The sequence below is a fragment of the Bradyrhizobium sp. 41S5 genome (assembly GCF_011516665.3).
GTDB lineage: Bacteria > Pseudomonadota > Alphaproteobacteria > Rhizobiales > Xanthobacteraceae > Bradyrhizobium > Bradyrhizobium quebecense.
Map to the genome: position 1 here is coordinate 57,672 of NZ_CP083722.1, position 57,671 is coordinate 115,342.

General features: G+C 62.5%; 47 protein-coding genes and 6 pseudogenes (1 of these 53 only partly in view). 24 read left to right on the forward strand and 29 right to left on the reverse strand.

Translation table 11 applies throughout. The features are described from left to right. Positions 1 to 49 precede the first annotated feature (49 nt). Positions 50 to 1,936: a DNA/RNA non-specific endonuclease gene (locus tag HAP47_RS40715; protein WP_176396361.1), complete on the reverse strand. Its 1,887-nt coding sequence runs from the start codon at positions 1,934 to 1,936 to the stop codon at positions 50 to 52. A gap of 171 nt (positions 1,937 to 2,107) precedes the next feature. Here HAP47_RS40715 and HAP47_RS40720 point away from each other — a divergent pair. The 5 genes and pseudogenes from HAP47_RS40720 (at position 2,108) to HAP47_RS40740 (ending at position 8,685) form a co-directional block, all read left to right on the forward strand. Continuing rightward, positions 2,108 to 2,823: pseudogene (locus HAP47_RS40720) on the forward strand (IS5 family transposase). 709 nt (positions 2,824 to 3,532) lie between these two features. Continuing rightward, a complete protein-coding gene (locus HAP47_RS40725; protein ID WP_176396360.1) occupies positions 3,533 to 5,575 on the forward strand; it encodes a phospholipase D-like domain-containing protein in 2,043 nt (680 codons plus the stop codon). Positions 5,576 to 5,885: 310 nt separating this feature from the next. After that, positions 5,886 to 6,896, forward strand: coding sequence for a DUF3616 domain-containing protein (locus tag HAP47_RS40730; RefSeq protein ID WP_176396359.1), 1,011 nt, complete (start codon positions 5,886 to 5,888; stop codon positions 6,894 to 6,896). A 54-nt stretch (positions 6,897 to 6,950) separates the two neighbouring features. Further along, positions 6,951 to 7,787 (forward strand): S1/P1 nuclease, encoded by an 837-nt coding sequence (locus tag HAP47_RS40735; protein WP_176396358.1) that lies wholly within the window; start codon positions 6,951 to 6,953, stop codon positions 7,785 to 7,787. Positions 7,788 to 7,818: 31 nt separating this feature from the next. Beyond that, complete coding sequence (locus HAP47_RS40740; RefSeq protein WP_176396357.1) at positions 7,819 to 8,685, forward strand: hypothetical protein; 867 nt, start codon at positions 7,819 to 7,821, stop codon at positions 8,683 to 8,685. Here HAP47_RS40740 and istB read toward each other — a convergent pair. From istB to HAP47_RS40755, 3 genes and pseudogenes are all read right to left on the reverse strand, one after another. Continuing rightward, positions 8,612 to 9,475, reverse strand: a complete 864-nt coding sequence (istB, locus tag HAP47_RS40745; RefSeq protein WP_173643941.1) for an IS21-like element helper ATPase IstB — start codon at positions 9,473 to 9,475, stop codon at positions 8,612 to 8,614. The two genes, HAP47_RS40740 and istB, sit on opposite strands and share 74 nt — an antisense overlap. Beyond that, positions 9,384 to 10,974: pseudogene (gene istA / locus HAP47_RS40750) on the reverse strand (IS21 family transposase). Before istA ends, istB begins: the two are co-directional and overlap by 92 nt. A gap of 673 nt (positions 10,975 to 11,647) precedes the next feature. Then, positions 11,648 to 11,815, reverse strand: coding sequence for a hypothetical protein (locus HAP47_RS40755; RefSeq protein WP_176396355.1), 168 nt, complete (start codon positions 11,813 to 11,815; stop codon positions 11,648 to 11,650). Positions 11,816 to 11,964: 149 nt separating this feature from the next. Between HAP47_RS40755 and HAP47_RS40760 the strand changes: the two genes are divergently transcribed. Beyond that, complete coding sequence (locus tag HAP47_RS40760; protein ID WP_231169171.1) at positions 11,965 to 12,165, forward strand: hypothetical protein; 201 nt, start codon at positions 11,965 to 11,967, stop codon at positions 12,163 to 12,165. Positions 12,166 to 12,286: 121 nt separating this feature from the next. Here HAP47_RS40760 and HAP47_RS40765 read toward each other — a convergent pair whose 3' ends face one another. The 6 genes and pseudogenes from HAP47_RS40765 to HAP47_RS40790 form a co-directional block, all read right to left on the reverse strand. Next, positions 12,287 to 12,706, reverse strand: a complete 420-nt coding sequence (locus tag HAP47_RS40765) for a hypothetical protein (RefSeq protein ID WP_176396354.1) — start codon at positions 12,704 to 12,706, stop codon at positions 12,287 to 12,289. Between the two features lie 104 nt (positions 12,707 to 12,810). Then, positions 12,811 to 14,043, reverse strand: a complete 1,233-nt coding sequence (gene repC / locus HAP47_RS40770) for a plasmid replication protein RepC (protein ID WP_176396353.1) — start codon at positions 14,041 to 14,043, stop codon at positions 12,811 to 12,813. 197 nt (positions 14,044 to 14,240) lie between these two features. Then, positions 14,241 to 15,260, reverse strand: coding sequence for a plasmid partitioning protein RepB (gene repB, locus HAP47_RS40775; protein WP_176396352.1), 1,020 nt, complete (start codon positions 15,258 to 15,260; stop codon positions 14,241 to 14,243). Beyond that, entirely contained in the window at positions 15,257 to 16,471 is a 1,215-nt protein-coding gene (repA, locus tag HAP47_RS40780) for a plasmid partitioning protein RepA (RefSeq protein ID WP_024342299.1), read from the reverse strand. Before repA ends, repB begins: the two co-directional genes overlap by 4 nt. A gap of 1,419 nt (positions 16,472 to 17,890) precedes the next feature. Beyond that, a pseudogene (locus tag HAP47_RS40785) lies at positions 17,891 to 18,114 on the reverse strand (integrase); the annotation flags it as partial. A 13-nt stretch (positions 18,115 to 18,127) separates the two neighbouring features. Continuing rightward, positions 18,128 to 19,219: a hypothetical protein gene (locus HAP47_RS40790; protein ID WP_176396351.1), complete on the reverse strand. Its 1,092-nt coding sequence runs from the start codon at positions 19,217 to 19,219 to the stop codon at positions 18,128 to 18,130. Positions 19,220 to 19,451: 232 nt separating this feature from the next. Here HAP47_RS40790 and HAP47_RS40795 point away from each other — a divergent pair, with 232 nt between their 5' ends. The 5 genes from HAP47_RS40795 (at position 19,452) to HAP47_RS40815 (ending at position 25,032) form a co-directional block, all read left to right on the forward strand. Then, on the forward strand, positions 19,452 to 19,697 hold the full coding sequence (locus tag HAP47_RS40795) for a type II toxin-antitoxin system VapB family antitoxin (RefSeq protein ID WP_176396350.1): 246 nt from the start codon (positions 19,452 to 19,454) through the stop codon (positions 19,695 to 19,697). Further along, positions 19,697 to 20,092, forward strand: a complete 396-nt coding sequence (locus tag HAP47_RS40800) for a type II toxin-antitoxin system VapC family toxin (RefSeq protein ID WP_176396349.1) — start codon at positions 19,697 to 19,699, stop codon at positions 20,090 to 20,092. Before HAP47_RS40795 ends, HAP47_RS40800 begins: the two co-directional genes overlap by 1 nt. Positions 20,093 to 20,315: 223 nt before the next feature. Then, positions 20,316 to 21,515 carry an RHE_PE00001 family protein gene (locus HAP47_RS40805; protein WP_176396348.1) on the forward strand — a complete coding sequence of 400 codons (1,200 nt, stop codon included), beginning with the start codon at positions 20,316 to 20,318 and terminating at the stop codon, positions 21,513 to 21,515. Between the two features lie 198 nt (positions 21,516 to 21,713). Beyond that, positions 21,714 to 22,685 (forward strand): AAA family ATPase, encoded by a 972-nt coding sequence (locus tag HAP47_RS40810; protein WP_224497188.1) that lies wholly within the window; start codon positions 21,714 to 21,716, stop codon positions 22,683 to 22,685. 7 nt (positions 22,686 to 22,692) lie between these two features. Further along, positions 22,693 to 25,032, forward strand: a complete 2,340-nt coding sequence (locus HAP47_RS40815; RefSeq protein WP_231169173.1) for a S8 family peptidase — start codon at positions 22,693 to 22,695, stop codon at positions 25,030 to 25,032. Positions 25,033 to 25,298: 266 nt separating this feature from the next. Here HAP47_RS40815 and HAP47_RS40820 read toward each other — a convergent pair whose 3' ends face one another. Next, a complete protein-coding gene (locus tag HAP47_RS40820; RefSeq protein WP_166107013.1) occupies positions 25,299 to 25,577 on the reverse strand; it encodes a DNA -binding domain-containing protein in 279 nt (92 codons plus the stop codon). A 205-nt stretch (positions 25,578 to 25,782) separates the two neighbouring features. On the opposite strand from HAP47_RS40820, the gene HAP47_RS40825 reads away from it, so the two are divergent. Both HAP47_RS40825 and HAP47_RS40830 read left to right on the forward strand, forming a co-directional pair. Next, positions 25,783 to 26,124, forward strand: coding sequence for a type II toxin-antitoxin system PrlF family antitoxin (locus tag HAP47_RS40825; RefSeq protein ID WP_176396347.1), 342 nt, complete (start codon positions 25,783 to 25,785; stop codon positions 26,122 to 26,124). Beyond that, entirely contained in the window at positions 26,121 to 26,624 is a 504-nt protein-coding gene (locus HAP47_RS40830) for a type II toxin-antitoxin system YhaV family toxin (protein ID WP_176396346.1), read from the forward strand. The genes HAP47_RS40825 and HAP47_RS40830 overlap by 4 nt, the downstream gene beginning before the upstream one ends. A gap of 355 nt (positions 26,625 to 26,979) precedes the next feature. Here the strand turns inward: HAP47_RS40830 and HAP47_RS40835 are convergent, their stop codons facing one another. Continuing rightward, positions 26,980 to 27,291 (reverse strand): DUF736 domain-containing protein, encoded by a 312-nt coding sequence (locus tag HAP47_RS40835; RefSeq protein WP_029083789.1) that lies wholly within the window; start codon positions 27,289 to 27,291, stop codon positions 26,980 to 26,982. Positions 27,292 to 27,532: 241 nt separating this feature from the next. Here HAP47_RS40835 and HAP47_RS40840 point away from each other — a divergent pair, with 241 nt between their 5' ends. After that, complete coding sequence (locus HAP47_RS40840; protein ID WP_156928855.1) at positions 27,533 to 27,817, forward strand: hypothetical protein; 285 nt, start codon at positions 27,533 to 27,535, stop codon at positions 27,815 to 27,817. A gap of 136 nt (positions 27,818 to 27,953) precedes the next feature. Here the strand turns inward: HAP47_RS40840 and HAP47_RS40845 are convergent, their stop codons facing one another. From HAP47_RS40845 to HAP47_RS40895, 11 genes and pseudogenes are all read right to left on the reverse strand, one after another. Continuing rightward, entirely contained in the window at positions 27,954 to 28,880 is a 927-nt protein-coding gene (locus HAP47_RS40845; RefSeq protein WP_029083790.1) for an ArdC family protein, read from the reverse strand. Positions 28,881 to 29,176: 296 nt separating this feature from the next. Next, on the reverse strand, positions 29,177 to 29,764 hold the full coding sequence (locus tag HAP47_RS40850) for a hypothetical protein (RefSeq protein WP_176396345.1): 588 nt from the start codon (positions 29,762 to 29,764) through the stop codon (positions 29,177 to 29,179). Positions 29,765 to 30,156: 392 nt separating this feature from the next. After that, on the reverse strand, positions 30,157 to 30,483 hold the full coding sequence (locus HAP47_RS40855) for a hypothetical protein (protein WP_176396344.1): 327 nt from the start codon (positions 30,481 to 30,483) through the stop codon (positions 30,157 to 30,159). Further along, positions 30,480 to 30,926 carry a hypothetical protein gene (locus tag HAP47_RS40860; RefSeq protein WP_231169175.1) on the reverse strand — a complete coding sequence of 149 codons (447 nt, stop codon included), beginning with the start codon at positions 30,924 to 30,926 and terminating at the stop codon, positions 30,480 to 30,482. The genes HAP47_RS40855 and HAP47_RS40860 overlap by 4 nt, the downstream gene beginning before the upstream one ends. Before the next feature lie 3 nt (positions 30,927 to 30,929). Continuing rightward, complete coding sequence (locus HAP47_RS40865) at positions 30,930 to 31,796, reverse strand: DUF7007 domain-containing protein (RefSeq protein WP_176396343.1); 867 nt, start codon at positions 31,794 to 31,796, stop codon at positions 30,930 to 30,932. Then, positions 31,793 to 32,269, reverse strand: coding sequence for a hypothetical protein (locus HAP47_RS40870; RefSeq protein WP_176396342.1), 477 nt, complete (start codon positions 32,267 to 32,269; stop codon positions 31,793 to 31,795). Before HAP47_RS40870 ends, HAP47_RS40865 begins: the two co-directional genes overlap by 4 nt. 90 nt (positions 32,270 to 32,359) lie before the next feature. After that, a complete protein-coding gene (locus tag HAP47_RS40875; protein ID WP_176396341.1) occupies positions 32,360 to 34,036 on the reverse strand; it encodes a ParB/RepB/Spo0J family partition protein in 1,677 nt (558 codons plus the stop codon). Positions 34,037 to 34,290: 254 nt separating this feature from the next. Beyond that, positions 34,291 to 39,280, reverse strand: a pseudogene (locus HAP47_RS40880) (helicase-related protein). Between the two features lie 168 nt (positions 39,281 to 39,448). Next, a complete protein-coding gene (locus HAP47_RS40885) occupies positions 39,449 to 40,054 on the reverse strand; it encodes a DUF1419 domain-containing protein (protein WP_176396417.1) in 606 nt (201 codons plus the stop codon). 255 nt (positions 40,055 to 40,309) lie between these two features. Next, on the reverse strand, positions 40,310 to 41,290 hold the full coding sequence (locus HAP47_RS40890) for a DUF3991 and toprim domain-containing protein (protein ID WP_176396340.1): 981 nt from the start codon (positions 41,288 to 41,290) through the stop codon (positions 40,310 to 40,312). Positions 41,291 to 41,493: 203 nt separating this feature from the next. Continuing rightward, a complete protein-coding gene (locus tag HAP47_RS40895; protein ID WP_176396339.1) occupies positions 41,494 to 41,670 on the reverse strand; it encodes a hypothetical protein in 177 nt (58 codons plus the stop codon). A gap of 235 nt (positions 41,671 to 41,905) precedes the next feature. Here HAP47_RS40895 and HAP47_RS40900 point away from each other — a divergent pair. Next, positions 41,906 to 43,194: pseudogene (locus HAP47_RS40900) on the forward strand (IS256 family transposase). A 685-nt stretch (positions 43,195 to 43,879) separates the two neighbouring features. Here the strand turns inward: HAP47_RS40900 and HAP47_RS40905 are convergent. The 6 genes and pseudogenes from HAP47_RS40905 to HAP47_RS40930 form a co-directional block, all read right to left on the reverse strand. After that, positions 43,880 to 45,085: an IS91 family transposase gene (locus HAP47_RS40905; protein ID WP_176396338.1), complete on the reverse strand. Its 1,206-nt coding sequence runs from the start codon at positions 45,083 to 45,085 to the stop codon at positions 43,880 to 43,882. An 11-nt stretch (positions 45,086 to 45,096) separates the two neighbouring features. After that, positions 45,097 to 45,983: pseudogene (locus HAP47_RS40910) on the reverse strand (tyrosine-type recombinase/integrase). A gap of 287 nt (positions 45,984 to 46,270) precedes the next feature. Then, positions 46,271 to 47,275 (reverse strand): tyrosine-type recombinase/integrase, encoded by a 1,005-nt coding sequence (locus tag HAP47_RS40915; RefSeq protein ID WP_176396337.1) that lies wholly within the window; start codon positions 47,273 to 47,275, stop codon positions 46,271 to 46,273. Continuing rightward, on the reverse strand, positions 47,272 to 48,240 hold the full coding sequence (locus HAP47_RS40920) for a tyrosine-type recombinase/integrase (protein WP_176396336.1): 969 nt from the start codon (positions 48,238 to 48,240) through the stop codon (positions 47,272 to 47,274). The genes HAP47_RS40915 and HAP47_RS40920 overlap by 4 nt, the downstream gene beginning before the upstream one ends. After that, the gene (locus HAP47_RS40925; RefSeq protein WP_176396335.1) at positions 48,237 to 49,151 is read right to left on the reverse strand and encodes a tyrosine-type recombinase/integrase; all 915 of its coding nucleotides are present in this window, start codon (positions 49,149 to 49,151) and stop codon (positions 48,237 to 48,239) included. The genes HAP47_RS40920 and HAP47_RS40925 overlap by 4 nt, the downstream gene beginning before the upstream one ends. Before the next feature lie 400 nt (positions 49,152 to 49,551). Continuing rightward, the gene (locus HAP47_RS40930; protein WP_176396334.1) at positions 49,552 to 50,277 is read right to left on the reverse strand and encodes a helix-turn-helix transcriptional regulator; all 726 of its coding nucleotides are present in this window, start codon (positions 50,275 to 50,277) and stop codon (positions 49,552 to 49,554) included. Positions 50,278 to 50,483: 206 nt separating this feature from the next. Between HAP47_RS40930 and HAP47_RS40935 the strand changes: the two genes are divergently transcribed. From HAP47_RS40935 to HAP47_RS40975, 9 genes are all read left to right on the forward strand, one after another. After that, positions 50,484 to 51,119 (forward strand): acyl-homoserine-lactone synthase, encoded by a 636-nt coding sequence (locus HAP47_RS40935; RefSeq protein ID WP_176396333.1) that lies wholly within the window; start codon positions 50,484 to 50,486, stop codon positions 51,117 to 51,119. 38 nt (positions 51,120 to 51,157) lie between these two features. After that, positions 51,158 to 51,727, forward strand: coding sequence for a lytic transglycosylase domain-containing protein (locus HAP47_RS40940; protein WP_166217530.1), 570 nt, complete (start codon positions 51,158 to 51,160; stop codon positions 51,725 to 51,727). 77 nt (positions 51,728 to 51,804) lie between these two features. Next, positions 51,805 to 52,101: a TrbC/VirB2 family protein gene (locus HAP47_RS40945; protein WP_025038371.1), complete on the forward strand. Its 297-nt coding sequence runs from the start codon at positions 51,805 to 51,807 to the stop codon at positions 52,099 to 52,101. Beyond that, positions 52,101 to 52,439, forward strand: coding sequence for a type IV secretion system protein VirB3 (locus HAP47_RS40950; protein ID WP_176396332.1), 339 nt, complete (start codon positions 52,101 to 52,103; stop codon positions 52,437 to 52,439). The genes HAP47_RS40945 and HAP47_RS40950 overlap by 1 nt, the downstream gene beginning before the upstream one ends. After that, positions 52,432 to 54,798: a VirB4 family type IV secretion/conjugal transfer ATPase gene (locus HAP47_RS40955; RefSeq protein WP_176396416.1), complete on the forward strand. Its 2,367-nt coding sequence runs from the start codon at positions 52,432 to 52,434 to the stop codon at positions 54,796 to 54,798. The genes HAP47_RS40950 and HAP47_RS40955 overlap by 8 nt, the downstream gene beginning before the upstream one ends. Then, a complete protein-coding gene (gene virB5 / locus HAP47_RS40960; protein WP_176396331.1) occupies positions 54,795 to 55,517 on the forward strand; it encodes a P-type DNA transfer protein VirB5 in 723 nt (240 codons plus the stop codon). The genes HAP47_RS40955 and virB5 overlap by 4 nt, the downstream gene beginning before the upstream one ends. Next, complete coding sequence (locus HAP47_RS40965; protein WP_176396330.1) at positions 55,514 to 55,759, forward strand: EexN family lipoprotein; 246 nt, start codon at positions 55,514 to 55,516, stop codon at positions 55,757 to 55,759. Before virB5 ends, HAP47_RS40965 begins: the two co-directional genes overlap by 4 nt. Before the next feature lie 11 nt (positions 55,760 to 55,770). Then, positions 55,771 to 56,757 carry a type IV secretion system protein gene (locus HAP47_RS40970; protein WP_176396329.1) on the forward strand — a complete coding sequence of 329 codons (987 nt, stop codon included), beginning with the start codon at positions 55,771 to 55,773 and terminating at the stop codon, positions 56,755 to 56,757. 351 nt (positions 56,758 to 57,108) lie between these two features. Then, positions 57,109 to 57,671, forward strand: partial view of a virB8 family protein gene (locus HAP47_RS40975; RefSeq protein WP_166217509.1) — the 5' portion only. The gene runs 109 nt beyond the window's last position; only the first 563 of its 672 coding nucleotides appear in the window; its start codon is at positions 57,109 to 57,111; the stop codon falls past the right edge of the window.

Here is a 57,671-nt window from a genome sequence, read left to right on the forward strand (position 1 = left end):
CCATCCGAATGGATCCGATCCAGCCTCCTCTTCTCGGCAGATCCCCGGATTACGTAAATCTGATCTGATCGAATGACAGCAGAGGTTTGTGGGCTTCGCCTTCGCCGACGGCCTCCTCCGTATTGGCCAGCGGATCCAATGCAGCCAGGGATCCGAAGCTGATCCCGCTCCGCGCCTCGATCGATCGAATGGGCACTTGCGTCGCGACATTTAGCTGAGGCGACACGAACTGCCCAAAGACAAATTCCTCCTCCGGCGGCAGATTCTGCTGCTGGCTCATCTCGTAACCGGTCGCGCACAGCCTGCCGGTTTGATCATGAATGAAGGCAATGACCTTCCAAAAGGCCACGGGAATGCGAATGCCGTCCCTTTCGGGGTCGTCGGACGCGAAGTACGGGCCGGTAAAGACAGAAATCTTCATCGCGTCTTCGCGCGCGTGCTGCAGGGCGAAATCCTCAAGCGCCAGCCATATCGGAGCGTTGAAGGCCTGCATCTGTGGCGTCGCGTTCGTCACGTGCATCGAATCGCTGTTGCCGCGGCTGGCGGTGGCCGGCGGGCCCCATGCCGGGTCTTCACGCCGGGTCATGTGGCCACGACTGAATTTGGGCGGATCTCCGTAGCACTCATTCTTGATCTGTTGCGGCTTCGGAATGCGCGGGTCACATTTCCAGCTGCCTCGTCCGGTTCGCCTGGACTGATTTCCATCGATGTTGCAGGCACTGACAAAACACATGCGCCGGCTCTTGCTCATCAGCACGGAGAAATGCTCGTAGCGCAGCTCGGTCTCGGTCTTTCCGTCAAACTCAAATCGCAGAACATCAGCGGCATTCCGGACCACAGCCGGAAGCGCGATGTCGAACTCTCCATCGCCGAGGAAGCCCGGTTCATAACCGGCCCGGTCGCGGAAGTCTTCGGCAGTCGCCTCGAACTCGTCGGCATCGTCATCAGACGCATCCGGTGCGCTTGAGGGCGCGAAACGCGGCCTTGGCTGCGCCGACCGCGTGTGGTCAAGCTCGATCGAAACCTTGACGGTGAGCGGAATGCTCAAGGTCGTCGAAAATGGCCGCAGCCGTACGGCGCTTGCCGGGCTCAACCTGGACGTCGCCGTCCCCCCGCTTTCTGGAGTCGCGGGGCGCCGCCGCCTCGCCGCGCAGCCGGACAGCACATCCTCGAGCAACTGCTTCACCACGTCCGCCCGCACCGCATAGTTCGAACTCAGAAAGGCCCCGCCGAAATGAAGTCCGAGTGCCTCGCCCTCCTGTTCATTGGCGATTACGACGGAACCGGAATTTCCGCCGAGTGTCGTACAATTGTGCCAAATCCGGTTGGTCTCGACACGCGTGACCGCGCCAGGTGCCAGCCGCTTCTTGTTATAGACGTCGCCGTAGATTCGCTGCATCAACTCCGGTTCGGGAATCCGGCTATCAAAGGCCGGATAGCCGATCGTGGAGACATTGGCGCTCGGAGCGATATGCGATGCGAGGACGATCGGCTTTGCTAGCTTCGAATTCCCCGAGACCAACGCGACTTCGAAAAACGCAACGTCCGGGCCGGACGTATCCTCGATATGAAGAGGCCTCACGAGGTTGAAGATCAGCTCCTTGTTGCTGTCGACTTCCTCCAGAAAATCCACTGCCCCGGCCATGGGACCGCCCAGCCCCATTCTGAACGAAAACCCCTCCCCACGCTGTAGCGCGAACTTCAATGCCACATGTCGGTTTGTCACGATGATACCGTCTCTGACCAGCCACCCCGTACCAACCCAGCTCATTTCGCCGCGGATCAGGTTGATCCGGCCCACCGCAGGGATCGCGGCGTCAAGTAAGGGCTTGGCCGCGCGCAAGCGCTCGAGCCACGTCTCGCGCTCGGCCGGATCGCGAATGTCCAGGTCCGTCGTGTTGTTCTTGATTGCCAGGACCGGTCGATCTTGACGCATCGCTATGCTTTCCGCCTCGACCGCGAGCCCGACCTCTTCGTCCGGCAGCTCTAGGTGGTGTGGACTCTAAGGATTCCCTTTTAGGCGCAAATCAGATTCAAGACTGCTTTTGGGGAGGCAGTCTTGGGTGTGATGGACCGTTTGGTATTGAGCGACGCGGCTTGGGAGCGGATGGCGCCGCTGATCATAGGTCGCCCCGACCAGAAGGGCTCCACTGGGCGCGACAATCGGATGTTCGTGGAAGGTGTACTTTGGATTGTTCGCACGGGCTCTCCCTGGCGTGATCTCCCGGAGGCGTTCGGGGATTGGAACAGCGTGTTCCGGCGCTTCAGTCGATGGAGCATCAAGGGCGTCTGGTGGCGGATCTTCGAGGCGATGTCCGATGATCCGGACTTCGAATATCTGATCGTCGATTCCACCATCGTCCGGGCGCATCAGCACGCCGCCGGCGCCAAAAAAGGGGGTCTGAAGATCAGGCGATCGGCCGCTCGCGCGGGGGGCTGAGCACCAAGATACATATGGCCGTTCGTGGCTTGGGATGTCCCGTACGGTTCGCGCTGACCGCAGGCCAGCAGGGCGATGCACCGCAAGCTGCCGCATTGATCGAGGGACTACCTGCCGAGGTCGTCATGGCCGATACGGCCTATGACGCCGATCATTTGCGCCAAGCCATCGCCGCCAAGGGCGCGCTCGCCGTCATCCCCAACAACCCGTCACGCGCACTCAAATACCCGCTGGACAAGCACCTCTATGCCCAGCGTCACCTCGTCGAATGCTGCTTCTCAAAGCTCAAGCAGTTCCGCCGCGTCGCAACCCGCTTCGAAAAGACCGCCCGAAATTATCGCGCCGTCGTCACTCTCGCAGCCATCGTCCTTTGGATGCGGTAAGTGTCCACACGACCTAGAGCAAGCTCCTGCTCCGGCATCTTGTCTCTGCTTTCCGCAGCGAGCTTGGGATCGTTCTCCCGAACCGACTGGTTAAAGCGGCGTAGACGTTCAAGTAACTGCTTGGGGTCGGTCCTTTTGAAGTCGGTCATAGTCCCGTTTCCAAACGATTAAAGCATCGACAAACGCGCCTTGCGTTTATTTTACAGATCATCTATCTTAGCTAGAATATTGTCCACCATTCGCGACGCTCCATATACATTTCATTTCATGCGGTCTGAGCTCATTTGTCGAAGCGAGGCTGTTCAAGTGTTTGGGGATCAGGCTCGCAAGAGTTGCCGTGCTGATTCGAGATTGCAGAAAAGTCCGACGTGGCGCTCCCTAGCGGAACGGTGAAAACTCACAAAAATCAATGGGTTTGCCAGTTTAGTTGCCACCAAATCCGCCATTGAACCACAATGGATATTTCCACGATGGGGAAACTCTCCGGATTGGTCTGTGGCCAAGACCAAACTGAGACTGCAGTGGATCTGCGCGCTCAAGGTCACGGGTCTTCATGTCTCTGGCGGCAGCATCGTCCTGTTTTTTTGAGCCTTAAGCGAAATGGGAAACAGTCCGGCCGCATCGACCCCGGAGACGCCGATTGAACACCCGGATCGACAGAGGAATTGACGGTGAAGTTGCATCGATCAAGCGGGATTGAGGGGCACAGATGAGGAAGCAGGAAGTTGACGGGCCGTTGCGCGTGAGCGCTATTGCCGGCACGCGCGTGGTGCTTATGGCGATCGACATCGCCCCCGCGAATCGTGACGGCCTCAGGGGGTTTGCGTTTCAGGTCTCAAGCGGGGGACAGACCCATTGGCTGACCGGCACCAAGTATTTCGAGATTCTCGTTCCAAATCCCGTGCAGGGAGCCAAATACTCGACGCTTCAACATCCGATCCAAAGCTTTCTCTGGTCCGACTACGAAGCCAAGCCCGATACCGAATACGAATATACGATCATGGCGATGTACGGCGAGCCCGGGGCGCTCGATCCAAGACACAAAGTCACCATCGAGGTCACAACCGAAAAAGAAAACGACGGCAAGCACGGCATCTGGTTCAATCGCGGCGTGGTTGCAAGCCGCGCATACTCGGTCGATTTCCAAAACCGCGAACTGACCGAGGAAATGTATAACCAGGTCGATGACAAAAACCGGGTGACCGAAGAAACGTCGCAATGGCTCTCGCGGGGACTTGAGGAAGCCTGCGTCGATTATATCAACGGCGTCCCGCGGGGAGAGATGCTTCGCGTCGTCGCTTACGAGTTCACATACCTGCCTTTGCTGAACGCGCTCAAGGCGGCCATCGGCCGCGGCGTAGACGCTAAAATTATCTACCACAAGACCAGCGCGAATGACGGCGCGATCGACGAAGTCGATCTTCCGCGGTCAAATTTGATCGAACGGACACGGCCGCAAACGCCGCATAACAAGTTCATGGTTTGGCTGGATAAAAACGAGCGTCCAAAAGCGGTCTGGACGGGGTCAGTAAACTTCACTCCCTCCGGCTTTCTCGGGCAGACCAATGTCGGGCACGTAGTCACCGACAGCAGCAGGGACGCCTCCGCGATTCCGAACAAATATTTTGAATACTGGAAGGACTTGTCAGAGAATCCGACCGGAATACCGGCGCGTGAAGCCGCGATACGCCTCACGCCAAATCCACCGAATGTCGTGCCGGAGAAGCCCGTGACGGCATTCTTCTCTCCGCGTATCGCCGACAATCTTCTCGACTGGTACGGGAAGCGGATCGAGGACGCGCGGACCTCATCGATGTTCACCGCGGCCTTTACCGTCGATCCCATCCTTCTTCGCTCGCTTGGCAAACAGCAGGATTCCATGCGTTTCGTGCTGCTCGAAAAGCCCGCGACAGCGGACGCGCGCAAGGCAGAGCGGGACAGCCACGGCCGTCTCATCATGTCCAACGGATCGGTGCTCGGGAAGGTCACGAAGACTTCATTTAAAAAAGAGAAAGGCGCGGGCGGAACGAAACTCGTTCCCATTCCGAATTTCCCGCTCGAAAAATGGTTCGTCGACGAGGAACTGGCGCGCAAGGACGGCAAAGGGTTCGTATTCTTCGTTCACACGAAATTCCTCCTGATCGATCCGCTGTCGGACGACCCGCTCGTATGCACGGGCTCGGCCAATTTTTCAGGCGCTTCGCTCACGGCGAACGACGAGAATATGCTCTTCATACGGGGCGACACCCGCGTCGCCGATATCTACATGACGGAGTTCGACCGCATCTTCCGTCACTTCTTTTTCCGGATGACAGCCAACCGCGCGGCGATAAATCATGAGGATGAGGAAGAAGCGAAGAGAAAAGCGGCTATCCTGGACACCGGCGCGGTGTGGATTGCGCCTTTCTTTCAGGATAACAATTTCAAGTGCATTCGCAGGCTCATGTTTTTCGCGGACCGCAGTCTGACCTGGGCGCCCCAGGCGGCGCGTGACCCCGATGTATTCGACAATGAAGAGCAGCGCGCCAAGGACAAGCGCGCCGCGGCAAAGCTTCGCAGGGACGCCAAGAAGGCGGCGGAGGGAGAAGGTGTCCCCAAAAAGAAAAAAAAGGCCGCTAAAGCGGTGAAGAAACAATCGAAGAAGGCTGTGAAGAAGAAGACCGTAAAAAAGAAGGTCGCTAAAAAGAAGAAGGCGGTCAAAAAGAAGAAAACCGCCAAAAAGAAGAAAGCGGCGGGCAAGAAGCGAGGGTGACGGCGAAAGCAAAGGGTAGACCCTGTGGCCGATTACGAGCTTTATCTTCACAACGACCGGAAAAAGCATTCAAGTTTTTAGGCGTCATCATTCACGACGAGGCGGAAGCCTTGGCCAACACCGCAGGACAGCAAACGCTCATTTTCAAGTACCCGGTCCCCTGGAAGTTTTTTTAACGGATTCGGAACGTCTTATACGCTCACGCAGGATTGACGGAGTCCACCAACGGAAAGTCGTCTCTTCTCAGCATTAAAGGCGACCACCGTCTGTGTTTCTACGTGAACCGCCGCCAGTCGAGGGCAACGCGCTGATGACTTTTGCCAGGATGAGCAGGACCTGCGCTTTGCTTCTCGGCCTTGTCGCGGCCGGGTGGATGCAACCTGCTTTCGGCGAAAGCGGAGAGGCCTGGCCGGTCAAACACAAGCTGCTCGGAAAGGACGGCGGCAAGGCCAAGGATGTCAGCGGCATCGCCTGCGCGACCGCGCAGGGGTTTCCGCGTTCTTGCCTTGTCATCGACGACAACGTGCAGGACGCGCAATTCGTCACCGTTACCGACGGAGAACTCGTTGCGGGCAGCACGGTCAGTCTGATCGGCGACAACTTCGAGGGCGAGGCGCTTGAGCTTGACGGCGAAGGCGTCGCCTTTGCCGGCGACCGCTATTACGTGATGGGCTCGCACGGGCATCCGCGGGACAAGAAAGGCAAGCTGGGCGCTGAAGAAATCAAGGCGCGGATCTCCGCAAGCAGCCAGATCGTCCGCTTCCGCGCCACGGGCGAAGACGGCACCGCTTCGGAGATCGAGCGCACGCCGAGGCTGAGAGAGATCATCAGGGCGGAGCCTCTGCTTGCTCCTTTCATGGACCAGCGGCTTGAAAACAATGGTCTGACGATCGAAGGCGTCGCGATCAAGGATGATCTCGTGCTGCTGGCCGGATTTCGCGGCCCGGTTCTGGACGGCAACCGCGCCGTCGTTCTGTCGGTCCGTATCGATACCCTGTTCGGCGGATCAGGAACGAACCACCAGGTTTTCCGGCTGCCTTTGGGAGACGGCCGCGGCGTGCGCGACCTCGCAGTGTTTGAGAGTGGCATTCTTATTCTCGCGGGACCTGTCGAGAACGGACCCGGCGCGTACGCGGTCTACGCCTGGGACGGAGAAAGCGAGAATGTCCGGATGCTCGCCGAACTGTCTTCCTTCGATCCCGAGCGGAAGCCTGAGGGTCTCCTGCCGCTGGACCGACCCCCATCCGGACTGCGCGTCCTGATCCTCTTCGACAGTGAAAAGGAAGGCGCGCCGACGCCGGTTGAGATCGAGGCCCCGTAATGCCGCTGCGACCTTCACAGTGAAAATTATCGGATGTCACGCCCCGGAGGAGCCATGAAAACGATCTGGTTAGCAATCCTGGCGCTCGCGCTGCCCTGCGAACACGCCTTCGCCCGGGGCCAGGAGGGTCATTCCATCGTCGCCGAACTTGCGGAGCGTCGGCTTGACGCGCCGACTCTTGAAAACATCCGGTTATTGCTCAAGTCTGAGATTCCGGGAGCAACGCAGGATACAAGCGTATCGTTGGGGTCAATCGCCAGCTGGGCCGACGACTACCGGGCGGAGCATGACGAGACCCGCAACTGGCATTTCGTCAACATTCCACTGGAACGGGGCACCTACGATCCGCAGGTCGACTGCAAGCCGGACCCTAAAAACGGCGAATGCATCATCAACGCGATCGAGCGGAACCGGGTTCTTCTCGCCGACTGCGCGAAAACACCGGCTGAGCGCGCGCAGGCGCTCAAATTCCTCGTTCATCTCATCGGCGACATTCACCAGCCGCTGCACGATACCGACCACAACGACCATGGCGGAAACGATGTCGTCGTGACGTTTTTCGGGAAGAGCGTGAAGCTGCATGCGATCTGGGATACCGACATCATCATGCACACGGTCTTCGCCTGGGGCGCGTATGTCACCCGGCTTGAAACAACGTGGTTTCCTGGACGCGACGTGACGGGCATCGACGGCGGGTCCCCGGTCGACTGGTCGCTTGAGGCGCACCAGTTTGCGCGGGAAACCGCTTACCGTATTCCGGATGGCGGCGCGCTGGAGATGAATTACTACACTGCGGCGCTGCCGGTTGTGGACCGTCAGCTCGCGGTCGCCGGCATGCGGCTCGCGAAGTATTTGAAGGATACGCTTAAACCGACAACCACTTGTCCCTGATCTTTGGACCGGCATGCATGGGAGGCCCGGAATGAAGCTTTGCAAAATCATCGCAGTCACGGCTCTGACCGCGTATGCGACCGCCACCACCGCTCGCGCCGAAACCTCCACCGAATGCACGCCAAACGCGCTCTGCTACTGCGTTCAGAACGACCTCAAGAGCGTCATCGCTACCCGCGTCGACGAAATCCGCACCCGCATCTCCGCGCAGCGTCAGCAGGGGAAAGCCATCGGATATCTCAGCATTCCGATTTCAACTATTCAAGGCAGCTATCTTCCCGTCAACGTCAAGATAGCGGCGCAGACGAAAGAGCGGGTTGAGGAGCGTTTCGGTCCCCGGTCCCTGTGGCTCCTGAACACCGCCGCGAAGGAGTTTTCGCTGCCCGGGACCGCGAAAGGCGAGGACTACATGCTGATGTGGACGCGCGTCCTCGAAGGCAGTGACGGCTTCGGCCGCGATTTCGATTTCATATACTTCGCGGGACCTTCCGATTTCGCGCAGTATTTTTCCTTTGACGGCCGGGCCGATTTGGAAAAATTGGAACGCTTTTACGATGGTCTCGCCAAGACCGACAGCAAGCTTGCTGAAATCAAGAAAACGGACTTCCGAAACTATTACGGGCTGCGCGCGTCCGTAGCTTTCAGCTTCGGATCTCACGACGAATGGAACATTGTACGGACGATCAATGCCAAGCGGACGGCGAAGAAAGACGGCGAGGATGCCTTTGGCATCGCAAAGCAGATCGCCGTCATGTTCAACGGCACGAGCGTCGCCCCCGGCCTGTTCGATGCGCCCACCGCAACAGGCAACGAAGGACAGTGTGTCAATCGGCTTGCAAATTTGACCCCTCATCGGCGTCCAATTTTGACCCCTTTGCGCGGCGGGGTTTGCTGGTAGCGCTCGTCTCGTCGGAGCTGGCCGGGATAGCGGAGGCGAGACGAGCGCGGGTGGCGTGATCATCGTCTCTGCTTTTGAACCGCCAGCTATCGTTGCCGGTCTCGACGATGTCGCAGTGATGGGTCAATCGGTCGAGCAGCGCGGTGGTCATCTTGGCGTCGCCGAACACGCTCGGCCATTCGCCGAAGGCGAGATTGGTGGTTACGATGACGGACGCGCGCTCATAGAGCCGGCTGACGAGGTGGAAGAGAAGCTGGCCACCGGACTGGGGGAAGGGCAAATAGCCGAGCTCATCCAGCACGATGAAGTCCATCCGGGTCAGATGCTCGGCGAGCCGTCCTTGCCGTCCGTTGCGGGTCTCGGTCTCGAGGCGATTGACGAGGTCGACTACGTTGAAGAAGCGGCCGCGGGCACCGGATCGGATGCAGCTTCTGGCGATGGCAATGGCCAGGTGGGTCTTGCCTGTGCCGGTGCCACCAACCAGCACGACGTTGCGTTGTTGGGCGATGAAGCCGCCGCCAGCGAGATCATTGACGAGCGTCTGATTGATCGGCGTGCCGTCGAACTGGAAGTCCGCGATGTCCTTGGCGAGCGGCAGCTTGGCGATGGTGAGCTGGTATTTGATCGACCTGGCTTGCTTCTCGTTGATCTCGGCGTTGAGCAGGTCGCCGACAATGCGCTGAGGCTCGTGCTGGCGCTTAACGGCAGTTGCCATGATCTCGTCGAAGGCAGCCTTCATGCCGTAGAGCTTGAGTTCGCCCATGAGGTCGAAGATTTGGGTTCGTTCCATCAGATGGTCCTCCGGAGGTTGTCGTAGCGGGCACAATCGGCGATCGGTGCATGACGGAGCGTCAGTGCGGCCGGCGTCATGATGTTGGCCGGTGGGGCAGGTTCACGTTGACGGGCCAGGATATTGAGCACGACATCGGCGGAATGGACGCTGTGACTGAGCGCTTCGGCACAGGCCGCCTCCACCGCAGGCAGACCGTCGGTCAGCACCGCGTTGAGGATGTCGACCATCTGCCGATTGCCATCGTCGGTGCTGGCAAGCTTGCGCCGGATCCGCTCGATCGCGGCTGGCAGCACCCAGTCTTTGAAGGGAGCACCGTTGCGCAAGGCGCCGGGTTTGCGCGCCAGCACCGGTACATAATGCCAGGGATCGTAGATGGTCTCGCCGCGACCGAAGCATCGTGGATGCTCCGCAGCGATGCGCCCGTCCTGACGGATGACGATGCGATCGGCATAGGCTCGAACCTCGACCGGTCGTCCTACTGCGCTGGCTGCGACCGAGTACTTGTTGTTGTCGAAGCGCACCAGGCAGGTCTTCGAGACCGATGCCGTCACCGCATGGAAGCCGTCGAAGCGGCCGGCATAGGGAACGAGTTTGGGGCGTTCGGCTTCGAACACGTCCCAGATCGTCTGATCGGTCAGCTCCGGATGGCGATGAGCCTTGGCGTAGGCGATGCATTTGTCGAGCAGCCAGGCGTTTAACTCGTCGAGGTTTTTGAACCGCAGCCGCGGCGTGAAGAAGCGTTCCCGGACCAGCCCGACCTGGTTCTCGACCTGCCCCTTCTCCCAGCCCGACGCTGGCGTACAGGCGACCGGATCGACCAGATAGTGGCTGCACATCTGCAGGAGGCGGCGATTGTAGAGACGGCCTTTACCGACAAAGATCGTCTCCACCGCGGTCTTCATGTTGTCGTAGATGCCGCGGGTGCAGGTGCCTTTGAACAGGGCGAATGCCCGGTCGTGGGCGTCGAACACCATCTCCTGCGTCTCGCGCGGATAGGCCCGCACGAACAGCATGCGGCTGTGACAGAGCCGGACATGAGCGGCCTTCACCATCACCGTGGTGCCGCTCAACAACACCACCTCGTGGCTCCAGTCGAACTGGTAGGCTTCGCCTGGGGCAAAGCTCAGCGGGACATAAGCCGCCGCGGTCGATTGCCCGCGTTCTTTGCTCCACCGCCTGGCGTAACGCCGCACGGCATCGTAACCGCCGTCGTAGCCGCGGCCGCGCAGCTCTTCGAAGATCCGGATCAACGTCAGCTGTTCACGAGCCGATTTGGCCGCGTTCGCCGCCAGCAATCCATCAAGCTCTACTGCCCATCGTCCCAGCTTTGGCCGCGGCTGCACCTGCCGCTCGTACTCGAAGGAGGTCTCTCCCGACCTCAGCACCTTCCGGACCGTGTTCCGCGACACCTTCAGGTCACGGGCGATCTCCTTGATCGTCTTGCCCTTGATGAAGTGCTCGCGCCGGATCCGGGCAATCGTCTCCACGATCAGCATCCCCCACCACCTGCTTCGTTCCAAAGCAGGCAGCGCAACAGACCAATCTGTAGGGGGTCAATTTTGGACGCCGATCCCCCGGCTTAGGGGGTCAATATTGCAGGCCGAATGACAGCCAGGGGAAGAAAGTCGAGGACGGACGTTGCGGGGACTAGATCGAGAGCCCGCAAAGCGGGATCGGCCTTCGGTCAGACCAGCCTCTATCGAGGACGCAGATGGTTGCGCCCGTCGCGAAAATACATGGAATGAAGACAGGCGGCCCTAGTCGGTCCGGCCATTCGGATCTCAAGGCAACAGGCGTCGCAGCGAAACGTGGTTCACCTTAAGCAGGCCACCTAAACGCCGCGTCACCACCCGCAATGGAAACCGTGGCTGTCAGCAACGTCGGCGCACCTGTCGAACTAGCCGCCGCAAGATCGTTAACAAGACTGGCACGTACTTGCCATGCGGATGCACCCCGCCCTCCGCATCCATGCGGCCGACGCCCTGCGAGGCGTGAAACAGATGCTAGCGTCGATGGACATGCCGGCGGCCGAGTCCGGGACGATTCCGCCGGTACGCGCGATGGAACGAAGCTGGGCGTTCGGATTGCAACGCCACAGCATTGGAGAGGGTTTTGAGCACAATCGGCCTTCGCAGCAATCAGGCTGCCGGACGCAATTTCGATCGGACGTTATTTGGCCGGCGGCCGCAGCGGGCTTTCCGCCCACTTCCGGGCGGCGGGATCGCGCAGCGGATCGTTCTCGCAGACCACGCAGACGTAGCGCGACCGGCCGGGCACGGCCGTCATCGGCTTACCGCACTTCGGGCACAGCTTCCGGCTGAGGTAGAGCGGAGTCATGATCTTTGCCTGCCGGGACGCAGCTTAGTTCCCCGTGCGCCGCGATCACAAGTAAATCGCCGAAAATTGTCCGCATGCACCAGACCTCTTGACGCAGAGCGCGTCTCACACTGAAATCCGATTTTCAGTGATGTTGCGGGGGTAGGGTCGTGGAAGAATTTTACAGGGGCTTCGCACAGCGGGCGCGCGATCTGGCCGAGAACGCGGACCCGTTCACCAAGCGGCGGCTACTCGACCTAGCCCAGCGATACGATCTCAAGAGCAGACCGGGAGGCCCCGGCAGTCGGACCCTCCCGCCGCCGCGCGCGACGCCACCGACGGCGCTGTTTTCCAGCTCCGGCGAAGCTTAAGACTAGTCCGAGCGCGGCCCGGTCGTCGGTTTTCTATGTTTTCATCGACCGCCCGCGGTCGCGCTCGCGTTAGTACAAGCTGGCCCTACAGCACCGAGCCGCGCACGCGCGCCGAGAAGGGTCATCGCCTGCGCCGCGCGATCTCGTCAGCGACCATGCCCTTCGCCCGCACCAGGCGTTCATGCAGGGTCTCGAACATATCGAGGATGTCATCATTGGGTTCATTCTTGCCCTGCTCGATGGCTTCGGCGACGAGCTCATCGAGAGGCGTCTCCTCCAATTGGCCTTTCTCCAAGAGGTCTTCAAACAGACTGTCGCTGCTCGGCTGCGGTTGGATGCGACCGTCGGAGTTGCACCAGACTGTGAATGTCTGAAGTCCCAGAACAGCGTGCTCGACCATCTCCGCATCCAACGGAATCAGCGTCCCCCAGGCCTCGCCGGCCTCGTCCGCGAACCCCGCCACGTACATTCGTTGCTCCGCGGCGCCTTCATCACGAGGCTGGAAGAACGGCATGAGGATGATTGGAGGGTGTTTTGCCATGACGATCTCTCCGAACGCTTTGCGTCGACCCGGCGCAGCAGCCGGATTAGCGCGGGTAATTTGATCACACGAAAAAGGCAACCTGGGTACGGCGCCTCATCGCCTTACGCCCGCTGCTTATCTCGCCGGCGAGAATTGATCTGCGCCATCAAGATCGGGCCAAGCGAAAATTCGCCGACCTCGGCTTTTCGCGTCAGACCGCGCAGATAACCGCCGGCGGAATTGATCGCTGTCCCGCGCTGCAAGATACACGCCACGACGATGGCTGCGGACACCTCGCCCATAACCTTTTGCGCCTCCTCCCAGGCGCTCGGACTAATCCCCAGCATCGATCGTACAACGGCCGCTGTGGCCAGGAAATCGCGCCAGTTCGAAACCCCACCCTTCGCATAATCAACGATGTCTGGACACGCACTCAGGACCATTCCTAACGGATACGCCCCCTCCCCGACTCGCGAGGGTTGAGGTTTGGGCTCAGCTCCCGCCGCCCTGCCTTCTCGAAGGACAGGTTCAAGATCAATAGGGGCGTCTGGTTTTGAATTCTGTATGTGGCGCTCAGTATGGGACTCATTGGCGCTCGGATTCTTGGATTTGATGTGCGCTTCCAGAAGATTGAGTACGTCATCGGCAAGCTGGGACAACTCGTCGGCGATCGGCTCGAGCTGCTGCCGGGTGGCCGTGCGCGGAATCTGGTCGACGATCGCGCGGAAGGCGGCGTGCACAACCTGCCAATCGGCAGGCCCCTGCCCTCCCCTTCGCGTCGGAACGGCTTCCTCGATGCCAGTTGCAATCATCTTCGCGATGTCGCGCCGGCAGAGCGTGATGCGCTCTCGTACGAGTTTGAGTGCGCGCGCCTCGGCTTCGATATCGGCCGCCAGGCTCTCGAACTCCTCCGAGCGCACGACCAGCGGCGACAGATCGAAGCCGAAGGCGAGCTTGATTTCGCCGGCGTTGTCCTTTCGTGCATACCGCTTGCCATTCGGACTGTCGCGCCGAACGATCAGGCCCGCGTCGACCAGCACAGCAAGGTGACGACGAAGCGTCGATGCCGGCATGCCATGCGCGCGCCGAGTGAGTTGATGGTTTGACGGAAAGACAATCAGATCATCCTCCCCGGTGAGCGCGGTCTCGGGATGGAAGGTTAGGAGCGCGTTCAATACCGACAGCGCGCGCTCCGACACACCAAGGCGCGGCCGTGCCGTGCAGATGGCGTGGAAGATCTTCCACTTGTGCACGATCTTTTCGGGGGGGCGTTCCGTTGCGACCATCTGGCTTGCCACATGGGCAAGCGTCAACGGTCGCCGCCCAAAGGGCGTCGTTGGAGAGTGTGACTGCATGTCTTTGCCTCAGCTGGGCAAAGAAAACCTGCTCGCCGAAACGGCGATAAAATCGCGTAGAAACTCTTGACTGCGATTCGCGAAAGTGATTCTCTGTCAGTCGCCAAACTTGAAGAGAAGGCTTCCGGAACTCCGTTTCGGGGGCCTTTTTTCTTTTCCCTTGTCTGCTCCTGGTTCGTGTTTACGGGACGAGGCCGTCAGGCCTCGGTAGTTTCCTGGCCGCCACTCGTCTTGGAAAAGGCGTCGAAGATGGCCGGGAGTTGGTCCACAAGAAATGCCGCGAATGTCGCCGAGACATTCTTGTCGATGGTAAGCTTCAATTCGCGCTCGACCTGACGCACGTGCGCAATCTTGTCCCCGGATGCGGAAAAGACTGGCTTCTCTTCCGATGGCTTCGATGTCCCCGCGGGAGATGGACGGCTTGCTGCTGAGAATGCTGCGAGAAATCGCGCGTCGGTTTCCCGCTCTGCAAATTTCGGGTCAGCGATCACCGCTCTGACACGTTTGAGCGCCGCGGCATCCTTGAGTAATTCAGCGAAGGACTGCCAGCGGCCGCGGCCAACTTTCGGAGCCTTCCCGATTGCTCGAACGACTTCGGGTGGAACCGATCGAGCGACGGCAAGGAGTTTCGAAGCCTCAGCCCGATCGATCGACAACGCATCCTGCACGATTGACCGGCTATGCCCGGCATCTTCGATATGCATCGCGAAGCTGGCGCGCTCAATGAAACTCAAATCCTCGCGCGGTGCGTTCTCGAGTCCTTGCGCCACGACAAGGGCTTCATCTGACAGCGATCGCAGGATCGCTTTGACGGAAATACCCAATTCGCGCGTGGCGCGGACGCGGCGATGACCATACGCGCTTTGATAGCGCCCTTTTGCTTCAGGATGCTCCCGAACGAGAATGGGCACCTCTTGGCCACGTTGTGCGATCGACTGTTTGAGTGCTTCGAACGAGCTATCATCATTGTCGCGAAACCGGTCGGACAGGGGTGACGGATCAATAAGCGAAGGGTCGATTTCAAGGATCACAGCCCCAGACGCGATTCTTTCGCGAAGCTCCTCGTTCTCCTTCTCGACTTCGGAAAAAGAATCCTTCAACGAGCGGACCGAGCCCGACGAGACCCGCGGCAAGGCAGCGGGCACGTTGTCAGCTGACAACGTGCTTGATTGCGGGGCCGTGAAAAGGCTCTTGATAGTGTCAGTACGTTTGCTCATCGACCCCACACCTTCTTAAGAAGTTGCGCGATTTCGGCATTGACCGCGTCGACTGATTCCAACGCGCGGTCGTAGGCGCCTCGCCCTACCGCGCCGCGCTCCAGCTCATAAAGTGATTGCTTGGTGAGGCCAGCATTGGCGATTGCAGTCGATTTCCAAACAGTGGCCTGGAGCACATCCGATCCAAAGAGATTACGAAGGAGGGCTACGATTTGAGCTTCGGGCACGTCGTTGGGATCGTGACGCGTGATGACGTACCGGATGAAGTCGTGGTCGAGTCGCCCGCCGGCTTCCTCGATGACGGACATGAGATCCGACGTCATGAGGAGAAATTGGCTCATGGATGCGACATCGACCATCTGCGGATGGATGGTCACGAGCATCGCGGTGGCCGCGTTTAGCGCGCCCATGGTCAGGTAACCAAGTTGGGGTGGGCAGTCGATAACGACGACATCGTAGTCGTCGGCAACCTGGTCGATGGCGCTGGCGACTCGGCGAAAGAACAGGTCGTGTCCGCGTTCACGCCGCTCGATCATTGCGCGAGGCGTGTGGTGCTCGAACTCCATCAGCTCAAGATTGCCCGGAACAAGACCTATCCCGTCAAAGTAGGTCGGCCGGACGATGTCGCGCATCGGCCGGCGGTGCTCGTCATACCGGATGGCACCGTAGAGAGTTTCATTCGCCCCAATATCAAACTCGGGCTGGTACCCGAACATCGCGGAGAGCGACGCTTGCGGATCGAGGTCAATGGCAAGGACCCGAAAGCCGGCAAGGGCGAGGTATTGGGAAAGATACAATGCCGTCGTCGTCTTGGCGGACCCGCCCTTGAAGTTGGCGACGGTGATAATTTGGAGCTTGTCGCCCGGCTGGCGGCGCGGGAGAAATTCCGACGCTTCTCGGGGCCGCGCCGTGGCTAGATACGCGCGCAGCTCATGAATCTGAGCCAGGGTATAGGATCGGCGGCCCCCAAGTCCGGTCGCTGGGGTCGGTCCAAGTCCGTCGAGGGAGAGCTGTCGGAGATAACCATCGGAGACGCGGACAATTCGCGCAACCTCCCCTGAGGAGAACGAGCGGAGAGACTTACTGGCTGAAGGCGGGAAAAGCGTTGTCGCCAGCGAGCGAAGCTGGCCGGAAAGGATGCCGGCGTGCCGGGTGATCCGGGCAGACGCAGTCTCGCTCATGGTAAGTGAATCTTCCGCTAAGCTCGGCATTTGCTTTCTCAAGACGGTTTCTGCGCGTCAGACGACTGATCTCCGTCTTGAGAGATGGCCACGATTCTATGATTTGAGCAAGAATTAAAGGGTTAACGAGTTGTTAACGCCCAATGGCGCGCTGCCCACAAGCAATGGCGCTTTTCGGTGCATCGTGCGGCTGTTGTCAGCTGACAACAAAGCCTCCAGCGACCGGGCGGGACTCTACTTTAGCATGAGTCGGCGCCCCCCGCTCCCGCCGCTGCATCGAAAGGTGCAGCCATTGTGCATCGTCTCGATCAAAGAGACCCTCCCGCGCAGCTCCGCAAAGTGCTCCGAACCGTCTCCCTCCCCACTCTTGCCAGCGCGGGCCGCCGCGACATTATTCACCGCCGATGATGTGATGGCACGCTGCATCCAGACCCCGTCAACCCGCTTCAGCCGCCTCGTCAGCGACACGGGCCTTTCAGCGCCCACGTTGGACGGGCGAGAGTCGGCAATTTCGGCTCACTATTCCCGAGCAGTCGCAGATGAATCGAGGGCTTCCCCGCCTACGCTGTATCGCCGCCGGGCAAACACGCTGTCGACGCTTCGGTCCGGATCTGCTGGACATGCCCCGCCCGGCGCGCGGCGAGCGGATATTCGAGGCAGTCTTCCTTGGTATTAAAATACCATCGCCGCCGAAGTCTCCCAAATTCACGACGCTGGATAAACGCCTCTTGCAGCGGGGACTTTCTGCGGCAGCGCCGCGTTCCCGCGTGCCGCCAACGGCGGGTCCTGGGTGCCATCCCGTTCGCGACCGCGACCGGATAGGCGACCTGGACTCGGTTCGCCACCTCGGCCGAGCACGACCAAGCAGCAGAGAACTGGCCTCGCCCGGCTCAATTGTAATGGCAGTGACTTGGCCCGGCTTCGGACAGTCGGCCGAGGCGACGTCCATCGCCAAGCTTGAGATGCGCCTGGTTCGGCGCATTCGCACGCAGGGGCGCGGCATCGCTGGAGTTAGGGATGGGGCCATCACATGCGACATTGGGATGACCCGGTCGAGGGGTGAATCGACCTCGCGGCGGACTGTCCTAATCGAGTTCAACAAGACGAGGCGCCCAGTGCCGAAGGCCAGCCGCTCCTTTGGATAGCAAGCAGCAAAGCAGCCGCACCGAGCCTCGGCCCGATGGGAGATCCGCCAAGATCCGAGCTGCGAGCCACTCCAACATAGCGACATCGGACGGGCGGAACTCTTGCCACATAACAGCGCCCCGGGAAGAGGTTGTTGTCAGCTGACAACAGAGGGCTTGCCTGGGATGGATGTTGTCAGCTGACAACATCTCCCTGTTGCGCTGGCTCCCAATGCCATTCAGCACAGGCTCGCGGGAAGCACCAACGAGGAGGGGTGGCATTCATAGAATGCTAACCTTAAAAATTCGGCCTCGGACGAGTTTCGCGGCAAGCTTCGAGATAGGCGAGGTCCGAGGCCAGCGCCCGCAGACTATTCTCGCCATGCCCTCGCGCGCGAGGTGCTTCGGCGTTTCGACGTCGTCGTCGGTCAGGAGCGCGGCAAGCCGGTCGCGCCGTTGCATCGGCAGGATCGCCGAGAGCGTATCGAGCTGCAGCGCCCGCCGGGTTTCGGGGTCGGAGATCAGCGGGCGGGAGGTGATGTCGTCCATCGGCGTTGCTCAGTCAGAAGCCGTAAGTTCGATCCGCCCAGCGCAGCAGCACGCGGGCGTCGGGGTCGGGCAGGCGCACGCGCTGCGCCTTCAGGCCTTGCGCAATCGCCAGGCCGACGTCGGGATCGACCCAGTGGCCGTGGATCATCAGGAAGAACCAGCCGAAGGGCAGGCCGATCTCGTGGTCCACGGCCTCGATCCGGTCCATCAGGATATGAATGGACGCATCCTTTGGCGGCGCGAGGCGCTCGGCCAGCGGCTGCAGCGGCCGGGGGACAAAGCCGACTTCGCGCTCTCCCTTGTGCGTATAATCGCGGACATCGAGCGCCCAATGTTCGAAGACGCGATGCGGCCTGGCGCTCGAGTCCTCCCAGTCCCGAAAGAACCGTAACTCCCGAGGCACGTAGTCGAACCAATCCGGGACCGCCTCAAGAAACGGGGTTTCGCGCGTCCCCCAAGGTCCGACTTCGCGAATGACACGCCCCTCCATCTCGGGCCGCTTGGCTTCGCGTTTCTCGCGTTCGATGCGGCCGCAACGATCGAGAAAACTGCGAACGTGGATCACCGCGCCGCCGGCTCGGCCGAGGAGGCGATAGACCGGACCGGCCAGGCGATCCGACTGAGGCGGCTGATCAGTGCGGGGCCAGCTCGGATCGAGCAGTTCCTCTTGGCCAAACGGGCGGTAGTTCGGATTGACGATCGGGCCGGCTCGCCATTCGATTTCTCGCCCGAGCGCGATCTGAACATAATCGGCTGCGCCTGGCCCGGTCGGCGCGAAGACAAACGCGCTAGTGCCGCGCCACTCGGTGATCTGCAGGTCCGTCTCTTTCAGGCGGCGCCAAAGCGCATCGATGGCGCCGCCGTCCTTGGCGAGCTCCGCCGTCATCCAGGGCCGCAGTTCGCTAATCCGCGTGCCATCCGGTCGAATTACCCAACGGGTGTCGCGCCAGTAGTCATCGTCGATCCGCGCGACGCTGAACTGAAAACCTTCGAAGGCGTGGGCGAGCGCTGGGACGAGGTCGTCGTCAGCCGAGGCCGGATCGAGGTCTGCGAGGACGGCCTCGATGGTACCAGCGTCAGGGAGACGGAGAGGGGAGGCGTTCATTGACTATTGACCATAAAAGCCGCCTCACACGCCGCGAGGGCCGCGCGCTTTTAGCGGGATTGCCGCGATTTCCGTAGCGCGCGTTCGGCAGGCTGCGCCCCGTCGCCCTGAGCGGGGGCCGAATCGGCGGGGCCCAGGACCTTGTTGGTCCTGCCAATGGCGCAACCGACCCTTCCCTCTGTGTATCCGAGATGATATATACGGATACACTCCACGCTCTAGAGGAATGCGCATGGCTTTCCACATCAAGAACCCGGAGACCGATGCGCTGGCCCGCAAGGTGGCGGCGCTGAAAAAAATCGGCCTCACCGAAGCCGTGCACGCCGCACTCGCCCATGAGCTCGAGCGCGAGCAGGGCAAGCCGTCTTTGGTCGACCTCGGCGTCCAGTTCTGCCGGGATCTGCGCGCCAAGAGCAATCCGGCGCAGGGCCAGCCCGCCGACAAGGCGTTCCGCGACAGCCTGCATGAGGACACCTGATGTTCATCGACGCCTCGGCGCTGACTGCGTTGTTGACCGACGAGGACGAGGCGCGTGAGCTTTTGGCCCGCCTGCAGCAGACCGGAACGCGTCTGACCTCGCCGCTGGCGGTGTGGGAGGCGGCGGTCGCGGTGGCGCGCGTGTTGAAACTTTCGGTCAGCGCCGCCGCGGAGGCGGTCGAAGACTATCTCGCGCTGATGGAGATCGCCGTAGTCGCGGTGCCGCCGGAGACGGCACGGATCGCGCTCGACGCCTTCGACCGGTTCGGCAAGGGCCGGCATCCGGCGAGCCTCAATTTCGGGGCCTGCTTTGCCTATGCCTGTGCCCGGCATCTGGGCCAGCCCTTGATGTTCAAGGGCGGCGACTTTCCGCAGACCGACATCGAGGCCGCCTGAGGCAGCCGCCAGGCCGTCCCTGCAACCGGAAGGGCAGGGGACTTTGTCTTCCGGAACGGCAAAGCGCCTCAGCATGGCGGGCTCACGGGCCGATCGGGTGCCCAGACGATGCGATGTCCGGGGCTCCCCAGAGCTCAGAATCACTGATTTGCGCCGTGACGTCCAACCCTATCGATAAGCGATGGTTATCGATAGTGAGGACTGGCCGGGAACAGGCCCCGCTATGACGGAAGCCAAAGCTGTGTTAGCTTCCGTTTCGCCGCTTCCTGTTAAGGTTATCAAGGCCTTGCTGCCCAGCTACAAAATCCCCGAACCGCTGCCCTGGGCCCAGCTCGCCGGGCCGCTCGCCGCCGCCGAGGATGCGCTCGCCCGCCTCGACGAGCGGCTGGCCAAAAGCCCAATACGCGACGGCGCGATCAGCCGGATGCACTTCGCCGACTCCTGCGCCAGTCTGTGGCTCGACGGCGAACTTGTCCACCTCGACGACCTTGTCCTCCACGACGCCGGCATGGACGTCCGCGCCCCGACCCACGAGTTGACCCGGGCTCATGCCGTGCTGCGCGCCCGTCGGCGCATCGCCGAGGCGAAGCCCGATTGGGCGCAGTCCGTTGCCGGGCTCGCTGGCCTCCGCGGGCGGAGCGAGCGAGAGGAGGGGACGGGCAACCGGAAGGAAGTCGAGGGAAGTCTTGGGGTCGACGAGGACGCGGAGCGGGAGGAGGTGGGTTTCGAAGGGCCGCTTGATGCCATCAACACCGATCCCCATCTGGCCGCCGCCCTCGCCGCGGTCGATGCCGCGAACGCCAGGGCGGAGCGCAGGCTCGCCGACGAGGCTCGGTCGCGGCCGGAGCGGGATTCCCTCGTCTACGATCCCGACTGGGACGAAGACGGCCGCCTCGACGACTGGCGCACCGTCGTCGACGAGACCCGCACCCTGCCGCCGACCCTGGCGGCGGCGATCGCCGCGGATGCCTGGGACGCGATCGAACCGCTCGAGCACACGCCTTGGCTCGGCCGCCTGCTCGCAGCTGGCGTGTTGCGCGCGCGCGGCAAGACACGCTGGCATCTACCGTGCCTGCATGCCGGGCTGAAAAGCATCTCGCGTGAGCGCCGGCGGCCGCGCGACGCCGCAGCACGGCTCGCGGTGCAGCTCGAGGCGATGACGGCCGCGGCCGAGGCCGGCCGCAAGGACCACGACCGCTGGCTGATGACCAGAAACCTGCTCACCCGCAAACTCGCCGGCCGTCGCACCACTTCAAAACTGCCGGCGCTCCTCGATTACATGCTGACCCGGCCGATCGTCTCGGCCGGCATGATCGCCGAAGAGCTCGGGATCACGCCCCGTGCGGCCCAAAACCTCGTCGCGGAGCTCGGCCTCCGCGAGGCGACCGGCCGGGGACGCTACCGGGCGTGGGGGATTCTCTGAAAAGGCGCGCGCTGGTTGGATCGGGTTTGTCCGAAGTCAGTATATGTCTTTCGGACATCCAATTTGCCATCTGTGGCCACCCGTCGGCCATTTGCGTTGTTTAAATCGGGCAGTAACCCCATCGTGAAACGGTTCGATTGAGGTTATGATTCGTCCCACAGGGGAAAGTAAAGCAGAGCCATGGCCCGCGGGGAGTTGATGAAGAAATTGCTGGCCAGCTACGGTCGGGACGATGAGTTCCGCGCCGTGGCAGAGCAAATCATCGACGAGGAGGAAAAGAAGAATAATCGCGTTCTGGCGCGCAGCCTGCGCAAGACGCTCGAGGCTGGCCCGAGCCGGCCGAGCGGTCCCAAGGCGCTCGCGCCCCTCATTCCGTTTCCCGAGGCGGCGGCGGATTTTATCGAGCGGGTTGAGCCACGCCACAGCCGGAACGACATCGTCCTGGGCGCGACGAACGTGCGCGTACTGCTTGGCCTCGTCAAAGAGTTTCGCCGCGCCGATGAAATCCGGCGCCACGGCCTCAAGGTGCGCTCGAAACTGCTGTTCTGCGGGCCGCCGGGCTGCGGCAAGACGCTGTGCGCGGAGATTTTCGCCGCGGAGCTTGGACTACCGCTCTTCCTCGTCAAGCTTGACCGGCTGATCTCGTCCTACTTGGGCGAGACGGCCGGCAATGTCCGCAAGATCTTCGAGTTCGCCCGCAAGCAACCTTGCGTTCTGTTTTTTGACGAATTCGACGCGCTGGCGCGCTCGCGCGATGACAGCAGCGAGCACAATGAGCTACGCCGCGTCGTCAACAGCTTGTTGTTGTTCATCGACCATATCCAGCCGAAGGGCTTCTTGATCGCCGCGACGAACCTGGACCGATCGCTCGATCCCGCAGTCTGGCGGCGGTTCGACGAGGTCGTCTGGTTCGACAAACCTGGCCGGTCGATGATCGGGCGATTCTTGCGGTTGAGGTTCAAGAATGTCGCCCTCGCCTTCGATCCGATGCAGCATGCCGCGGCGCTGGAAGGCTATTCCTACGCCGAGATCGAGCGGGTCTGCACGCAGGCGGTCAAGTCGATGATCATCGACCGCCGCAAGCAGGTGCAGGAACGCGATTTCAATCGCGCCTTGGAAGATGAGGCGCGGCGCCGAGCAGGACAGTCTCGCCTCGCGCCGACGAGCTAGGCGCATCGTGGCACGCTACGATCATCTTGAGCTTGTCCGGCTGCCCGAACAGTTCGAGCGCCGCAAGCTCGGCGGCGGCGGGCCTCCGCCGGCACGCGATCGCGACCAGCACAGCACGAAACTGCGCGATGAACTTAATGCGGCGACGCAGGCGCAGAGAGGCCGGCGCAAGCCTGAATTCGTCGATCCCTCTCTGATCCTGCGCGTGCAAATGACGGGCGCCCTCCTTGAGGAGGACTGGGAGCGTTTGGGGCTTACGGTCTTGTCGAGCGATGCAGACCGCACGCTCGTGCTGTTCGCTTCGAACGAAGACATGCAGGACTTCCGCGCCCGCCTCGATGCCTACCAGCGCGGCGCGCCGCCCGGCCAGAAGCATGCGCCGTACAACAATTTCGTGGCAGGAATCGAGAGCATTGGGTCAGTCGAACCCCGGGACCGGATTGGTTCGCGCTTTCAGGAGGAAGGGTTTGCGGACCTCAACGACTTTGTGCCCCAAACATCCTACCTGATCGATATCGAGCTTTGGGACCTTGGCGAGCGCCGTCTGCGGGAACGCAAGATCGAGGAGGTCATCCGTTACGTCGAGGCCCGGGCCGGTGAGGTCTTGGATCGCTACATCGGTCCCTCGATCAGCATGTTTCGCGCGCGCCTGACGGGCGAACTCATTCGCACCCTACTTACAATCGAGGAGGTGGCGACGATCGATCTGCCACCTGCGCCGGATGTGACGACGGCGGAAGCGCTCGACCTGACGCTGGCCGATGCTCCCGCGCTGAACGCGCTTGCCGAGGACGCGCCGCTCATCGGCATCATCGACAGCGGCGTCAACGATCACCCGTTCTTGGCGGATATTGTCGCCGGCGCGATCGGCGTTCCCGCCGATCTCGGCACGGCGGACGTTTGGGGTCACGGCACCCGGGTCGCCGGCGTCGCCGCGTTTGGTGACCTGCGCGCACAGCTTGCCGTCGGCGCATTGCAACGCGGCGCCCGTATCTGTGCGGCGAAGGTCGTGAACGACCGGGGTGACTTTGACGATCGCCGCCTCGTGCCCTCCCAGATGCGCGAGGCGATCACGACGCTGAACCTGCGCTTCGGCTGTCGGATCTTCGTCGTTGCCCTGGCCGACCGCCGACGCGTTTTCGACGGCGGCAAGGTGGGGACGTGGGCGGCCACGCTCGATGAACTGGCGCGTGAGCTCGATGTCGTCATCATCGTCTCCTCCGGAAACCGCAGCCCGCGAGGCGGCAATCGCCTGGAACAGGCGGTGACCGAATATCCGCGCTATCTTCTGGAGGACGCCAATCGATTCTTCGAGCCCGCGGGCGCATTGAATGTGATCACCGTCGGCGCGCTCGCGCATGGCGAGGGCCTCGATCCGGATCGGGCCGAGGATGTGGGCGTGCGCCCGATCACGCTCCTGCACGAGCCGGCGCCGTTTTCCCGGATCGGACCGGGGCCTGGCGGGGCCACGAAGCCTGACGTGGTCGAGATTGGCGGCACGCTGATCTTCGACCCCATCGTCGCGCGTCTGCGGGGCGGGGAGGATGTCGGCAGCGCTGGCGTCCTGACGCTGTATCACAGCTATCTTGATCGCCTGTTCACGGCGGGTTCGGGCACATCCTATGCCGCCCCACGAGTTGCGTTCAGCGCCGCTCAGATCCTGACGCGCTTCCCGCATGCCTCAGCCAATCTGGTGCGCGCGCTCATCGTGGGTTCCGCGGAAATCCCGCAGCCAGCCCAGGAGCGGCTTCAGCTGCTTGGTGTGGACGCGACGCGCGCGATCTGCGGGCACGGCCTCGTCGATCTGGAACGCGCGGCCTTCTCCGACGACGCGCGCGTCACGCTCTACGCAGAAGACGAGCTCGCCCTCGACCATTTTGCCGTCTATCGCATTCCAATTCCCGAAGCGTTTCAAGCGGGAAATGGGGAACGCTGCATTCGCGTGACGCTGGCGTTTGATCCACCGGTGCGACACACGCGAACCGATTATGCAGGTGTCGGCATGAGCTTCCGGCTGATTCGGGGCTGCCAACCTGATCTGATCTTCGAGCACTACCGAAAGCGCGAGCAGGACGATGGTCCATTTCCGGAGCTCGCCGGGAGATACAATTGCAATCTCGTTCCCGGTCCCCAGGCGAGGGAGAAGGGGACCGTCCAATCCGCCACCGTCACGTTCAAACGTGGCATCGAGGACTATGGGGATAGCTACTATCTTGTCGTGCGCTGCGAAAGCGGCTGGGCCACCCATGTCGATCGGCAGCAATTCGCCGTCGTCATCGAACTCTTGCAGAAGGCCGAAGTGCAGCTCTACGAAAGAGTGCGGCAGCGGCTGCGTCTTCAGGCGTGACGCACCGGCGGAATGCTTAAACAATTCGGTGTGGAATTCAAGGATAGCGAGACGCCACGAGGGGCCGAGCGAGCGACGCGCAATCCTCGAACGCGTGATCGCCGCAAGCCTGCCGCAGGAAACGGCGAGACAAGAGCATGCCGACACGATGCACCGGCATTAGCCGCTGCCAACGTGAAACGTCAAACTCAGACTTGATCCCCTTGATTGAGGCCGCGGCCTTGCTGACTTCGCGTTGCTCGAGCAGGTGGCAGGCCCAGACGCGATCAATGCGGCGCCCCGCCGCGAAGCAAATGCCGATAGCCGTACTCAGTCATCCAGCGAGCGCGAGCTAGGTGTGTCTGCCAGGCGCGCCGAGCACGCTCAGGCTCTTGGGCCGGATTAAGGTGCAGCACGATCCGCGCAACCTCTTTCCAATCGGCGCCGTCGGCTTCGGCATGGAGCAGGCGCAGGTAGGTGACCAGGTGCTCTTCGTCATAGCCGGTCAGAACGGAGGCGGTCGGTGCTTCGTCGGCGACATCCTGGTCAAGCAGGGGCTTCTGCATGGGCGACTTTCGCGGGCGAGATTCTGGCGACCGGAGCGTAGGCTAGATGCTGCACCGGCGAATAGATCCCAAATGCGCACCACGTGGTGCATCACCGGCATCCCCGGGCGCCCTGGCTGCTGCTGTGTCTCGATCGCGCCGGTGGCGGCTTGACATACAATGCAAATGCATTACATCGAAGAGTGTGCGACCCCCGGAGCCGGCCATGGCGAAAGCGGCTGAAATTCTCGAAATCCCCGCCACCATCACTGAGCGTGGCCAGACGACCGTGCCCGCGGCAATCCGGAAGATGCTCGCGCTCGGCAAGCACGATCAGGTGGTGTTTCGCGCGCTTGCGGATGGCACCGTCGTGATCGCGAAGAAAGTGGCCCAGGTCGAGGATGGCGATCCCGTGATCGGCAAGTTTCTCTCGCTTCTCGCGCGCGACATGGCGAATGAGCCGTCGCGGATTCGGCCGGTGCCGCGCTCACTCGTGTCCCGCGGCAAGGACCTGGTCAAGGGCGTTAAAGTCGATCTCGACGCGCCGCTTGCGGATGACGAGGCGTGAGCGACGAAACGCTCGAAATCAACGGCTGGACGATCTACGCGCACCCGCTGTTTCTCGACCAGCTTGAGGCGATGATCGGCGCCGTCGAAAAAGCGCGGAAGAAAGACCCGCAAGGATACAAGAAGAAGCGCGCTACAAAACTACTCGCAGCCGTTCTCAAGGTCGCGTTCGAAGACATTCCGAGCGACCCGACGCGCGACGCCTACCGCCAGGGCGGCACGCTCGGCGACGCGTACAAGCATTGGTTCCGGGCAAAATTCCTACAGCAGTTCCGGCTGTTCTTTCGCTACCAGCAGTCCGCGGACGCGAAGGTGATAGTGTTGGCCTGGGTCAATGACGACACGACGTTGCGCGCTTATGAGAGCGCCGACGACGCCTACGCGGCGTTTCGCAGGATGCTCAATCGCGGCAATCCGCCCGACAGCTGGCCGGACCTGCTCGCGGCGGCGAGCGCAGATTCGGCGAAGCAACGGCTGGCTCGCGCCGCTCCCAAGACATAGCTCTCGCTCGGCCAGCAACCGAGCGTTCGCTGAGGTTTGGGCGGCTCGGCGGATGGTCGCGGAGCAACTCGCCACCCCGACGCGACGCAGGATCTCGTCGCGGAGCTAGGCCTCGCAGGGCTAATCGTGCTCCTGGTGCGGGATCGATAAAGCTCACTCTCCTCGCTTAGATTAATGTTCGTTATCGTATTCCAACTACGACTTTGGCCTCGAGTTTCAAACTGGTCGGTTCATACCCTCGTAGCAATAAGCTAAACAGCTCCATACCCGCGCCTGAGGCCCTGAGCGTGCGCACATCTGCTGGTGTCAATGCAGACGCGGCCCCGCCTTTCGGCGAGGCCGCTCTCGCGGGCCCTCAGTCCCGGCTGGGGCGGGACCAGATGAGCTGAAGACCTTCCTGGCCTTCCACCTCAATCAGGGTGGCATAGATTGGAGCCGGGAAGCTCGGGTCGTCCAGCTTGACCGAGAGGTAATCGCGCTCGGTGTCCCTGGCGGTCTTCTGCCAAGCCGCTCCCAGCTCGACATTACCGGCGAAGATGCGGAAGTGTGGTCCCTTGTCGGAGGGGTTCTCGACCCGCACCAGCTTGGCTTTGGCATTGAGGGCGAGGGTGCGAACCGTGCCGGTGAAGCCGTTGCCGGTCGAGGTGAAGGTGCCGATGGTCGCCATTGTGGTGTCCTTTTTCAGTTTCCGGGCCGCGCCCATCGCGGCCTCGATGGCTGGCGACAGACCGGAGGCGGTCGACCCGCACCCCGAAGGGGCCGGCACGCAGTAGAGGGCAGCCAGGGCACGACTTTCTTGTCTTGCGCGAGGAATGGACGCGCAGCGGTCCAGGGGAAGAAAGTCGTAACCGGCTGTTGCGGGGATAAGAGCGAGGCGGCGCTTAAGCGACGCCGCCCTTCGGTCAGACATGCCAATCAAGGACGACGTGGGTGTGCCAGAAGAAACGGCCAAGAACACGAACTGCGATCATCGAAACCTTGACCGAGGAAAGAACCCGATCACCGCTCACCGCACATCTGACAATTCCTCAAGCTTGCTGGTCGAGGCCCGAACCCGGAAGGTAAGCACGCTGCTCAGCCGTCAAGAATCACGCGACCCGCAAAGTGAACCCGCAGGCCGCGAACGAGATTTGCTCGGCAAAGCCGACGACCTGTGCAAAGCCAGAACGGCGGCCGCCCTCGAAGGAAGCTAGATCCCTGTCAGGTCGCGCAGCATGAGGAATAAAGGGGCCTCGACGTGGCGGCCAAGCAAAGGGGCCGCGGTCCCTGCGCTGATCGCCGGATAAGTGCGGGCCGGTACGCGCCGGCCCCAATCACGCTGTGCGCTCATCATGCTGCCTCCTCGACGTCAGCTGCTTTGGGCTGCAAGTCGTGCAGATAAGCGACGGCGCGTTGCGCATGCGCGGCAGCCGAGAAGATAAAGCGCTTCTCATTCGACAAGACCTCCAACCACGACTTGACATAGCTCGCATGATCCGGCCGCGGGTCGAGTTCGGGAGAGATCCCGAGATCCGCGCAGAGGAAGCAGCTGCCGAGTTCCGCAATCAATTCTTCGCGCGCGCGTTCGCTCCGATCCTTGCCGTAACGGCTGAGATCGCGATTGACGCGGTGAGCGGGAGCGGTCCAATGCACGGTCTCATGGGCTCTGACGGCAACATAGGAGGCCACGTCGCGGAAACTTTCGATCGGCGGCATCTGAATATGATCGGACGAAGGCGCGTAAAACGCCATCGAGCCGCCGTGCCGAACAATCGCCCCGGTGTTGGCAAAGAAAGCGTCGGCGTGCGCGTTGCGCTCGATCGTTGATGTGACGACGGGCGGCCGACCGTAGTAATGCGCGGGCAAGCCATCGATTTGATCGACGCAGAAGACGGTGTAGGCTTTGAGGAAGGGGATATCCCGTTCGATTTCGTCGCCGTGAGCGTCGGTCTCCGTTTTGGTGAAGCGGCTTGCATACACCACAGTGCTGCCGGTCTCACCCTTACGGACATGCGCGCCAAGTTCGCTGGCCTGCTTGAACGTCATCCAGATCGGCGAGCAGAAGCCGCGCGCGATGGCTTCTGACCAAAGCAGCAAGACGTTGATGCCCGTATAGGGCTGGCCGTTGTGTCGCAGCGGTCGGGTGATGCGGTCCGCTATATTCGCGGCGGTCCAGGGTTGAACCCAGGGGCGCACACCGCGTTCGAGCTCGGCGATGATGCGGTCCGTGATGCGGGCGTACAGGTCGCCTCGCGACTTTTCCCTGTTCCTGCTCATTATAATAACCTCCGTTCGGGAGGCCGCGCCCATCGCGGCCCCTCGCGGGGTCCGCCACCGCCGGGCTCGAAGTCCGCGCACCCGAAGGGCCGAAGCAGCGCGAAGGACGGCGAAGCCGTTGCGCGGACATCGGGTCCGGCGCAGGACCACGGCCCGGGAGGGGCCCGCGACGGCGAGGGGCACCGGAGGCGGCTTCCTTTGTTGCAGCGGCGACACAAAAAAGGGCCGGTCTCGCGGACCGGCCCATCAGGTGGCGGCAGTGGAAGAGGCGCGGGGCCGAGGCCCCGCGCCGGCGGTCAGTCGAACGCCGACATCTGCGCCTTGGCCGCTTTCCGGCCGACGGTGTCGGTCGTGTTGTCGACGGGACGCTCGAAAGGCTTCCAGGTCTCGCCCACGACCTGTTCGTAGGCGGCGACGGCGCCCTCGGCGGCCATGCGAAGCGCGTGAGCCTGCGCGCCCATGTCGGCGGCGAATTCACGCTTGCGCTGTGCCTGGCTATCGAAACCGACCGGACCATCGAGGTCCTCATCGCGGCTGTCGTTGGCGAGCTTGGCGGTCGCATCTCGCGCTTCAGTGACGGCCCGGGTATAGAACTGGCCGGCGCCGTGGGCCGACCCGACATAAGCACCGACGATCCGTTGCAGATGGATCTGCATGGCGCGTTCACTCAGGCCATCCTTGAGTGCGTCGGCGGTCTCAATGACGAGCCGCTCGTGCAAGTCGCGGATGCCTTCGCTGTCGAGGACCGCAAGGCCGAAGCTCTCGGAGATGCGCAATGTCTGTGCGGAGTCGGGGCAGACGAGGCGGACCATTTCGAGCGTCGTGCCGCGGCGGAGCGGGACGACACGGGCGGAGGAGCGGGGGGAGCGGGCGGTCTTGGTCATCATGAGATCCTTTCTCGGTTTCGCCTTGGGAAGCGATCGGGCCCTTGTCCGTCGCTCCCTCGGGTGCGGTCGACCAGAACCGGCTTCAGCGGGCCGCTTCAGGGGGCGGTGGCTGCCAAGGCGAGCATGGGTGGATTGCGGGCGAGCGGGGCCTTCAGGCCTGCGAAGAACGCGGCCCCCCATCGCGAGACGGCGGCCGCCGATCGCCTCGCGACTTGCCCTTGAAGCGGATCGCGGCCGGTTCAGACCGCAGCACAAACCGAGGGAGTGACGGCCAAGGGTCAGCACGCCCCCGAAACCGTGAGAGGTTGGACCAAACCCGCTGAACTCTCCGCCTCGACATGAAGTGTTCGCGCGCGGCTCGCGCTTCCAATTGGTGGGTCCTTCGCCTCTCACCGCCACGCAGCGGAAACGCGATGACGCGTTCGAAACTCGGCGATCGCCGTCTCCTGCCGATCGAGCTTGCGCGTCAGAGCGTCGATCTCGCCGCGACGGGCCAAGGCGAGCTCCGCGACATGCTGCTGAAACAGCCGCACATCCGCATTCGTCCAGCTCGATGCGCTCCGGCCGTGCTGCCGGCGCTTCGCCCGGTCAGTGATCGTCAGCCGTTCGGCGCGTGCCGCGATCTGGCGTTCGATGACGCCGAGATGGCGCTGCGTCTCGGCTTGCGCGGCTTCCATGCGCGTGAGGAGGAGACGTCGATCCTGGGGCTCGATCATCGCTCCGTCCCCACAGGCCACAAGGGGGACGCGGACTCGTCCGGCATGCAGTCGTCCGGGAGAGAGACAGCGGCGATGGATGAGGCGATGTCGTCGCCGGAGACCGCCCCGTCGACGAGCGCCGAATTGGCGCCGGCGTGGTTGTGCATGTCAGGCGCGAGGTTGCAGCCGAGGCCGTCGGCGATGGCGCTCTTGGGATGATGGTGCGCGTGCACGAGGAGATTGACGGTGCAGAGGTAGGCCTTCATGGCTGGATCTCCTTTCTGTTCAGCCGGGTAGGGCTTCGGCGCGTGGATGGATATGCGCGCGGCGCGCCTCCAAGCGTCGGTGCCGGTGAAATGCCGTCTGAGCCGCGGATGCCAGACGACGAGGACCGGCGTTTCGCCATCCTCGTCAGTGGCCGCGCGCCAGCCGACGGCTTTGGCAATGAGGCGCCAGGGCATGGGTCACCTCCAGCCGACGAAGTCGGAGGGGCCGCCGTAGAGTTGATGGCGGGCCTCGTCGATTACGAAGCCGAAGCGGCCCATCTGATATTCGTCGGAAGGGACGAGGAAGCGACGCTCCTCAGTCCCCGGTCCGCGCTTGCCGCCGGGCGTGGCGACAGTTTCGACGAAGCCGGGCGCGTGCTTCGAGGTGATAGCCGACACGACGATCCAGTCCCGCGCGTGCGCCTGCTCAAAGGCGCGGCGGTCCTTTTCGTAGGACTCGCCCGGCTTGAGGATCGCGCCGAAGATCGTTTCCCAGGCGTCCGGCCAACTGTCCTTGATCGTTCTCTCGGCGCAACGCCGTTCGAACGCCGTGAAGGGATGCGGGAAGGTGATCGCCACGATCGCCCATTCGGCATCTTCCTCGTACCAGCCGCCCTTCGAGCGCAGCAGGGGGTGGACCTTGCTGTTTTGCTCGGCCGAGAGCTTGAAACCACCGTGACCAGCCGTGGAATGCGCCGTAACGCCTTCAGCGTAGACGGTCGCGCCCTGCGAGGCGCCCCAAGGCGTGTGGTCGCGCGAATGGACTTCGACGCGACCGAGCATCCTGCGCTCGCGTTGATGCTCGGCGTTTTCGAGCACAGCGTTACGAAACGCCGCCTCGTCGGAGAGCTCGCCGGAATGTCCGTAGAAATCGCCGCGCGTCCACTCGCCCATCGGACGGGACATGCGCCAAGCTGTGACGAGATAATGCTGCCCGTTACGGGCCGGCGCCATGGCGAAAGCCGTCTCGCCGACAAGCGCGACGAGGAGGCCGTCCGCGCTGCGGCCAAAAGAGATGCCTGGGGTCCCACGGGCTTTGTCGGATACGGGAAATGACGCGTTCATGCCGCGGTCCTCCCCTCGATGATGTCGGCGCCAGCCTCGTCGGCCGTCACTTCTTCCAGCACTGCGTGCGGATAACCGTGGCGCGTCAGCCACTCCTTCGCGTCGGCCTCATTCGTGGCGAGATGGATGAGTTCGGCGTCATCACCGGCACGGTCGAGCACGCGGACCGAGCCGATGGCCGGACGTTCGATGACGGTGAAGTGGAGCTTCGACTCCAGCGAAAACGTCCGGTGGACGCGGATGGCGATGACGCCGCCGGCGCCATAGTCGACCTCGTGCAGGGTGAAACAGGCCGACAGCGAGACATTGGCGACGCCTCGTCCGCCCTGCTTTCGGATCAGGCGGCCCCTGCTGTTGCTGGACTGCCAGGCGGCGAGCTTCTTCCTGAAGCGCGTCGGCGGCTGCGGCGTTCCGTCGGACCAGGCGACGATCGAGCCGATGGGTGCGTTGTCGAAGATCGTGTGCGCGGACATCGTGTCCTCCTTATTTGCATGTGCGTGGAAACAAAACCGCCGCCGGCTGGGCCGGCGGCGGTGGATCGTTCGAAAAAATGGCGCGTTCCTCTATTCCGCCGCCTCCCTGAATGCCTCGGTTTCTTCGTCAGCGAGGTCATCCCCCATGCCGCCGGCGTCCTCGTCAGCCTCGTCGGCGTCTGCCGTCGTCTCGCTCGACGACAACCATTGCGAAAGCTTCATGGCGTCAGGCGCAAAGCGCACTGCGGGATGGACGAAGCGGCCTTCCTTGAAATGCTCAACGAGTGCGGCGCGCGTGTCCTTCACGCGCTGACGCGGCAAAACGGGCGTGTCCTTGCACGAAGCCTCGAGCGCTGTGCGCGACAGGCACGAGAGGAAGTCCTCCGTGCCCATGTTCGGCAGGAAGGTGTCCGCGCCGACCACCGCGCCGGCGACGCGGGCGACGATGCCACTATTAGTAGCGTTCTCCCGGCACGAGAATACGTCGACCAGCATGGTGCGCGCCGCGACACGAAGCGTGTCCATGTCGAAGGAGAGCTTGCCGGCGCCGTCGAACAGTGCCGCCGCGTTCTTCGCAAGCCGGCTGTGGCCGCAATAGCTCCCGCCGCTTCCCGTCGTCACGGACACGTTCTGGCCCGCGAAGGCGAGGATCAGCAGCGCCATTAGCGTGTCGTCCTCGATCGGCGCGCGGCTGAGCGCCTCGCGCAGCGCGTCGGTGCGGTAGTCGCCGATCATCTCGATGCCCTTGCGGGTCACGTCGGGACGTGGCTTCGAGACTTCGCCAACATCGTCCGGAGCGTTGTCAGAACCTGAGCCGGTCTTACCCTTTGGCTTCTTCGCGGCAGGCATGCGGTAGTGCACGGTCTGTACGCGGCCGTCGCGATCGAGATACATCGCCGTGCAGTTGGACTTCACCGGCTTGCCGTCGACGCGCTCGGCCTTCGGCGGCAGCTTCACCTCGCCGTAGTTGGTGGTCTCGGCGATAATGCCTTTCTTCGGCAGGTTGGCCGTCATCCACTCCTGCTGCGCACCGAGGAAAGCCTCGACTTCTGTGGTGTAGCGGCTATCTTCATCGGCGGGAGCGAAGAGATCCTCGACCCAATGAATGCCGTAGGCCTTCGCGAGGTCGTCGCCGAAGCTGGCGTGACGAGCAAACATCCGGGTCTTCTGCAACGCCTGGGCGACGCTCCACCACGAGACCTGCGGATCGGCCTTCGACGGCTTGTGCTTCTTCCAGACCTCCTTCTGCTCGTCGAGCGATGCGGCAGCGATCGTGCGGAGCTGTCGCTCGTCGGGCATGTCGCCCTTGGCCATGTGGTCGAGCATCGCCGGCAGCACGTTAGCCAGCAAACGTAGTTTCCTGATCTGACGCACCGGCAGCGCGAGCGCAACGCCGATCGCCTCCTCCGTCCAAGCGAGCGCGACCAGACGCTCGATTGCGCGCCACTGGTCGACCGGGTTCAGCGCCTCGCGCGCGATGTTCTCGACCATCGAGCGCATGGCGCCGTTGTCGTTCGCCGCCTCATCGACGAGCACGTCGATCTCCTCGAGGCCCGCGGCGATCGCCTGCTTCACGCGGCGGTGGCCGGCATTGATGACGTAGCCGTTGCCGCCGCCCGTGTCCGGGGTGATCACCGGCGGCTGGACGATGCCGACGGCCTTGATCGTGGCCAGCAGCAGGGCGTCAGCCTGGGGCGTCGACTTCGTCTGACGCATGCGGTCGGCATTCTCCTTCAGCGCGCGCGGATCGACCTTGATGAGTTGCATGGGAAGGCTCCTTGTGGGGTTGCGGACCGGCGCTGCCGGCCACCTCTCGTCTTCTTCCCGAAGACACCCCTGGGCCCTGCGGAGCGGACGGGCCGGTGCAACTGCGGCCGAGCATCCCTGGCCGGCAGGCCCAGCGGGGCAAAGCCCTGCGCAGGGCGACGGGCAGGGATCGCGCAGGCGGCGGTTGAGCGCCAGCGTCGACGGCCTGCCCGATCTGCGAGCGGGCCTTCTCCCTTCCTCTCTCCTCATTTTTTTCATGCGGCCGCGGCCAGCTCACCAGCGCTTTCGCTGTCCTCCGCCAAGGCCTTCTCCACCTCGGCCAACAGCCGGCGCTTTTCGGCAAGCTCGGTGGCAAAGGCGAAGTCCCCGCCATCGCGGGACTCGTAAGACGCAAGCCGTCGGCGCGCATCGGCCAGGCGCTGGCGGTAGCGCTCCCGTTCGCCCTCGAAGTTATCGAGGGTGTGTTCGAGGCGAGCGATCGCACCGGGTGGCGTGACCGTCACCGGCAACTCGATCTCGTATTCGGCGCCGGTCCGCAGCAGCATCGTGGTGTAGCGATAGCCGTCCCGGCCGATGCGCTCTCCGCTGTACGCGACGTCGACGCCGCCGATCGACGCGATGACGGTCTCACCTTCCTGCTGAAGCTGCACCAGCGTCAGGATCTCTTTCATCAGCGCGCGGCCGGCGAGCTTGCGCGCGACATGAGGATCTCCCGTCACCGCCATGGTGAAGGCGTCACCGGCGGTCGGGATACGACGCTCGATGTCCCGGCCGATCTCGCCGATGCGACGGATGGAGAGCTCGATGTCGCGTTCGGCATCGCGCATCTGCCGCCGCACCGCGTGCTGATCGTCAATGTGCGCAGCCCGCAGCCGTTCGAGCCGGGCGATGTCGGCTTCGAGGCCAGCTTTCTGCATCAAGCGCGGGTCGCCCGACGCGATGGCCTTTGCCATGGCGAACTGGTTGGCCTGGCTCTCTCCCATGTCCTCAAGCCGACGGATCGAGGTGTCGCCGGAAAGCGCGGCAGCGATGAAGCGGGCCTTGCGCTCGTTGTTCTGCCACATCTGCGCATCGAGGCTGCCTTCGGTCGCGTAGGCGAAGATGTCTATCTCGTCATGCTGGTTGCCCTGCCGCACGATCCGGCCCTCCCGCTGCTCGATCTGCGACGGAAGCCAGGGCACGTCGAGGTGGTGCAATGCCTTCAGCCGAAGCTGCGCGTTGACGCCGGTGCCCATCGTATCGGACGAGCCGATCAAGAAGCGGACCTTGCCGGCGCGCACGTCGCCGAACAGGCGCTGCTTTGCCTCCGACTTCTTGTAGTCCTGCATGAAGGCGATCTCGCCCGGTGGCACGCCGCGGCGGACCAGCTCGTCGCGGATCCAGCGGTAGGCGGAGAAGCCGCGGCTCTTCTCGACGCTGATGGTGCCGAGATCGGAGAAGATCATCTGCGCGGCACCGGGCAACTCGAAGGGTTTGCCATCCGTGCGCGTGTAGCTGCTCTCGGCCGTCTCGTTCCAGATGCGGAAGGCGTTGCCGACAAGCAGGTTCAGCTTGTTGTCGGCCTCGTTGTCGCTATCCGGAACAACCAGACGAAGGTCGATTGCAGCGTGGCGGCCGTCGGTGATGACCGACAGCAGGATGTCGTCGCCGGGCTCCGGTGCGCGGTCGCGCTCCTCGATCGCCTTGATGCGCTCGCCGAGCAGGGTCTGGTAGCGCTTGAACGCCGGCGACGGCTTTGCGGTGAGGATCTGCCGTTTGCCGGTCGACACCGCCGGCACCTTCACGTACTGACGCAGGTCCTCCGGCATCACCACGTCCGCGAAGGAGCGGAACATGGCGATGAGCTCGGGCACGTTGACGAAGGTGGCGAAGCGCGTCACCGGCTTGTATTTGCCGGAGGGCTGCAGCTCAAGTTCGGTCGTGACATCGCCGAATGTACTCGCCCAGGCGTCGAACTCGTGCAGCCCGCGCTCGAGGAGCGCCGCGTAGCCGAGATAGCGCTGCACCGAGAACATCTCGCCGATCGTGTTGGTGATCGGCGTGCCGGAGGCGAGCACGAGCGCGCGGCCTGGGTTTTTCGTCTCGATGAAGCGCGACTTGACGTAGAGGTCCCAGGCGCGCTGCGAACCGTTCGGGTCGACGCCCTTCAAGGTCGACATGTTGGTCGCGAAGGAGAGTTTCCTGAATTCCTGCGCCTCATCGACGATGATCTGGTCGACGCCGATCTCGGAGATCGTCAGCAGGTCGTCCTTGCGGGTCGAAATCGACTCCAGCCGCTCCTTCAGGCCTTCCTTCAGCCGTTCGAGCCGCTTGCGCGAGACCCGGTCGTCGCTCTCGACCTTGGTCAGCAGGGTTTCGTAAAGTTCCAGCTCGTCCTGGATCAGCTGTTGCTCGAAGGCTGAGGCCACCGCGATGAAGCGGAACGCGCTGTGCGTGATGATGATCGCGTCCCAGGTCGCGGTCGCAGCGCGCGCGAGGAAGCGGTGCCGCTTGTCTTTGGTAAAATTGGTCTCGTCGGCGACGAGGATGCGGGCGTTCGGGTAGAGCGCGAGAAATTCGCGTGCGGCCTGCGCCAGGCAGTGGCCGGGCACGACCAGCATCGCCTTGGCGATCAGGCCGAGCCGGCGCTGCTCCATGACGGCGGCGGCCATCGTCATGGTCTTGCCGGCGCCCACCGCGTGCGCCAGGTAGGTCGAGCCGGCCGAGACGATTCGCCAAATGCCGCGCTTCTGGTGCCCATAAAGAACGAAAGCGCCAGAGGCGCCCGGAAGCTTCAGGTGCGAGCCGTCGAAAGCTCTCGGCGCAATGTTGTTGAAGCGGTCGTTGTAGACGCGCGCAAGGCGGTCGGTGCGGTCTGGATCGGACCAGATCCAGTGCTGGAAGGCGTCCTTGATCTTTTGCAGCTTGGTCTTGGCGGCTTCGGTGTCGACGATATTGAGGACGCGGCGCTCGCTGTCGCCGTCCTTGACCGTGTCGAAGATCTGTGGGACGCGGCTGTTCAGCGCGTCGGCGAGAAGCTCGCCGGCGTGCCGGCGGTCGGTGCCCCACTCCGACGTGCCGGCCGCCATCCAGCCGAGCTGACGTGCCTCCACGGTCCAGGAGGCGAGCTCGGGCATGTGATGGATCTTGATGTCGGCGTCCATCGTCTCCTTGACGAAGGCGACCACGTCGACTGCCGGAATCCATGGCGCGCCCAGACGCGCGGTGATGTCAGAGGGCTTGAGGTCTGCGGGCTGCACGCCTTGCAACGCCGTGACGTTGCGCTCGTACGAGGGGTCGAGCGCGGCCGCCGCGGCAGCAGCCTTCAGCTTCTCGCGGACGTGTCCCGACAGGTAGGAGTCCGCCGTCTGCCACGAGCCGTCCGCTGGGTCGCGGAAGACGGCGCCGCCGAGTTCGGCGACGACGTCGTCGCGGTCCCGGTGCAGCAGCTCGGCGATGTGGTCAATGTCGACGTGGCCACGCTCGTTGAGGACGACGGCGAGCGCGTCTGCCGCGCTGGCGATTTCCGGGGCAGCCGGCGGCGCGATCACCCGCTCGGTGAAGAGCGGCCCGGGCTTCGCGGTGTTGGTCTCGAGGTCGTAGTCCTCGATCGAGGCGACGAGCCAGCAGTCGGGATCGTCGAGGAAGGGCTGCATGTTCGGCCGGCGGTGCGTCTCGCGCACCTCGCTGGTCTCCTCGTCCTCGGCGGTCGAGACCGTCGTGAAGTTGATCGGGCCGAAGTCCCGAACGAAGTTCGACCAGGCGATACGCAGCCTGACCTGCGCGTCCCTCCAGGGCCGGTCGAGCTCCTGCGCCTTCAACACCTCGCGCACGGCGTCGCGGACCGGAATCAGCTTCCTGATGATGCGCACGTGCTTTTCCGGGATGCCCTCGGCGCTGCGACCCTTGCGCGATTTCACCACGACGGGCTTACCGTCGACGACCTGCATCAAGCCGTGGGCCTTGTCGAAGAAGTAGCTGCCCTCGCGCACGCGGCGATCGGCAGGCCAATCGCCGTCAGATGGATCGCCGGCTTCTTCCAAGACGGGATCAATCACCTCCGGCTCGCCGTCGTAGACGCCTTCCGGAAGAAGGCCGACCGCGGCTTTGAGCGCCGCTTCGAGATCCTCATCCTCGCGCGGCAGGCAGGTGTAGGCCTCGCCGAAGCGACCAGACGCGAGCGCGTGCGCGCCGAGCACGAAATCCGGCCGCTGCGCGAACCATCGGTTCACGCGGATCGCGCTCTCGTCTTCCGCCGCCGGCCGGATCTCGTCGAGGTCGAGCCACGACAGGTCGCCTTCCGCGTCGCCGACCTTGCGCTTGCGGAAGAACAGGATGTCGACGACGACGTCGGTGCCGGCGCTGGCGCGGAAGCTGCCCTCGGGCAGGCGAATGGCCGCGACCAGATCGGCCGACTTCGCGATGTGCTCACGCGCCGAGGCGTCCGCCTTGTCCATCGTGCCGGAGCTCGTGACGAAGGCGGCGAGGGCGCCGGGCTTCACGAGGTCGATTGCTCGCGCGATGAAATAGTCGTGCAGCCGGAGGCCCATCGACCCGTACGCGCGATCCGAGCGCACGGTTCGGTCCGAGAACGGCGGATTGCCGACGGCGAGATCGAAGCTGGCCGGCAGCTCGGTGCGTGCGAAATCGCCTGCGACGATCCGCGCCCGCGGCTGCAGCAGCCGGGCGATGCGTGCGGTCACGGGGTCGAGCTCGACGCCCGTGACGTGGGAGGTCTCGCGTAGTTCCTCCGGCATCAGCGCCGGAAACAGTCCGGTGCCGACGCCGGGCTCGAGCACGCGGCCGCCGCGCCAGCCGAGGCGCTGCAGGCCTGACCAGATCGCGCGGACAATGAACTCGGGTGTGAAGTGGGCGTACTGGGTGCACCGCGCCAGCGAGGCGTAGCCGGCGCCGTCGATCGTGTCCTCGAGGTCGGCGCCGATCTCCTCCCAGCCCTGCGCGAACTCGGATTCGCCCGGCCGGCGGAAGACGCCATTGGCAAGCTCGGAAGCGCCAAAGCCCGTGAAGCGCATCAACTGCCGCTGCTCGTCCGGCGAGGCGGGCAGCTGCTCCGCTTCAATCCGCACGGCGAGCCCGCGCGGGGGTGAACGCCGGCGCGGCGGGAGCCGGGGCCGACGGCGGCGGGTCGCGGTCATGGTCGTCGCCGTCCAAGTCGGCGGCGAAGGCGGTGACGCCGAGACCGAGACCCGACGAGAGGGCTGTGTTGCCGAAGAGGTCGATCGTGAAGGGGTCGTCCTGAGCCACTGGAAATGTCCTTCTGCTGGGCGCGTGCAACCGCGCGCGCGAGCGGGCTGTGGCGGACGGCACGGCGTTGCGGGGTTGAGGCGAGGGCCGGCGGAAGGCCGGGTGCCGAATTGCGAAGCCCGGCGCATGGCCGGGCTGCTTGCAGGTCAAGGAGGGCGCGCGGCCCAGCTAGGCCGCGACTGCCTCCGGCAGGTGGCGGAGCTGCACCGGCAGTTTCGCTGCGATCTCCGCTTCGGTGAGTTCGTCCAGCAGCTTCAGCGCGGTGCCATGCCGGCCGGCGTAGACGAGCACGGTGCGGCGGCCGCGCACGGCGGCGGGCCAGCGCTCGCCGGCATAGCCGCGGTAGTAGTCGTGCGTACTCGACCAGATGTGCTCGAGCCACTCTTCGCGCGTCATCGCGCGGACGGGACGAGACTCGCGCTCGATGATCGCGGCCTTCATCCGCTCCGGCGACGCTCTGTCCGACAGGTCGCAGTAGCCGTGGAACCAGCGCATCTGCCCGTCAATCAACGGTGACAGGAAAACGCTTGTCACGCTTGCCGTCATGAATTCACGCATTGCGAACATATCGCCTCGCATCCACAGTGGCGGCAGGATCTCGAGCATGTAGTCGTGTTCGCGCTCGGCGAGCTCGAACCATTCGCCAGCGAAGAGTTGGGCGGCGTCGCCTTCGGCCATCGCCGGATCGCCGCGATGCCGGTTGAACATGCCGTACATCTCGGGGCGCGTCGCGACGCCCTCGAAGACTTTACGGATGGTGGGTGAGGTGTGCATCGGCGGCTCCTCTTGGCCTGGCCGGACTGAAGCGCGAGCGATCGGCGTGATCTCTTCGTTCACTTCAGTCCTTCATCACACCTCCTCGCCGGCCGCATCGAAGGTCCGGCGGGTCAAGGGCCGCGGAACGCGGGCGAAGCTTCACCCTTGACGCGCTGGCCGGGCATGCGGCAGCGGTTTACCCTCTTCCTATTTTCTCCCTCTTTATTCGGACTTCCCCGTCGCATCGCTCAGGTGCAAGCCTCGCCATCGCGATCATGCGGGAGCCTTGACGCCGCAGCCACCCGCGAGGTCCGCAGCGTCGGGCGGGCCTCCGCCGTCGACTTGCTCAGCTGTTCTCCGTCTCTTCGCCAGCCCCGTCAGATCCTCATTCCAGTCGCCGGCGCACGGTCGCGATCGCGCATAGTGCACGCTCGCTTCCGCGGCGATGGCACGAACGCGATCAGCGTAGACGTCACCCTGTCGATTGTTGTCGGTTGCTGCCACAAGCCGGGCGTTGGCGCGCATGGCCAAGCTGCGGATAGCTTCATCGGTCGCCGGCGACCAGCCGCCTCCGGTGCTGACATAAAGGGTGTCGGAGCGGTGGACCTCGATCGCGGCGAGGCTCATGGCATCGATGGCCGCCTCAGTAATGCAAATCCGCTCGGACCTGGCCGGTCCGAAGCGAAACAGCTCCTTGGCGCCGTCACTGGCGAAGCCGCGCCATGCCGGTCCACGCTCCTCCCACCCCGTGAGCACTCCAGCAGAATCGCTATGTGCCGCCCACATACTGCCCTTTGGCCCCTCACGCAAACGATCGCAGACGACCGCCTGCCTCACGATATCGGCCGGCAGCCCGCGTTCATCGGTGAGATAGCGCCAGGCTCGCGAGCCGGGGCGCGGCTTGACACGATGTCCCCACCGCTCAGCAATAGACCCAAGCGCCTTCGGCGTTGTCGGATGCTGCCACGCCGGTGTGCTGGGGACGAAGCCAATCATTTCCGCAACACGGTCGCATGCGTCAAGGAAACCGACAGATCCAAGATGTTCGGCGAGCGAAAATACGTCCCCTTTTGCCGGCGACAACGGGTCGAACCAGCCGCGGCCTTCGTGGATGACGATGATGATATTGCTGTCGCGGCGATATTTGATCGCGCGTCGTGTGCTTTCCTTGACGTCGACCTTCCAGCCGTCTTTCTCCAGCAGGGCCGCGCAGCCAACCTTTTGGCGCAGCTCTTCGATTTCTCTCTTGTCCATTTGTCTGCACCGGACTCGCGCAGGCGGGTCCGCCCCTTCTTCTGTTGGACTCTCTTGCTCCTAGCCTTGCGGAACATCCCCGACCGGCCGCGAAGCCTGCCGAATGCAAGGGCGCGCTGACCAACGGTCAGTCGTCGCATCGTCAGGCGCGGCGAAGCCTCCCTTGCATTCGGCATGGCGCCAGCGGCAGCCGGTCACCCGGCTCAATGAGCCGGGCTCCAGGGGGCGTATTCATGAACGATGGCGTCCTGATCGCCGTCGTACTCGCTGGAGACCATCACGCCGAATTCGTTATCAGCCTGGAAAAGAATGACCGGCACCATGAGCGTGCGAGCCAGATCGAAGGCATGGTTCTGAGCGAGAGTAAGATTGTGCGACATTGAAGGCTCCCGTCTTGCGGCGGGGACCATCCCCGCTCGACAGGCGCCGACGTGTTCGGGGGCGGCTGCGGTCACCTCGAGAGGCGAAGCCGAAGAGGTCGCACGCTTGCGTAGCTAACCCCTTGCGGGTTGATCGTGAGCTATCGCTGAAAGTTGGTGACGGCGGGAATCGGGAAGGCGGCATATCGTGGGGGTGCTTGACGCCTCCACTTCTCCACCGAAGGAGCGATATGCCGTGTCCAAAGATAACATCATCAAGTTGATTCAGCCAGGAAACGTCGACGATCAACTCACCGAAATCTTGCGCAATGGGGCGCGTGCTCTGTTGACCCAGGCGGTCGAGGCCGAGGTCGCGGACTTTCTCGGCAAGCATGCCGATTTGAGGACTGCGGACGGCCACCAGCGCTCGTGCGCCACGGTCACCTGCCGGAACGCGAGGTGATGACCGGTATCGGTCCGGTCGGCGTCCGCCAGCCGCGTGTACGCGATCGCGAGGCGGAGGCTACCGATCCCGACCGCATCCGGTTCTCTCCGTCGATCCTGCCGCCCTACATGCGCCGCTCGAAATCGATCGAGACGCTGCTGCCGATCCTTTACCTGAAGGGTATCTCCACCGGCGACTTCTCCGAGGCTCTGGCGGCGCTGCTCGGCAAGGATGCTGCCGGGTTGTCGGCATCCGCCATCGGCCGTCTGAAGGACGGTTGGCTTGACGAACACACCGCGTGGCAGAGGCGCGATCTGTCGGCGAAGCGCTACGTCTACATCTGGGCCGACGGCATCCATCTCCAAGCACGCCTCGAAGACGAAAAGCAGTGCATCGTGGTGCTGATCGGCGCGACGCCGGAAGGCCGCAAGGAACTGGTCGGCTTCACCGATGGCGCCCGCGAGAGCGCGCAGGACTGGCGCGATCTGCTGCTCGACCTGAAGCGGCGCGGGCTCGGCGTGCCGCCGCGGCTCACCATCGCCGACCGCCGACGGCGCGCTCGGGTTCTGGAAGGCCGCCGGCGAGGTCTGGCCGAAAACGCGCGAGCAGCGCTGCTGGGTACACAAGACCGCCAACGTGATCGCCAAGTTGCCGAAGAGCCAGCAGCCTAAAGCCAAACGCGCGTTGCAGGAGATCTGGATGGCCGAAACCAAGGCCGCCGCCGAGCTGGCGTTCGACGCCTTCATCGAGAGCTATACGCCCAAATACGAGAGGGCGGCCGACTGCCTGAGCAAGGATCGGGACACGCTACTGGCGTTCTACGACTTCCCGGCCGAACACTGGAAACACCTGCGGACCACCAATCCCATTGAAAGCACCTTCGCTACCGTGCGCCACCGCACGATCCGATCGAAGGGCTGCCTGTCCAACAGAACGGCGCCGCGATGGTCTTCAAACTGCTTGAGGCCGCGCAGAAAAGCCGGCGTCGTCTCGATGGCCACAACCAGTTGCCAAAACTCGTTCTCGGTGTGACATTCAACGACGAGATCGAGGTCATCGCCAAACCGACTGACCGTCAGCCCATAACCGCCGCCGCCTGACCGGCCGCGCCGTCACCAACATTTGGCGATAGCTCGTTGATCGTAGAAGGCCGTACCTGAACCAAGGAAAGCCCATTCGAGAGCCGGGTTGGTCCTTCAACGGAAGCATGGTCTGCCAAACCGCACATATTTGATCCCGCGGATAACCAAGCCGAGCCTGCTTTGCGAATTGTCCCATTCAAAGCACTCATGGTCGTCGGCATCGCACGCACGCACGCATGGATAAACTCCCGGTCCGAGTACGTGTGAAGCTGCTTCCGATTAGATCAGCAGGTATTGTTGTTCGGGGATTCGGGCCGTTTGCGTCAGGGATGGCAGCTTATGCCGGGCTCGGCATAATAGAGAGCGTTTTTAGATTGGCGGCGCGGTACCGAAACTTCAAAGTGCGCAGCTGCGAGTGCGCCGGTAATCTAAAAACGTGTTGGACGAAGCCGCCTAGCGCGCAGCTGCCGCTATGGAAATTGGATGCTGCTTCCCGATGGACAGCGCCGTCGCCGGGGCTTCGGGGACATGCTGGATGCGGTCTTGATGCGAAACATTCTAATCGAGATATGGTCTCCCGGACGAAAGGACCGGCGACGCCAGCGCCTGGAGGGCTCGATGTCGGAGGCGTGACAATAGGACGCCTGCTGTCTGCCTTGGCAGACGGAAAGCACGATGATCAATGAGTTGAAACGCCCGACCGTCATGAAGTGTCCATAAGAGGTGGGTCGTGTGACGCAACGGGCGCGAGCACCTCGATGCACACCATCTGCCCTTGACGGCAAAAGGGACATTCTCGCAGGGAAACTCCGGTCAGCTCCTCGACCTTGTCGCGATAATCGCGCCCTTCCTTCGGTTTTACCGGCGTATCGGACTGCTGCATTCCGAGCAGTTCGCGGCAGCGGGCGAGCTTTTGCTTGCGGTAGCGGTTGCCCATGAAACCGTAATAACGGATGCGCTGAAATCCCTCGGGCAAGACATGGACGAGGAAACGCCGGATGAACTCCCCGGCGTCGAGCGTCATCACCTTTTGCCGGTTCTCGTTGCGATAGTCCTTCCACCGGAAGCGTACCTTGCCATCCTCGATATCGACGATCCGGTTGTTGGCGATTGCCACCCGGTGTGTATAGCGTCCGACATATTCCAGAATCTGCTCAGCGCCCGCGAAGGGTGGCTTGGCATAGACCACCCAGTTGACCTGGCGGGCGGGATCCAGATAGCGCCGGAATGCGACGGGATCGTGCAGCCGTTCCAATGACGAAAAGAATCGCAACTCACCGGCATCGAATGCTCTTTGCAGGCCTTCGAGAAACAATCGCCGGAAGAGTCGGGAGAGCACGGCGACTGGTAGGAAGAAGCCGGGACGACACGCGATCCAGCGGCTCCCGTCAGGCGACAGCCCGCCGCCGGGCACGACGCAGTGGAGATGGGGATGATGGCTGAGATTCTGACCCCAGGTGTGAAGCACCGCGAAAAACCCGATCTCCGCGCCGAGATGTCGCCGATCGGCAGCAATGGTGCGCAAAGTCTCGGCGGCTGCGTGGAACAGGATCTTGTAGACCGTGCTGGCATTCTGGAAGGCAATCGCGGCGATCTCGTCGGGAACGGTGAAGACGACATGGAAGTACTGCGTATCGAGAAGCTCTTCCCGCCGAGCCTCGATCCATTCCGCTCGGGCGAGCCACTGGCACTTGGGGCAACTGCGGGAACGGCAGCTGTTGTACGCGATCCGTCGTTCACTACAGCGGTCACACTGTTCGACATGCCCTCCGAGCGCCGACGTTCGGCAGCGCTCGATGGCAGCCATCGCTGCGCGTCGTTCGGTCGATAGCGAGGCCCGGTGCTGCTCTCGCCAGGCAGCACCGTAGCGACGGAATATATCCGCGACCTCCGGACTTGAGCGGCCCATGAGGTTGGCCGTCAGAAATGTTCGGGCGTTGGCGGCGAGGAAGCCTTGGGGATTGGGCGCGGCAGCAGTTCAAGCGGGCTCGTCGCCGCGCAGACCTTGTTGGTAGCGATCCGCAAATATTGGGCGGTCGTCGACAGGCTGCGATGGCCGAGCAGGAGCTGGATGGTGCGGAGATCGGTTCCGGCTTCGAGCAGGTGCACCGCAAATGCGTGCCGCAGCGAATGCGGCGTCACCGGCTTGGAGAGTTTCGACACCCGATGTGCCTTGCGGCAGGTGGCATCCACGGCGCTTGTCGATATCGGTTCTCCAGTAACGGCGCCGGGAAACATCCAACCCCCGGTGGGTCGCACGGCGCGCCAATAGTCCGTCAGCACCTCCAGCAACCTGGCCGATAGCATGACGTAGCGGTCCTTCTGTCCCTTGCCTTGTTCGACGCGCAGCACCATGCGCTGGCGATCGATGGCCTCAGGCTTCAGGCGGGTCGCCTCGGAAATACGCAGGCCGGCGGCATAGCATGTCGTCAGGATCGCCTGGTGCTTGAAGCTCTCGATGCAGCCAAGGAAGTGCAGCACCTCCTCGGGGCTGAGAATGACGGCCAGTGTCTTTGGCGCCTTTGGGCACGGAATGACCTGGTCGAAATCCCAATCGAGGCCGAGCGTGACGCGGTAGAGGAATCGAAGCGCTGCGACGGTCACGTGCACCGAACGTGGCGCCAGCTTTTTCTCGTTCGTCAGATAGACCTGGTAGGCTCGGATATCCTCCGGGCCTAGCAAAGCCGGCGATTTAGCGAAATGCCGGGCGAACTGCGAAACCTGCAGCAAATACGAATCCTGTGTGTGTGTCGCGACAGGTTGCGTACCTGCATGTCTTCCATCATGCGTAACCGAAGCGAGGTCATAGCGAACTCCTTGGCAAGGGGGACGCTGCGCGCGGGCAGCAACACCATCTTGCCAAGGGCAAGCGCGTCTGAAATGGAATGGATTACGTCGCTGTACGGGTGGTGTCGGGGTCAGAGACACGGGCTGGCTTCAAGGGGGATACCCCACGCTCAACACGGATACCCTCCCGCGGAGCGGGTTCGTCCAAGCGTCCTTATGCCGAGTGCTCGATTATGCCGAGCACCCGGCTTTATCGCGTCGGTTCGCCTAAGGCGTCGAGCAGTTTGGCACGCGTGACTCGGCATAATCACAGGGTAGCGAGAAACGCCATGAGCCTGTCCGTGGGTCTGTAGCGAGAGAATCTCCCGGGTACAGGATCGAGCCTTTCGAGAGCCTTTTCTTTGGTAGCCAAATCGGCGGTTATGTAGATGTTCGTCGTCTGGATGCTCTCGTGACCGAGCCACAAAGCGATGACCGCAAGATCGCCCCCCGACTGGAGCAGATGCATCGCGGTGCTATGGCGGATGACGTGTGGCGACACCGACTTGTTCGCTACACTTGAACAGGACGCCGTCGCTTTGACGACAGCTCGGCGTAGAATGTAGTCGGCTCCATCGCGTGACAGTGGCTGGTTCCGAGCGCTTGGAAAGATGATTGCATCCGGCGCGTCGTCGATCTCGCGAAGCCATCCACGCAAAACGCGAGCTGTTTCGTCCCAGAGCGGGCTGACGCGCTCCTTCCGGCCCTTTCCCAACAGCTGGATATTTGCGTGGCCGGCATCGAGATGCAGCTGACGGCGTCGTAACCCAATGATCTCGGAGATTCTGGCCCCTGTGTTGTAGAGAGCCAGGAGCAATGCGTGATCGCGTCGACCCGACCATGTGCTGCCGTCTGGCGCAGCAATCAACGCTTTCACCTCGGCGCGCCTAAGGAAACCGACAAGCTTCTTTTCAAACCTCTTGTTTGGGATCGCCATGATCCGAGTTGCCATTCCCAAACAGCTCGGGTCGTGGAGGGACAGGAAGCGAAAGAAGCCTCGAAAGGCTGCGAGCCTGGCGTTGCGAGAACGGACGCTGCAGCGACGATCGCGTTCGACATAGTTTAGGAACGCGAGGATGGCATCGGCATCGATCTTGGCAATGGGAAGGGCAGTCGGCGCGATCCCGGTCGTATCCTGCACAAACTGTAACAGGAGGCGGAAGGTGTCGCGGTAAGAAGCCACTGTTCGAGGGCTGGCATGTTTGTGCACAGTCAAGTGCTCGGCGAAGAATCGCTGAAGGTGCGGACCAACAAGAGTGACAGGTGCACTCATCCCTCGCCTCCCGCCGAACGATCGAGTGTAAAGCGCGTTCCGGCTGCTCTCAGGAGGTCCGGTGTGGCGGAGAGATACCAGTAGGAGCTCTCTGGCCCAACATGACCAAGATAGACCGCCAGCGTTGGCAGCAGTGATTGCACGTCCAAACCCGCGCTGTGCCACTCGCACAACCGCCGCACTGCAAACGTATGGCGAAATGAAGTGAGACATGGGCGGCGATCATGCGTGTTCGCCGGCGCGATCCCAAGGCTCTGGCACAGACTCGCGAACCAACGTCCGAGATCGTGGACGTCGAGCGGACGGCCATCCCGATTGACGAACAGTCGATCGCCCCAAGTATCACGCTCGTGTGCACGTCGTTCCTCAAAATAGCCACTTAGGGCCGCAGCAACAGTCGCATGGATCGGCACAAGCCGCGATTTATGGAACTTCGTTTGCAGAATTTGAAGATGGGGGTGGGCATCGTCGAGGCGCACGTCCGCCATGGTCAAACGACACGCTTCGCCTACGCGGATCCCGGTGCTTCCGAGCAGACCAAGCATTGTTGACAGCACGATTGGTCGAATCGGTACACGCGAGTGTGACCGTCTGGCCGAGTTTATAAGAGTCGTCGTCTCCTCGTCGGAGAACACATACGGCCGACGCCGCCGACCTGCGGCGATGACGCGCGGGCCCGGCACTTCTGTTCCCGGAATGATCGCAGCCAGATAATTGAGAAAGCCCCGGACGAGGATAAGCCGATCGCCTCGCCCCCTGATGCCGCACGTCGCAGGCGCGTGATCCCATGCCCATGAGACCGCAGTCGCCGCTCGAATTGGAGATCCATCGGTCGCGCCGATGTTCTTGGCGTAAGCGATGAAATCTCGTAGCCCACGCCCATGTCTCGTGTTTGTCAGGCCGACAGCCTTGCGGATCGCCAGATAGTCATCGACGTGTCGCTCGAATTCCAGCGGACCGGTCATCGCGCACCTCCGATCCATGGCATCGAGACGCGCGATAGTGTGGCGAGGTCGAGCTTGGCGTAGATGGCAGTGGTTTGGAGGCGTTGGTGGCCTAGCAGGTCGGCAACCTCGCTGAAGCTTGCACCGCCGTTGATCAATCGGCTCGCTGCCGTATGGCGCAGCATATGCGCGCCGCTAAGCCGACCGAGCGGAATCCCAGCACGCCTCAGGTTGCGCTTGACGATCTGGGTGATCGCAGTGGTATTACTGAGGCGGCTGGGCGGATTGTTGACGCCTATGAACAAGCCGCGACCCGACCCAGAGGGGCGCTCCTGTTCAATATACGCTGCAAGCGCCGTCCCTACATCCTGAGGTAAGGGCATCGCCCTCTCGCGGTGTGACTTGCGAATGCGGGTACGAATGACACCGGCTCGCCAATCGATATCGTCGATCTCCATTGCAATGATCTCGGCGCAGCGCAACCCCAACTGCACGGCCAGGAGTAGTATTGCCCGATCGCGGCACGGCGCTTTGCTGGTCATAACCGCGTCGAGTAAGCGCGAAATGTCGTCGGCTGATAGGCGCCGCGGTAAGCTCGCATGCGCCGCCAGCCGCGTCCTCGGAATCGCGCGATCGAGCCCGCTTGGTACGATGCCGCGCCAAGCTAGAAACCGAAGGAATGACCGAACCGCGGTCACCGGCACTCCGCGGCCACACCCCTTCTTCGATGCCGCTTCCTCGCAGATGAAGCCAGTGATCTGCTGAACCGACAGCGTGGCCCATTGGTCAGTGTTATCAAAACAGGCGGCAACGAACCGGCGTACGACGCGCCAGTATCGTATCCGCGTCGCCGCCGCACCGGCGACGTCACGCAAGTAGCAATCATAGCTGTGCAACCATGAGTTAGCATCGATCTCGGATTGGAAATGCATTGTTGTTCTCTCCCGTGGCCAGGATGGCCAACCGGGAAAGCTCTTGGATTATTCGAGAAAGACCCTGGATTATCCCGAGTCGTGCACAGGAAATTGCTCGATTCACTAACGAATCGACGCGATAAAGCCGAGTGCTTGGCATAATCGAGCACTTGGCATAAGGCAGCCCGCAAGGGGGAAGACCCGCTTGCGGGGCTTCAGCGCAGTCAACAGCCCGGCCCGCAGGGCGACGCCCATCCTGCTCGAAGACACTGCGAGCAGCGATCCGCTTTTAGCTGAATACCGCAAATGATGCGCGCCGAACTCACTTGATGAGGCCGCTGCACCTCTTTGGCACGCTCACTCGGGTTAACCGCCGATCTTGAGCCATGCTTGCCAACCCTCACGGCTGTTCTATGCATTACGGGAGCAATCCCTGCCGAAGCGCGAGGGCCACAGCGTGTGGAAGGGTTAGTGCGGCAAGATTTCGCCTGGCATTGTCCAGATGAAACTTCACGCCTCGCGGCGTGACGTCAAGAAGCTCCGCAATGTCCTGCATCGTCTTGCCGTCAGAGATCCACGCGAGACACTGCCGCTCGCGCTGGGTTAGTGGGCTTCCTATCCCGCCTGATGACGTACGTCCGATCTTGGCACTCACGTGGGCATGGAAGTCGAGACCCACCGTTTGCAACATGTCTTGTGAGGTCTCGATGAAACGCTCGAGCCCAAGGCTGCGGTCGTCCACCGCGAGCGTAAAGGCCGCGACCTGGTTTTGGCTTGCGGGCATGCGAACCGTCAGACCGGTCCTGATCTTGAAGCTGAGCGCATCGTCAAATAGTCGGCGTTCTCTCGGCGACTTTGCGCTTCGCGCCTCACGGCCATCCCACAGCAGCATCCGGCTTGTGTTTCGCGGTTCCTGAAGAACGGGATCGATGTTGTCGTACCCTTCGCGAAAATAGTGACTTGTCCAACTCTTCGGATAGGAAGAGATCAGTTTGGGGCCGTTCGCACGGTGGCCAAAATAGGCGAACCAGCGGAAACCCAATGCATGCGCAGTTCGTTCCGCGACTCGCCGAAAATCATCTTCCGTATGGGCAGAGTGAAGACAATCGACAAATTCATCGCATGCTCGTTTGACACCTTTCATTGCGCCCCTTTTTTGAACTGTTCTGAGTTCCCTAAAGCGAACAACGCGCTTGATTCGCGCGCTGCGTGTGGGCGTGTATTGCGACGTTGCGGCAGCTTTGCGGCAAGAACAATTCCAAAACGCCCTGTCAGAACTGACAGCGCAACGCTGTGATCGTGCCTGCTTTCTTGATCTCGAAGCTGTGATTCGTAAGCAGGAGGTTAAGAATGAAGGTCATTGTGCGCTCGCGTGCGGCGCTTCTGCGCGATTTTGAACTGGCGACAGGAATGCATCGTCTGCGAGGGCGCGTGTTCAAGGAGCGGCTCGACTGGGATGTCTCTGTCGCGGGCGGATTGGAGATCGATCAGTACGACTCATTCAAGCCGACTTATCTATTGGCGCTCGAGCAGCGCGAGCTGGTCGGTTGCGTGCGCCTGCTGCCCACTACTGGACGCAACATGCTGGCGGATACGTTCCCGGTGTTGCTGGATGGCCACACGGCACCGAATGCAGTCAAGATCTGGGAGAGCTCGCGCTTTTGCGTTGATACCAAACACGTCGCGGTGACAGCTGAGAACGGCTTGCGGGAAGCAACGTACCTGCTCTTTGCGGCAATGATTGAATGGGGCCAGCAGCTCGACCTGCAGGCGATCGCGACCGTCACTGATCTGCGCATGGAGCGCATCCTGCGCCGGGCCGGATGGCGTCTCGACCGCCTCGGCGCCCCCCGTCAAATCGGGACGACCAAAGCAGTGGCTGGACTGTTGCCGGTCACCAATGACGCTCTCGGCGCAATCCGAGCGGCCGGGAAGATTTCGGGGCGTGCAATTGAAGCGCCGTCAAGCCTTCCGCTCGCGGCATAGCGTCCGCGTCTTCAACTCCCGAAACAAAGTCATCAACAATGGATCCAGCTGCATTCTCAGCTCTGGTCGAACAGTGCGCGCCGACGCCGAACCTCTTGCGGCCGCTAACGGCAATTGTGCGGCAAGCGAGCTCGTTCGAGCCGCTGCTCATCACAATTCAGGGGCGGAAACCGATTCCTATTCAGGCAAGTGACCGTGACGAAGCGATCCAGCTCGCGACTGAGGCCATTACCGCCGGCCAGTCGGTCCAGACCGGTCTCGCGCAACTTGATGCAGATGAAACCAAGCAGGCCGGGTTGACGGCTACCACGACCTTCGACGCCTGCAAGCATATCGCGGGCCTTGGCAGATTGTTCGAGGCCCGATTGCAAGCGGCAAGGGTGAACGCCGCGGGCCGCGATCAGGCTATTGCCAGGGTTGTTGCGAGCTTTGCAGCCAAAGCTCCCCGAACAACGCCCGAGCCCCGTACCCTGCCGGCCGATGCTGCCGACATTTCCAACGCTGACATGCCGACAAGCAACATGCCAGCTCGCTCCGTCAGGGAGCGCCCGAACTGGGACGTCTACCGCTCAGGTCTCGGCACATCAGCCTTCGTCTATGAACGATAAGGGATTCTTCTGTTCTGCCCTCAACTCATCACCGCGGTCCGGGCTGGTCCGGCTGCAGTGCCAATCGGAGCCGTGCCATGACTTCTCCTCTTAAACACTCTGCTGCCCTGCTTTGCATGGGGGCCGTACTCAGCATCGCCTTGGTTGAGCCGGCGCTGGCGCAGACGGCAAACATCGAAGGCGTGTTGCAGAACATCGTCAACATGCTGACCGGCAACGTCGCGCGCCTGCTGGCGACGCTGGCGGTCATCATCGTCGGCATCGCCTGGATGTTCGGCTATCTCGACCTGCGCAAGGCCGCCTACGTCGTGCTCGGCGTCGCCATCACGTTCGGCGCCTCCGAGGTGGTCTCGACCTTGACCGGAGGTCGCTGATGATCGAGGCCGGGCGTCTCACGGAGGACACCTTGTTCCTCGCCTGCACGCGGCCTGCCATGGTCGCCGGAGTCACCATGGAAGCCATGGCGCTCAACGTTATGTTTTCCTGCATCCTGTTCCTGGTAGCCGGGAGCATCATCTACGGTTTGGTCGCGATTCCGATCCATGGTCTTTGCCGCATCATCTGTCGGCATGACCCCAATATGTTCCGAATTCTGCTCGCCTGGATCGAAACCCGTGGACGCACGCGTAACGCGTTATTCTGGGGCGGATCATCCTGCACACCCCTCAAGCTCGTTCGGCGATATCAAGCACGAGACCTCGGCTATGCGTAACACGGCGCTCACAACCCGGGAGATCGGGCCAGATGTCTACCTGCCGTTCGGGCGGCACGTCACGGATACGGTGATTAGTCTCACGACGCGAGCGCTGCTCACGGTGATCCGGCTCGACGGCACCTCGTTCGAGACCGCCGAGACGGCGGACCTGAATGACCTTCACGCCAAGCTGAATCTCACTCTACGCAATGTTGCGGATCCGCGGCTGGCGCTCTGGACTCATCTGGTGCGGCGCCGGACGTCAGACTATCCAGACGGGGCATTCCGATCGATCTTTGCAGCTTCGCTCGACGCGCAATATCGCGAGCAGCTTCGCAAGGCAGCGCTATTTCGTAATGATCTCTATCTGACGCTGGTTTGGCATCCTGCTCGCGCCCCCGCCGATGCCGCAGCTGCGTTCTTCAGGCGGCTTGGCCGGAGCGCTGCGGCTTCCATCGAGGTCGACAGCGACGCCTTGAAGCGGCTCAACGATGCGACGCGGGATATGGTCGCGGCATTGGAGCGCTACGGCGCTCATGCTCTCGGATTGGCCGAGCGCGACGGCATCACCTTCTCAGAGCCAATGGAGCTACTCCACGCCGTGGCCTCCGGCGAGTGGATGCCAATGCCGTTGCCGCAAGGGCCGATCGGCCCCGCACTCTACTCAAATCGTGTTATCTTCGGCCGTGAAGCCATTGAAATCCGCAGCGCCGGCGGCTCGCGCTTCGCTGGCATGTTCGGACTCAAGGAATATCCGGCGTCCACCCGGCCAGGCCTGTTGAACGCGCTGCTTTCCGCGCCTTTCGAACTTGTCGTCACGCAATCCTTCGCGTTTTTGTCGAAAGCCGACGCCAAGACGGTCCTGACACGCAAGCAGAACCAGCTGGTCTCGGCTCAGGATCCGGCGGCCTCACAGATCGACGAGCTCGGTGACGCGCTCGACGATCTCGAATCCAACAGGTTCGCACTTGGGGACCATCACCTGTCGCTGCAGATTTATGCCGCGACGCCTTCACAGCTGCAGGATCACATGAGCGTGGCGCGGCGCACTCTGGCCGACGCGGGCGCCGTGGTGGCGCGCGAAGATCTCGGCCTTGAAGCGGCTTATTGGGCGCAGCTTCCCGGGCTGTTCAAATATCGCGCACGAACTGGGGCGATCAGCTCACGCAATTTCGCGGCATTCTCCCCATTCCACACCTATCCCACAGGACAGCCTGCCGGCAACCACTGGGGGCCAGCGGTTGCGATGCTCAAAACCGCATCCGGCTCGCCGTTTTATTTCTCGTTCCATCACGGCGACCTCGGCAATACCTTCATCTGTGGCCCCTCGGGGTCCGGCAAAACCGTCGTGCAGAATTTCCTGCTGTCGCAGGCCGAGCGGCTCGGCGCCACTTACGTCTTCTTCGACAAGGACCGCGGTGCGGAGATATTCGTTCGCGCCGCCGGCGGCACTTATCTGACACTCCGCAACGGCGTTGAGACCGGCTGCGCGCCGCTCAAGGCGCTGGAGCTGACGCCAGCCAATCTTTCGTTCCTGGGCGAGCTTGTCCGGAAGCTCGTAACGCCAGACAACCGTCCGCTGACCGTGATCGAGGAGGAGCGGATCGATTCCGGATTGCGAGCCCTTGCTCACTTGCGGCAGGCGGAGCGCTCGTTCGGAGCGCTGCGGGCTTTTCTGGGCCAGCAGGATCGCGAAGGAATCGGCGCTCGCTTGGAGCGATGGTGCCGAGGCGCTCCTTTCGGCTGGGTGCTGGATGGCGAGCAAGATGCAATCGGGCTAGACGCCCGGTTCATCGGTTTCGACATGACCGATCTGCTTGATCATCCGACCGTTCGCACGCCGCTCATGATGTATCTGTTCTATCGGGTCGAGCGCCTGATCGACGGCCGGCGCCTGATCATCGACATCGACGAGTTCTGGAAGGCGCTTGGCGACGAAGCATTTCGGGATCTCGCCAACAACAAGCTCAAAACCATCCGCAAACAGAACGGCGTCATGGTGTTCGGCACGCAGTCGCCGCGCGACGCGCTGGCCTCCCCGATCGCACACACCATTGTCGAGCAATGCCCGACCCAGATTTTTCTGCCGAACGCGCGGGGAATGCGCTCGGACTATGTCGACGGCTTCCATCTGACCGACACTGAATTCCGCCTGATCAAGGAGGAGCTCGCGCCCGAAAGCCGGCGGTTCCTGGTCAAACAAGGCCACAACTCGGTGGTGGCGGAGCTAGACCTCGGCGGGTTCGATGATGCGCTCGCCGTGTTGTCGGGACGGACGGAAACTGTCGAGCTGCTCGATCGCGTCCGGGCGGAGGTCGGCGACGATCCAGCCCAATGGCTGCCCGTATTTCAAGCGGAGCGGAGGGTCGTCCGATGATGGTTCAGCGTATCCCGGCAATCTTCACCTGCGTGTCTATCGTGGCCCTCCTGACGGCATTTCCCGCAGCAGCGGAGATTGTGTTCGATCCGAGCGTCTATGCACGGCAATTCGAGCAACTGACGGAACTGAAGAAGCAGGTCGATACCCTGACGTCGCAGCTCAAGGTGGCGCAGGATCAACTGAACCAGGCCAAGCAGCTCTATGACAGTTTCAACAAGCGGACCAACGCCAACGACATTGGCGCGCTTCTAAACACGCCCCAGTTCCGGAAAGTGCTGCCCCAACAATTCTCTGACATCGAACGTCTCGTGGCGGGGCAGGGTGGCGGCAACTTCGCTGACGCGATGAACCACTATCTTTCACAGAACCGCACCTATGCAGGCAATAGTGGCAATTCGTATTACCAGAGCGAGCTGGACCGGATCGCACGGCAGACTGGCGCCAAGCACTCCATGGGCCAGGCGGTCTACGACACCGCCTCGCAGCGTATCGATGCGCTCGAAGAATTACGAACACGCATCAGCTCGGCAGCCGACGTCAAGGAGACTCTCGATCTGTCGGCGCGGCTGCAGGCCGAACAGGCATTGCTGCAGAACGATGTGCTTCGGATGCAGGGTCTTGCGATGATCCAGCAGGCCCGCACCGACATGGATGGCCAGCGGGAACGCGAGAAGCAAGAACAACTGGTTGATGAAATGAAGGCGGCTCTGCAATGAAATTGAACACGTCCATAGTTGCACTGTCTTTCGCCGCTGTGCTTACGGGCTGCAACGAGGCCGACCAGAGTCAGCGCGTAAATACGGTCGGCTGGTATCTCGACCATCGGGACGAGCTTGCGGCGGCTCTCAACACGTGCGGCGACAATCCCGGGGAGTTAGCAAAGACGCCGAACTGTATCAATGCGAACGAGGCTCGCAACAAGATTACCGTCCAAGAGATGGAAGACGCCCTAAAGTAAGGATCGCCGCGATGGCCATAAACGTCTTTGACAGTTTTCTGAAGGAGTTCGAGCAGCCGATCACGACGTTCGTGTCGACCTCGGTATCGAATCTTGCCTCCTACATTGATGGTCCTCTTCGCACGGCCGTGATGCTCTATGTCATCCTCTACGGCTTTGCGGTGATGCGGGGCGCAATCTCCGAGCCAATCATGGAGTTTGCCTGGCGGGCACTGCGGATCGTAGTCGTGGTGCTGCTAGCGACCAACTCAAGCGCGTTTCAGCAATACGTCACGGGGCTGTTCTTTGATTCCTTGCCGAAGGAGATTGGCAATGCGTTGGCTGGTGCTGGACTGAATACCAATTCGGGGGTTCCGTTCGATCAGCTTCTGACCAAAGGAATTGACGTAGCAAATAAGATCTACAAACAGGCCGGACTGACCAACATCGCGCCAGCGCTGATTGCCGCCATTCTTCTGGTCTTTGTCGCGGTTGGTTCCTTCTTACAATTTGCCATCCTGCTCTATGCCAAAGTTGGTCTGGGCGTCGTGATCGCGCTTGGGCCGCTCTTCATTGCGCTTGGACTATTTGAGGCCACGCGCCCGTTCACGGAGGCCTGGCTTCGGCAGGTCGCGAATTTCGTGATCCTGCTGGTGCTGGTGGTCGCTCTGGTCGGGCTGATGTTGACCACCGTCAGCGGCTTCATCGACAGGTTCGCTGCAAACGCCGGCACGGCCGGCGAGATGGTGGTAGCTGCGGTCGCCATCAGCGCGGTGCTCGGTCTGTCCGGATACATCGCGCTTCAACTGCCGGTCATCGCAGGCGGCCTCGCCGGGGGTGGCGCTTCGCTCGCAAGCCGGCTGGTCACGAGCCCAATGATTGCCAACGCGACGGCCGCAGCCGGCGGCGCTTATGCCGGCGCGCGCTGGTCAGCCAGCCGGGGTCTCGCCGCACTAAGAGCGAGCCGGCAGGGCGGCAGTATGCAGCGCACCCGATCGCAGGGGACCGCCGCGACGTAGACAATCATCGCCGGCAACAGGCGACAACGACAAACAGGGGCATCAGAACGATGTGGCGTCGACTATTCATCATCTGCCTAATCGCAGTTCAGCTTGGCGGCTGCGCGAGCTGGTCAAAGGGACCGCCATCATGTGATGGCCAGGCTCGGCGGCCGCTCAATCGTTCGCTGTGGGATTGGGAGACGGGTACGCCATTGGCGACGCCGGAGCCGCCTATTCCGCCGTCCGCACCGGCACCAGACATCCGCAAGGGTGAGATCGCTCCGGCAGCGCCCTCCACGCAACTGGCTGCATCAGACCACCAGGCCGCCATTGCAGCCTCTTACCGCGCTTGCGGCAAGGAGGCATGAGATGGTCGGGCACGATGAGCTGAAAGCCTATTTCGACAATGCGCGTCGATGGGAGCAGGATCTGTTGCTGGCGGCCCATCGCTCGCGCAGAACGGCATGGGTGATTGCCGCGGGCGCCTGCGCATTGGCGATCGCCTCGCTCAGTGCGGTCGCGGCACTGGCGCCGCTAAAGACGGTCGAGCCGTTCGTGATCCGGGTCGACAATGCCACCGGCATTGTGGACACCGTCTCCGCCCTCAGTTCGACGCCGGCGCGTTATGACGAAGCCGTCACCAAGTATTTTCTTGGACGCTACGTTCGGGCGCGTGAAGGTTACAGCTACCCCGAGGCAGAAGCCAATTTTCGGACGATTTCGCTGCTCTCGGGGCAGGGCGAACAGGCCCGCTTCGCGGCATGGTACCGCGGCTCCAATCCCGAAAGCCCCCAGGCCGTTCAGGGCCGTTTCGGGGTCGCCACAGTACGGATCAAGGCGATCTCGCTCCTGGCCGACAATGTGGCCTCTGTGCGTTTCATGAAGGAGAGCCGCAAGGGCGAGGAAACCCGCATCACCCACTGGATCTCCAC

Coding starts and splice junctions, on each gene's coding strand:
- HAP47_RS40950 (WP_176396332.1), top strand. CDS start 52,101: ATGATCGAGGCCGGGCGTCTCACGGAGGACACCTTGTTCCTCGCCTGC.
- HAP47_RS40730 (WP_176396359.1), top strand. CDS start 5,886: ATGACTTTTGCCAGGATGAGCAGGACCTGCGCTTTGCTTCTCGGCCTT.
- HAP47_RS40895 (WP_176396339.1), bottom strand. CDS start 41,670: ATGTCGCACAATCTTACTCTCGCTCAGAACCATGCCTTCGATCTGGCT.
- HAP47_RS40920 (WP_176396336.1), bottom strand. CDS start 48,240: ATGACCGGTCCGCTGGAATTCGAGCGACACGTCGATGACTATCTGGCG.
- repA (WP_024342299.1), bottom strand. CDS start 16,471: ATGCCGAGCTTAGCGGAAGATTCACTTACCATGAGCGAGACTGCGTCT.
- HAP47_RS40840 (WP_156928855.1), top strand. CDS start 27,533: ATGCCAATCAAGGACGACGTGGGTGTGCCAGAAGAAACGGCCAAGAAC.
- HAP47_RS40715 (WP_176396361.1), bottom strand. CDS start 1,936: ATGCGTCAAGATCGACCGGTCCTGGCAATCAAGAACAACACGACGGAC.
- HAP47_RS40890 (WP_176396340.1), bottom strand. CDS start 41,290: ATGGACAAGAGAGAAATCGAAGAGCTGCGCCAAAAGGTTGGCTGCGCG.
- HAP47_RS40850 (WP_176396345.1), bottom strand. CDS start 29,764: ATGACCAAGACCGCCCGCTCCCCCCGCTCCTCCGCCCGTGTCGTCCCG.
- repC (WP_176396353.1), bottom strand. CDS start 14,043: ATGCAGTCACACTCTCCAACGACGCCCTTTGGGCGGCGACCGTTGACG.
- HAP47_RS40825 (WP_176396347.1), top strand. CDS start 25,783: ATGGCGAAAGCGGCTGAAATTCTCGAAATCCCCGCCACCATCACTGAG.
- HAP47_RS40855 (WP_176396344.1), bottom strand. CDS start 30,483: ATGATCGAGCCCCAGGATCGACGTCTCCTCCTCACGCGCATGGAAGCC.
- HAP47_RS40790 (WP_176396351.1), bottom strand. CDS start 19,219: ATGAACGCCTCCCCTCTCCGTCTCCCTGACGCTGGTACCATCGAGGCC.
- HAP47_RS40795 (WP_176396350.1), top strand. CDS start 19,452: ATGGCTTTCCACATCAAGAACCCGGAGACCGATGCGCTGGCCCGCAAG.
- HAP47_RS40940 (WP_166217530.1), top strand. CDS start 51,158: ATGGATCCAGCTGCATTCTCAGCTCTGGTCGAACAGTGCGCGCCGACG.
- HAP47_RS40835 (WP_029083789.1), bottom strand. CDS start 27,291: ATGGCGACCATCGGCACCTTCACCTCGACCGGCAACGGCTTCACCGGC.
- HAP47_RS40870 (WP_176396342.1), bottom strand. CDS start 32,269: ATGTCCGCGCACACGATCTTCGACAACGCACCCATCGGCTCGATCGTC.
- HAP47_RS40735 (WP_176396358.1), top strand. CDS start 6,951: ATGAAAACGATCTGGTTAGCAATCCTGGCGCTCGCGCTGCCCTGCGAA.
- HAP47_RS40875 (WP_176396341.1), bottom strand. CDS start 34,036: ATGCAACTCATCAAGGTCGATCCGCGCGCGCTGAAGGAGAATGCCGAC.
- repB (WP_176396352.1), bottom strand. CDS start 15,260: ATGAGCAAACGTACTGACACTATCAAGAGCCTTTTCACGGCCCCGCAA.
- HAP47_RS40845 (WP_029083790.1), bottom strand. CDS start 28,880: ATGAGCAGGAACAGGGAAAAGTCGCGAGGCGACCTGTACGCCCGCATC.
- HAP47_RS40925 (WP_176396335.1), bottom strand. CDS start 49,151: ATGCATTTCCAATCCGAGATCGATGCTAACTCATGGTTGCACAGCTAT.
- HAP47_RS40805 (WP_176396348.1), top strand. CDS start 20,316: ATGACGGAAGCCAAAGCTGTGTTAGCTTCCGTTTCGCCGCTTCCTGTT.
- HAP47_RS40955 (WP_176396416.1), top strand. CDS start 52,432: ATGCGTAACACGGCGCTCACAACCCGGGAGATCGGGCCAGATGTCTAC.
- HAP47_RS40935 (WP_176396333.1), top strand. CDS start 50,484: ATGAAGGTCATTGTGCGCTCGCGTGCGGCGCTTCTGCGCGATTTTGAA.
- HAP47_RS40905 (WP_176396338.1), bottom strand. CDS start 45,085: ATGGGCCGCTCAAGTCCGGAGGTCGCGGATATATTCCGTCGCTACGGT.
- HAP47_RS40800 (WP_176396349.1), top strand. CDS start 19,697: ATGTTCATCGACGCCTCGGCGCTGACTGCGTTGTTGACCGACGAGGAC.
- istB (WP_173643941.1), bottom strand. CDS start 9,475: ATGGAACGAACCCAAATCTTCGACCTCATGGGCGAACTCAAGCTCTAC.
- HAP47_RS40915 (WP_176396337.1), bottom strand. CDS start 47,275: ATGAGTGCACCTGTCACTCTTGTTGGTCCGCACCTTCAGCGATTCTTC.
- HAP47_RS40765 (WP_176396354.1), bottom strand. CDS start 12,706: ATGGCAAAACACCCTCCAATCATCCTCATGCCGTTCTTCCAGCCTCGT.
- virB5 (WP_176396331.1), top strand. CDS start 54,795: ATGATGGTTCAGCGTATCCCGGCAATCTTCACCTGCGTGTCTATCGTG.
- HAP47_RS40860 (WP_231169175.1), bottom strand. CDS start 30,926: ATGCCCTGGCGCCTCATTGCCAAAGCCGTCGGCTGGCGCGCGGCCACT.
- HAP47_RS40865 (WP_176396343.1), bottom strand. CDS start 31,796: ATGAACGCGTCATTTCCCGTATCCGACAAAGCCCGTGGGACCCCAGGC.
- HAP47_RS40820 (WP_166107013.1), bottom strand. CDS start 25,577: ATGCAGAAGCCCCTGCTTGACCAGGATGTCGCCGACGAAGCACCGACC.
- HAP47_RS40965 (WP_176396330.1), top strand. CDS start 55,514: ATGAAATTGAACACGTCCATAGTTGCACTGTCTTTCGCCGCTGTGCTT.
- HAP47_RS40740 (WP_176396357.1), top strand. CDS start 7,819: ATGAAGCTTTGCAAAATCATCGCAGTCACGGCTCTGACCGCGTATGCG.
- HAP47_RS40945 (WP_025038371.1), top strand. CDS start 51,805: ATGACTTCTCCTCTTAAACACTCTGCTGCCCTGCTTTGCATGGGGGCC.
- HAP47_RS40810 (WP_224497188.1), top strand. CDS start 21,714: ATGAAGAAATTGCTGGCCAGCTACGGTCGGGACGATGAGTTCCGCGCC.
- HAP47_RS40970 (WP_176396329.1), top strand. CDS start 55,771: ATGGCCATAAACGTCTTTGACAGTTTTCTGAAGGAGTTCGAGCAGCCG.
- HAP47_RS40885 (WP_176396417.1), bottom strand. CDS start 40,054: ATGCACACCTCACCCACCATCCGTAAAGTCTTCGAGGGCGTCGCGACG.
- HAP47_RS40755 (WP_176396355.1), bottom strand. CDS start 11,815: ATGACTCCGCTCTACCTCAGCCGGAAGCTGTGCCCGAAGTGCGGTAAG.
- HAP47_RS40725 (WP_176396360.1), top strand. CDS start 3,533: ATGAGGAAGCAGGAAGTTGACGGGCCGTTGCGCGTGAGCGCTATTGCC.
- HAP47_RS40930 (WP_176396334.1), bottom strand. CDS start 50,277: ATGAAAGGTGTCAAACGAGCATGCGATGAATTTGTCGATTGTCTTCAC.